Source organism: Ruegeria sp. YTSC003, from assembly GCF_059609785.1.
Genome location: NZ_JBXWMK010000016.1, coordinates 1 through 56,453, shown reverse-complemented (window position 1 = coordinate 56,453; position 56,453 = coordinate 1). Strand labels below are relative to the sequence as shown.

Sequence of the window (56,453 nt, the reverse complement as noted above, 5' to 3'; positions counted from 1 at the left end):
CTGTATGATGGCTATGTCAATGACAGCGACCTGATCGGCACGCACTCGCGTCTTCAACTGGCCTATCCGCTGACCGACATGATGGGCGGTGATTGGGCGGCGTCGACTTCGCCGACGCTGGATCTGGATGACTTCATGGGCATTCAGTTCACCACCGGTCCGGACGGCAAGCTGTATCAGCTGCCCGACCAGCAGTTCGCCAACCTCTACTGGTTCCGCAAGGACTGGTTCGATGATGAGGCCAACAAAGCCGCCTTCAAGGAAAAGTACGGCTATGATCTGGGTGTTCCAGTCAACTGGTCTGCTTACGAAGACATCGCCGATTTCTTCACCAACGACGTGAAAGAAGTCGACGGCACCACGATCTATGGCCACATGGATTACGGCAAGCGCGCGCCTGACCTGGGCTGGCGTATGACCGACGCCTGGCTGTCGATGGCTGGTGCTGGCGATGTGGGCGAACCCAATGGTATCCCGGTCGACGAATGGGGCATCCGTATGGAAGCTGGCACCTGTAACCCGGTCGGTGCTTCGGTATCGCGCGGCGGTGCTGCTAACGGCCCGGCTGCGGTCTATGCGATCCGTAAGTGGGACGAATGGCTGCGGAACTACGCTCCTCCGGGCGCGGCGTCTTATGACTTTTACCAGTCTCTGCCTGCGCTGAGCCAGGGCAACGTGGCCCAGCAGATCTTCTGGTACACCGCCTTTACCGCCGACATGGTGAAGCCGAAATCTGAAGGCAACAACACCGTGGATGACGAAGGTACGCCACTGTGGCGGATGGCGCCCAGCCCGCACGGCCCCTACTGGGAAGACGGCCAGAAGGTTGGGTATCAGGACGTGGGTTCCTGGACCTTCCTGAAGTCGACCCCTGCGGATCGTGCTCAGGCGGCTTGGCTCTATGCCCAGTTCGTGACGTCCAAAACTGTCGATGTGAAGAAGTCCCATGTGGGTCTGACCTTCATTCGCGACAGCTCGGTCAACCACGAGTCGTTCACCGAACGCGCACCCAAGCTGGGTGGTCTGGTCGAGTTCTACCGCTCGCCTGATCGTGTGGCATGGTCGCCGACCGGCATCAACGTGCCGGACTATCCGAAGCTGGCCCAGATCTGGTGGCAGCAGATCGGTGACGTGAACTCGGGCGCATTCACCCCGCAAGAGGCGATGGACCGTCTGGCTGAAGAGATGGACATCACCATGGCCCGCATGCAGGCCGCGGATGAAAGCGCCGGTGTCTACGGTGGCTGTGGTCCCCGCTTGAACGAGCCGCAGGATGCGTCGTTCTGGTTGGAAAAAGCAGGCTCGCCCAAAGCCAAGCTCGAGAACGAAAAGCCGCAGGGTCAAACCGTCAACTATGACGAACTGGTTCAGCGCTGGCAGTCTCAATAAGCCATTGAAACCCGGGGATGCCGCTTTAGGCATCCCCACCTCAAGGCCAGTGCGACGCACTGAAGAACCGGAACCCACGGACATGATCGAACTACAAGATGCCACCAAACGCGTTGGCAACGTTATCCATATCAAGCCCACGACCCTGACGCTGCAAACCGGCCATTTCAATGTACTGCTGGGCGCGACGGGATCGGGCAAAACTTCTCTGATCAAGATGATGGCCGGGCTGGACCCGGTCGCCTCAGGCAAGGTGCTGATGGACGGGCAGGACGTCACAAGGCTGAACACGCAAAAGCGGCAGATCAGCCTCGTGCACCAGTTCTTCGTGAACTATCCGCATATGACTGTTTTTGACAACATCGCCTCACCTTTGCGTGTGGCAGGGATGGCGAAATCCGAGATTGAAGGACGCGTGGAAGAGGCCGCCGACTTGCTGCAGCTGCGCCCGATGTTGCATCGCCGACCGCATGAGTTGTCAGGCGGCCAACAACAACGTACCGCGTTGGCCCGTGCCATCGCAAAAGAAAGCCGAGCCGTGTTCCTCGATGAACCGTTGGCCAACCTGGATTACAAGCTGCGCGAAGAACTGCGCGAGCAGCTACCCGACCTGTTTGCCGGTCGTGGGGCGGTGGTGGTTTACGCCACCTCGGAACCCGAAGAGGCGCTGCTTTTGGGTGGATATACCGCCCTTATGGAAGACGGTCGCGTTACTCAATTCGGCCCGACTGCTGATATCTATCGCAACCCTGAGAATATTGCCGCTGCGCGCGTGTTTTCAGACCCGCCGATCAATGTGGCCCGCGTCACCGTGTCCGGTGCACAAGCGCGATTGGCGGGTGGAGGCGGCTGGCAGGTCGCAGATATGACCGATGGCGAGTACATGGTCGCAGTGCGGCCGCACCGAGTGACACCAATCCGCACCTCGGATGCGGATGTGGAACTGACCGGTCGGGTGATTGTAACCGAATTGTCAGGGTCGGATTCCAGCGCTCATTTCCAGCATGGGGACGATGCGTGGGTCTCTTTGGCAGCTGGTGTACATCCCTATCAGGTGGGCGAAGACCATCGTTTTTTCATGAACCCGGCCCATTGCCGGTATTTCGGCCAAGACGGCAAAAGGGTAGCCTGACATGGCACAGATCAAGCTTTCAAACCTTAAACACAGCTATATGCCGACGCCAAAAGGCCCGGATGACTACGCGCTGAAGGAAATTGACGTGACCTGGCGCGATGGCGGGGCGTATGCCCTGTTGGGGCCATCAGGTTGCGGGAAGTCCACGTTGCTAAACATCATTTCCGGCCTTCTGACACCGTCTGAAGGGCAGATCCTGTTCGATGACCGCGACGTGACGGCCTTGCCGCCAGATCAACGCAATATCGCGCAGGTGTTCCAGTTTCCGGTGATCTACGACACGATGACCGTGGGTGAAAACCTGGCTTTTCCGCTGAAAAATCGAGGTGTCGACGCCGCGACAATCAAACGCCGCGTTGATGAGATAGCCGAGATGCTGGACGTCACCGAGTTACTGAGAACCCGCGCGTCGGGCCTTAGCCCCGACAACAAACAGAAGATCTCGATGGGGCGCGGTTTAGTGCGTGATGACGTGAATGCGGTGATGTTCGACGAACCGCTGACTGTGATCGACCCACACCTGAAATGGAAACTGCGGTCGAAACTGAAGGAACTGCATCAGCGCGTCAAAGCCACGATGATTTACGTGACCCACGACCAGACTGAGGCGCTGACCTTCGCGGACGAAGTGGTCGTGATGCAAGACGGTGAAGTGGTTCAGATCGGCACGCCTGTCGAGCTGTTCGAACGTCCTCAGCACACGTTTGTTGGTCACTTCATCGGCTCTCCCGGCATGAACGTTCTGCCCTGTGAAGCCAGGGACGACCGCGCCGTTTTCGAAGGCCACGAAGTGATGCTGGAAGGTCCGACCCATGGTGATGGCGGTCGCACCGATCTGGGCATCCGCCCCGAATATGTGGGGTTCGGTGACACAGGTATCCCTGCACATGTAACCAAGGTCTCGGATATTGGCCGTCACTACGTGGTCAGCGCCATGGTCGGTAACACAGCGCTGAAAGCAGTAACTGAACACAGTGTCCCGGAACCGGGATCACAAGTCTTCCTGCAATTCAAACCTGAACAATCGCGCGTCTACCGCGACGGCTGGATCGCAAGCGAGGAGCGGGCACAATGAGAACGGAAAACCAAAAGGCATGGTTCTTTGTCTTGCCGGTGCTGGCACTCGTCGCGTTCAACGCGCTGGTGCCGATGATGACGGTGGTCAACTACTCAGTGCAGGAGACCTTCGGCAACAACCAGTTTTTCTGGGAGGGACTGGGCTGGTTCGAACAGATCCTGCGCTCTGATCGGTTTCAGGCTGCGCTTGGACGGCAGTTCCTGTTCACTTTCCTGATCCTGCTGATTGAGGTGCCCTTGGGCATCATCGTAGCCCTGTCGATGCCGCGCAAAGGGTTCTGGGTTCCTGTTTGTCTGGTTCTCATGGCTCTGCCGATGCTGATCCCATGGAATGTAGTCGGGTCGATGTGGAATATCTTTACTCTGCCCAAGATCGGCTTGCTGGGCTATTTCCTAAATGACGTTTTGGGCATCAACTATGACATGACGCAGCAGCCGCTGTCGGCGTGGATCACGGTCGTCATCATGGATGTCTGGCACTGGACTTCATTGGTCGTACTACTCTGCTACGCTGGCCTCGTGTCGATCCCGGACGCCTATTATCAGGCCGCCAAGATTGACGGCGCCAGCCCGTGGTCGGTATTCCGCTACATCCAGCTGCCCAAGATGAAAACAGTCCTGACCATCGCAGTACTGCTGCGGTTCATGGACAGTTTCAACATCTATACCGAGCCCTTCGTTCTGACCGGCGGAGGCCCCGGCAATTCAACAACCTTGCTGTCGATCGACCTTGTGAAGATCGCTCTGGGACAGTTCGACCTTGGCCCTGCAGCCGCGATGAGCCTGATCTACTTCGCCATCACGCTGCTGGTGTCTTGGGTCTTCTACACTCTGATGACAAAGGATGACGCGCAATGAAGAAGCGGTCCCTTATCCCAATCCTCTATATCGCGTTTCTGATGCTGCCGATCTATTGGCTGGTGGCGATGTCCTTCAAGACCACGAACGAGATTCTGTCGGGCTTTTCCCTGTTCCCGCAGACCTTCACGCTGGAGAATTACATCACCATCTTCACAGATCCGACGTGGTATTGGGGCTACATAAATTCGATTGCCTACGTGACAATCAACACGGTGCTTTCCGTTTGTGTGGCCTTGCCCGCCGCTTATGCGTTCTCGCGCTATCGGTTCCTTGGTGACAAGCAGCTGTTCTTTTGGCTGCTGACCAACCGTATGGCTCCGGCTGCGGTGTTTGCGCTGCCTTTCTTCCAGCTGTACTCGTCTATCGGATTGTTCGACACATATCTGGCCGTGGCACTTGCCCATACACTGTTCAACGTGCCGTTGGCTGTTTGGATCCTGGAAGGTTTCATGCGCGGCATTCCCAAAGAACTGGATGAGACCGCCTATGTGGATGGCTATTCGTTCCCACGTTTCTTCGTGACGATTTTCCTGCCGAACATCAAAGCGGGTGTCGGTGTCGCGGCCTTCTTTTGTTTCATGTTTTCGTGGGTCGAGATGCTGTTGGCCAAAACCCTGACTGCAGTGGAGGCTAAACCCATCGCGGCCGTCATGACGCGTACTGCCTCCAGCGCCGGGTACGAGCTGGGCCTGCTGGCCGCTGCCGGAACCCTGACCATCATCCCCGGAGCCATCGTCATTTGGTTTGTCCGCAACTACATCGCGCGCGGTTTCGCGATGGGTCGTGTGTGAGGTTCGATATGCGTAAATTTCTTCTCATCCTCCCTTTCCTACCTACGACAACCTTGGCTCAGGCTCAGACCGGATGGGGCAACGTTGGCCAACAAGAGAAAAAGGGATTTTCCTGGACCGACCCTTTGTGGCCCGATTTCTGGATGGCCTGGACGCCTGCGACACTTGCAGTTTTCGTTGGGATATTCTCAGCCATCGCGCTGATTGGCGTTCTCGAAGGCTTCAAATATCGCGACGGGATTGAGCGGCGCGGCGTATTGGGTCTGACCACCACGCTCGGCGATCGTCTCTTCATCACGCTTCTCGGGGCTGCCTACATCTTTCTGGCCTGGCTCGGATTGGTTGGGCAACCGGTTTGGACGCCGCTGTTTTTGTCCATCGGTTGGGGCATCTTCGTCTTCTGGAAAGTTTAAGCTTTGCGAAACTGCGAAAGGATGCTTGTCTGTCAGGCATACTAAAAAATGGCGACACCGAGACTGATGCGAAAGAAAAAAACAACAAACTTACTGACCGAAGTAGAGCTGGAGTTCATGAACGAGCTCTGGGCGCTGGGTCAGGGCTCAGTCCGAGATGTTCTTGATCGTTTGCCGCCGGATCGAAATCTGGCCTACACATCTGGCGCAACAATTTTGCGCATCCTCGATGAAAAGGGATTTGTAGAAAGTGAGAAAAACGGCAAGTCGCTGACGTATCGGCCACTTCTGGAAAAAGACAGGTATCAGTCGCGTTCGCTGCAAAATCTTTCCCGGACGTTGTTCGACGACACCCCTGCAACGTTGGTTGCAAGGCTGGTCGACGATGCGGGACTGACAGAAGATGATCTGGAGGAAATTCGAGCACTGGTAGAGAGGAGACTGCAAAATGACGGCGGTTAAACCGGTTCTCGACGCGTTTCTCGAGTTCAATATTGTGCTTGGATTGTCAGCGTTAATTTGGCTGGCTGCCCGCGCGGCGTTGGGTCGAACATCGATGCGATATGGCTTTGTTGCGCAACTCCGTTCCCTCAAGACGCTATGCATTTGTGTTGTACTGAGCCCGTTTTTGGCACTGGGTGTTTCGACAATTGCCGGTCTGGTTTGGCCGGGACGTGCAGTGGCATTGGGTGACATTGCTGTTGCCGCCTACTTGCGCGGCGACATCGCTATGCCAGCAGCGCAATTCGAAGCGCTGCTGAATAGCCGCGAGCGATGGATTGATCACGTATTGTCCGGCAACAATGCCTTTGTAACCTACGCTTCGATCGCGCTGGCGCTGATTTCGGCAATGTTGGCGATCAGGGTAATGCGCGATGCTTGGGCTATTCGTAAGGCTGTAAAATCCAGCTTCCTTTGGCGCCGCTCATCGAATGTAGATATTCGCCTGTCCGACCGTGTAACCGTGCCCTTTGCCGTGCGGGGCTTGCGTCGCCGGCATGTCGTTTTGCCCAGCCATCTGTTGAACGCGCCAGCCGAACTCCGGTTCGCGCTGGCTCATGAGTTCCAGCATATCCGTGCTAGGGATGTGGAGTGGGAATTGGGCTTCGAACTCCTGCGACCAGTATTGTTCTGGAACCCGGCTTATCTTGTATTGAAGCATCAGTTTGACCGACTTCGGGAACTGGCCTGTGATCAATCTGTGGTGTCGCGCAAAGGGATCAACGCAAAAGACTATACCGCTTGCCTGTTGGACTATTGTGCGCGGTCAGTCGCTTTGAGTAACCCACGCGTTCTTCACGTGGCTTTGGTGAACGGCACCAAGGCAAAGCATGTATTGCGGCAACGCGTAGTCGCGCTGACTGAGGCGCCAATCACGACGACACACTTACCAGCAGCGTTTCTCGGGATGACATTAACCTTGGCTACAGTCCTTGCCATTGGTTCTGCATCAATCCGTCAAACTCAGGATTGGAGCCATGATCGGTTAATGCTTTCCACAGTTGTAAATCTGGAGCGGCTGGAAGCTAGAAATCAAGGAAATTGACCGCTGCTGTAAAGTTCCGGTTTGAACCAGTTCGACGGCGTCAGAACGACATACGAGAATATTGGATTCTGGCGTTTTGTAACGCTTCCGTTCAGCCGTTTTTTCAAGCTTCTGTCAGTTTCGCATAAGTGCGATCTATAACCCGCCGGACTTCGGGGACGCTCGGTGCCAGGTAAAGATGGTGTGTGAGAGGACAATACACAGTTTTGCCGCACTGACTCAAACACCCCGTTTGATCTAGTGGCAGTTCCAAGGGGCGGGTCAACGCGTTACTTGTTTGCGGATTAAACCCCCGCTTTAACTGACTGTTTTGTCGCCTTCTCCATCCCAAGAATACTTCGTTTACGATTGGGAGAAGATGTTAGAACGGACTGATACGCCTCCGCTGCTCGGTCCGCGTCACCGGTTGCCATCAACAAATCACCCAATAGCTCACGCGCAGGCAAAACGTGGCCCGGTGTTACAGGAGCTTTGGTGCAGATCGCGGCGAAGGTGTCAGTGCGAGCCCAACCCGGTCATCGCAGTTTTGTGCTGCGTGAGCACATAGCAAAAAAACTGCTGCGCAAGCATTGGTCAGCTTGCCGCTACTCAGCGAGAAGAACGGTCAATCGTGCTCAGCGCAGCGATCAAGACGACTCAAATTCACAGGTAGGCGGGACAATCTGCGCTTTCGCTGCATTTGCGCGATGGTCAGCTTTCTATTCCGGAACTGCCATCAGACCAACCGCGTGGGCCCCGGCGATGATGTTGCTGGCGATGTGATGCCCGAGTGCACGTAGTTCGGCGTCGGGGGCGACGATATCGGGGACTTGCACCGTAATGAGGCCTGCCGCGTGGGCCGCGCGGACGCCGTTGGGCGAATCCTCGAACGCAACGCAGTTTGACGGATCCTGACCCAGGCGTGCTGTGGCATGTAGGTAGATATCTGGCGCAGGCTTGCTGGCAGCGACCTGATCGCCGCCTACTACGTCGCGAAAAAGCGCGCTGAGACCCGCTCGCTCGAGATGCAGATGCGCCTTTTCTGTCTGGGTGCTGGTGGCGATGATGTAAGGTATATCCCGCTCGCGTAGGTGTTCTGCCATCGCGCGCGCACCCGGTTTGACAGGGATGCAATCCGCCAGCCGTTGCGCGATTTCGGCGTCCCAGACGGCATCAAATTCTTCCAGCGTGACGCGCCCAGCTAGCCCTTCGGTTAAAAGTCGGCGTCCCAGCGCACGGTTTGTGCCGACTAGCCGACGGAACAGGTCGTCGTCTCGCGGCAATCCGAGAGCGTCAAGCGTTGTACGGAAGCCCTCGAAGTATACACGCTCGGTGTCGAGCAACAGGCCATCCATATCGAATACGACGGCTTGGGGAGTGGGAAGAGGCATAAGGGGTGGCCGTGCTGAGGTTTGAGTGTGCGTAGCTTGAATGAACGTTTTCTGGCGAATTGGAAAGGCCGCAAAGCAGGACGCAGCGGACAATTGGCGCCTCAATTTTTCCGAAGCGCTTTGATGATTGCTGCAGTTTCCTGTTTTCCAAAGCCAGCGTCCTGCGCACGTTTGACCCAATTGCGCATTACAGTTGGTAGTTCAGTGTTGATACCCATAGAAACAGCGTGATCGTACAACCCAGTGACCGCCTCTCCCGCCACTTCAACTGATGCGCCGCCGCCAGAAATCTCGTCGAAGGAACCTGCATGGATTGCTTCGGTAAGTGGGATAGCCCTGTCACCTGCGGGAAGGATGGACGTGAACTCAGACACAGGCAATCCCTCTGCTTCGCAGACGAGCGATCCATGAATACTCCCAAATATGATGCCAAGGAGGCGTGAAAGAAACGCAAGCTCCAAAGTCGCTGCCGAGCGGACGTTCGAACCCAAGTAGCGTAAATCGCCGGCGAGTACGTCAAGGTTTGCCTTGCTATCTGAAAATGCGATTTCGTCTCCGGCGACCGCTATCCGGCCGGTTGACGTTCCGATATCGCCTGGCCAACACATTATCGTGCCGTCAAGGTAACCTGCGCCCCAATTGTTAAATTGCTTTCTACTATCCTCTGATTCTTGCGGCGACGAAGTGCCAAGCTGAATAATGTTTCTACCGGCGGCCGCCTTTGAGACTGGAGGAGTATCAAAAAGAGCGTTTGTGGTTGAGTAGTTGAGAAGGCAGATCAATGTCCTGGGGCTTGCCGAAATGGCCTCATCCAAATCATCAGCCACCCGCGCACCCCGATCCACCAAGGAGGTCATTTTGTCCTGCGTGCGGTTCCAGACGGTAACGTTACGCCCGGAGTCCAAGAGCGCGGTTGCCAGAGCAGTTCCCATTGCGCCCAGTCCAACAACCGTAATGTCGCTCGTCATCCCCAATTCCCCCATTGTGCCCCGCTTACCAACCGCAAGCCTGTAAACGATATCACGGATGACAGGGGAGAGCCGGGGAATCTAATATTCCGCTTTGAGCTCAAAACGGATGAGGTGGGTGGCTCCTGCTCCACCGGCATCGAATGTGCCAAAGTGCAGTTGTCATCGACTGCTAGGAAAGGAGCCATCCACCTCATCCGGTTCGGGCCGTGCGCAACAGTTCGAACAAGTCAGTTACACGAGGGCTTGGTCCATCCTACTGCCGTCACATCCAGACTAAAATTTCGTCGGTAGCGAAGGTTTCCCGCCAGTTACGTCGAAAAAGTCACATGACGGTACCGGCCGACATCCCAAGAAAATACGGAGACCCTGGGCTCGGATCGTAGAGCGTTGGACTGCAGAACACAGATCGAAATACCTTGCCGTGATTTCAGACGGCAAAGCTCCGCCGTATTAGGCCGGCTACGAACAGGCATGTAACTAACATCTCCAGGTTGAGCTACCGTGAGTTGTGCTGTGGCGAGTCGGATCCCGACCCGCTGTTTTTTCACCAGATCAAAAAAGCGAGGCTCACATGGTTACTACACTGGCTGCGGGTGACATTGCGTTTACCGGGTTCAATTCCGACAATCCCGACGAGTTCACATTTGTTGCTTTGACCGACATCGAGGCAGGAACCGAGGTCAAGTTCACTGATAACGGTTGGTTCGCAGCCGGCGGTTTCCGCAGCAGTGAGGGTATATTCGTCTGGACGGCACCCGCAAACATTGCTGCGGGTATGGTGATCAACCCCGCATTTACCGGGCCGAACTTTTCGGCCAGCGGTGATCAGATCCACGCGTATCAGGGTGACGACGACACGCCCAGTTTTGTCGCATCGGTTTATTTCAATGGGGACGGATATGAGCCTGACGCAACATCGTCGAATACGTCTGCACTGCCCTCGGGGTTGACCGTCGGCACCAGCGCAATTGCCCTCACCGAAACCGACAACGGTGTTTATAGCGGCCCGCTTTCCGGTACAAAGGCCGAATTACAGGCCGCCATCAACGACCCGGCCAACTGGAAAACCAGCAATACCAGGATTGAAGATGTTGAACCTGCGGGGTTCACCGTCACGGATGCCGCGCCCTCGCCATCGGTCATCATAAATGATTTGGACCTGACGACCGATGAAGGGGGAATGGCAGATACATATGAAGTCACGTTGTCAGTCGCGCCCGAACAGCCGGTCACGATCACCATAGCCGCAGGGGCTGATCTTGACGTCGTGCCAACTGAACTGGTGTTTGACGCTACCAACTTTGACCAGCCTCAACAAATCGCCGTCACCGCCGTTGACGACGATTTGCCCGAAGCGGCCGAGGTCGTGGACATTCAGCACACGGTAACCTCGGACGATCCCGCATTCGACGGTATTCTGGCCCCTGTTGTCGAGGTGTCCATCTCGGCAAGCGACATTGAAATCGTGTCGATCTATGAAATCCAGGGCGCGGGCCACGTGTCTGAATTTGTTCTTGCAGATGGACAAACGGTTGCGGATTTCTTCGCGAACCTGCCCGCCGGACCGTCGAGTGTTCTGGGCGACATGGTTTCAACCAGCGGCATCGTCACCGCGGTGGATTCCAACGGGTTCTATCTGCAGGACCCTGATGGCGATGGCAACGATGCGACCTCGGATGCGATTTTTGTGTTCACTGGATCGAACCCGACCGTCACCGTGGGTGACGCCATTTCCGTGGGTGGAACCGTTGCCGAGTTCTTTCCCGGAGGCACAGGCAGTGGCAACCTGCCGACCACCCAACTGACCAATGTTTTTGACCTGGAGGTGCAGTCATCGGGCAATGCGCTGCCCGAAGCGGTTCTGATTGGCAATGATCCGGGTGAGCGGGCGGTGCCCAACCAAAGCATCGACGATGATGCGTTTGCCTCATTCGATCCAACCCAGGATGGCATCGACTTCTTCGAAAGCCTGGAAGGGATGCGCGTGACTGCAACGGATTTGCAAGCCGTCAGCGGAACCAGCCGGTTCGGTGAAATCTTTGCGGTTGCCGATCAGGGTAGTGGCGCAACCGGCCTTTCTGAGCGCGGAACGCTCAATATCTCACCAGACGACTTCAATCCTGAGAAAATCCAGATCGACGAAGACAGTGGAATTTTCGATTTCGACTTTCCCACGGTGAATGTCGGCGATCACCTTGGCGACGTCACGGGTGTGGTGGGCTATAGTTTCGGAAACTACGAAATCCTGCCGACCGAGGATTTTACACCAAATATCCAGTCAGCAGGGTTGGAACAGGAAACGACCACCCTAGCCAGTTCAGGCAACGAGCTGACGATTGCGACATACAATGTTCTTAACCTCGACCCCAATGATGGCGACGGCGACCAAGATGTCGCCGACGGTCGGTTTGCCGCCATTGCCGAGCAGATCACCAATAACCTCAACAGCCCGGACATCATTGGTCTGCAAGAGGTGCAGGACAATTCGGGCTCGGACGATGACGGAACCGTTTCGGCGTCGGAAACCCTGGCGGAACTGGCCGCAGCTATCTTGGCGGCGGGTGGTCCGGCTTATGAGGTGATCGACAACACCTTTATCGGGGACGGAACATCCGGGGGTCAGCCCGGCGGCAACATCCGCACCGCCTTTCTCTACAATCCTGATCGTGTCTCGTTAGTGGAAGGATCCGTGCAGACCATCAGTGGGCAAGGTGAAGGCGAGGCCTTTGAGGGCGCACGTTTGCCATTGGTCGCAGATTTTGTTTTCAACGGTGAAACCGTCACGGTGGTCAACAATCACTTTTCATCCAAAGGTGGTTCTGCGCCTATCTTGGGAACCGAACAGGACTTTGCCGCTCGCCAAGAAGACGTTGATGTGAACGGCAGTCTGGATGAGCGCCAGGCCCAGAGCCAGGCTGTTCAGGATTTCGTCAACGGACTGGGTGATGGCGCCAATGCAGTTGTGTTGGGTGACTTCAACGAATTTGAATTTGTCTCACCCGTAGCTGACCTTGAGGCCAATACCGACCTCGTCAACCTGACAAACGATATCCCGGAAGACGAACGCTATAGCTTTGAGTTTCAGGGCAACAGCCAGTCGTTGGATCATATTCTGGTGTCCGAGGATCTGCATTCCGGCGCACAGGTTGACATCGTTCACGTCAATTCAGAGTTCGCCGCAACCAGCGGGCGCGCCTCGGATCACGATCCCATGGTGGCAAGCCTGTTCATTCCAGAAACCCAGAGTTTGGCCGTTGAGTTCGAAGCGGGCCGCTGGTTCAAAACCAAGGCCTTTGAAAGCATCGATGGCGAAGTTGTGGATGTCGACCGGCTTGGCCCGGTGCGCAACAGTCTCACGTTTTCGGATGTGGGTATCAAAGTGGATGCGATCGATCCAACCAATTTCGAGCTGGTTGCGATCAAACATGGGGCGATTGGCGTGTTCTCATTCGACGACTCGTTGTTTAGCCGCGATGCTGCATCGGTTGACGGTGACGAAAGCCTCAGAATTGCTCTGGAAGACACGGACCTAGAAGCAGTGGAGTTCATCTTTAGCTTTGGCGACAGTCACGGCAGCGGTGAAGTCGAGGTTGCCTTCTACGATGACGGTGTTCTTGTCGGCACCATGGTGGCGGATGCTGACGACGGTGATTTCTCGGGCTCACTCGGGCGCACAACCTTTGATGCGGTAGAGCTGTCAGCGATCGACGACACCATGTTTACAGTCGACGAATTCTCGTTCGAGGTGATCGACCAAAACCTGATTGCGTAAGACAATGCCACACGGGGTCACCCCAGTACCACCGTGTGGCATACTGCATGCCAATATTACCGCATCACGAACACTCGAAACCTCGAAAATTCGAACAGAATGGATTAGCCGGCTTGAGCCATTGAATGTGACGCGTTGCAAAAAAGAAGTTTGCATCACAATCGTGCAAGTTTGATCTGATCTGACGTCCAGAAAAATATACATCTGCAACTTTGCCATGGCTGCCAGCCACTAATGCCTCGCACGGCATTGACCAAAAGGGGTTCAGCGCCGTACCTCGCCGCGATCCGCACCGACGGCGGGTACCTTAGTTGGTGAATGTCTTTTCCATCAAAGTGTTCGGTCGCAACGACGCGCGAAGCATTAGTTTGAGCTGCAGGTGATTTCCGCTTACTGCGAATGTCTGCAATGCGGGTTGCGATCGCAGAAACCTGACTGCAAGTCGAAGGCCGGTCATGGGCTGGTCTCAAGGGGCGCTGGTTACAAGGCGGTACTTTCGGAACAGCGATCCATCGAGTGTCATCTCGCCATCAAACTCTGCGCCCATGCGCTTCAAAGCCCCTAACTTTGTGCGACTAGGAGGAAGCAGGAGCGTCACGGATGGGATACGATCGTCGCCGTGCGCAAACTCCAGCGCTTGAGCGGTTATCCTCATCCCCAACCCGAAGACTGAGGGTTTCAGCACGAGGCCGAAGTCCCAGTCAGGACCTTCACGCTGAAAGCCGCCCCATCCCACATACGCGCCGTCCGCCAGAATCGCCCAATGGCCCAACCCGTCCTGCGCCCACTTGGCTTCCTTCATTGCCACGAAGTCAGCTGTGCGCCGCTCATCCCAATTGCCTTGGAGCAAAGGCATGTGCAGAGCCAGAACTGGATCGGACATATGCTCCGCAATATCCTCGACCGCAATCTCGGGTAGGCGCGTGAAGGTGATTTTTGTCATGTGCTCGTTTGCGACACGCCGTAGGTTCTGTCGCAAACTCTACCGCACCTGTCAGATTGAACGCAGTTCTGTTAACGCGTGCCGGGACATGACAGGAGCAACCCGTGGCGATCTCATTTAAGGGCACGCATTTTCCGAAAGACGTGATCTTGCACGCGGTTTTCTTCTGCTTGCGCTACGGTGTGTCATACCGGGGTCTGGAAGAAATCATGGCGGAACGCGGCGTTGATCTGGATCATGCTACGCTGAACCGTTGGGTCAGTCGATATACTGGTCCCATTGCCGAAGCAGCACGGTATAGAAAGCGCCCCGCCGACCGTTCGTGGCGCATGGATGAAACCAATGTGATAGTGAAAGGCGTGTGGGCTTTTCTTTGCCGAGTGATCGACAACCACGGAAAACCCTAGATTTCATGTTGTCCCATCGCCGGAATAAAGCCGCAGCGACGAAGTTCTTCGCCCGCGCGCTTGAGGTGAACGGTCTACCGCGCAAGATCGTCATCGACAAAAGTGGAGCCAATACAGCTGGCATCAAGGCGATCAGCAAGATGCTCAAAAGCTATGGCTGCCCGATCCCGATCGAATTGGTCAGGCAGAAATACCTCAATAACATCATTGAGCAAGATCACCGTTTCATCAAACGAAGGATCAGACCCATGCTGGGATTCAAATCTTTCGCTTCAGCCGCATCCGTCCTGGCAGGCATAGAAATGGTCAACATGATCCGCAAAGGCCAATTCACAACCGGCCTCCGTCCGTTTCAGCAGTTCGCCCAACTGGCAGGGTAAACCGCTCACCAATTCCACTAATGCTCTGCCATCTGAAAAGTTTGCGACAGAACCTCGCGTGAAAACATTGATGATCTCTTCTGGATATGCAGTTTGTCTGTTTATGCATCTCGTCCGGGGTTTTGGAAACAGGGTCGACAAGGCGACGTCTGGCTCCTTGATGAAGTTGTCGTGAGCATCTCTGGTCGCAAGTATTGGCTTTGGCGCGCAGTCGATCAGCATGGCGTTGTGCTGGGCGAAGTCCTCCAACCGAATTGGGGCAAACGGGCTGCAAAACGCCTTTTACGCCACCTGAAAAAAACGCCTCGGCTTCATTCCCAAGCAAGCCATCACAGACAAGCTGCGCTCATATGGCGCCGCTGGGCGCGAGGTCGCTCAAGATTTGAAGCATTGGTCGCACACGGGTCTCAATAACCGCGCTGAAAACAGCCATCTCGCATTCCGAAAACGGGAACGGACGATGCAAGGCCATCTGTCTCCAGGCGGCTTTCAGAGGTTCGTGGCAACCCATTCAGCCGTTCGGAATTGCTTCTGTGTCCCAGCACGTCGTCGCTCAGCCTAAACAATCCGAAATCACCGTTTCGGCCATTTGACGCTAGGAATGCCGCAAACTAAGCCGCTTGAGATCCGGGTATCAGCATTCCTTGGTGCGCCGCAAGTTATCGCGACAACACCCGTTCAGTCTTGCAGTGCGAATTCTTTTTTCTTGTTCAATTCCGGCCAATATGCGCGAACGAATGCCGCTAACGTTCTCCGCGCCGGTAGGGTGCCATCAACGCGGCAGGTATTTCGGCTCTGCGGGCGACAAGGACGAGCGCGACGATGGAAAGTACGTAAGGCGCCATCAGGAAGAGCTGGTAGGGTACGCCTTCAATCGCAGTCTGCAGCCGCAGCTGGTATGCATCAAAGAATGCGAATAATACCGCGCCAATCAGCGCCTTGCCGGGCCGCCAGCTGGCGAAGACGACCAGCGCAATGCAAATCCAGCCCCGCCCCTGAACCATACCCGGGAAAAAGCTGTTAAACGCCGTTGTCGTCAGGAAAGCCCCGCCCACCGCCATCAAAGCCGATCCGACAACAACTGCGCCGATGCGGATGCGGATGGGGTTCAACCCCTGCGCCTCGACCGCATGCGGGTTTTCACCGGTCATCCGAATGGCCAGCCCTAACGGTGTTCGGGCAAGGACATACGCCATTGCAGCCACAGCAAAGAGCGCCAGATAAGTCGGCAGGGCCTGGGAAAACAGGATCGGACCTAGAACAGGTATGTCGGAAAGCCCAGGAACATTGAGTGGCTGGAAAGGCTCTATCGTTGGGGGCAAGTCACCCACTTCGACAAGTAGCCTGTAGAGGTAGTAGGCCAAAGCAGATGCAAACAGCGTAATACCAAGCCCCGATACATGTTGCGAAAGCCCAAGCGGAACCGTCAGCATGGCATGCAGCAAGCCCATCACGGCGCCGCAAAGGGCCGCAATCATCAGGCCCACGAGCAACGGTGCACCCATGTAGACGGCAAGCCATCCGCTCATCGCGCCCATGGTCATGATCCCCTCGATTCCCAGATTGAGCACGCCCGAACGTTCGCAGAGCAATGCGCCAAGGACGCCGAATATGAGTGGCGTGGCAATACGCAACACGGAAGCCCACAAGCTGGTATTCAGCAGCAGATCAATTGCATCACTCATCGGCGCACCCGGTAGGTTGTGAAAAGAAGGGCCACGATCATGGTAAGCAAACAGAGCGCTACAATCACATCAGCGATGAAACTGGGAACACCGGTTGCGCGGCTCATAGCGTCGGCCCCGACGAAGACTGTGGCAACGAAAACAGCGGCAGCAACGACGCCGGCCGGATGCAAGGCGGCGAGCATGGCGACAACGATGCCTGCATAGCCAAAACCGGGGCTCATGGTGGTGGTGACCCCTGCCGTTACACCCATGACTTCGACAGACCCGGCGAGCCCCGCCAGGGCGCCCGAAAGCAGAGCTACGCCCATGATCGTTCGGGGTAGGGATATTCCGGCAAAGGCAGCGGCACTGGCGTTCAAACCTGCGGCGCGCGTTTCAGCGCCAAAAACCGTGCGCGCCAGGATCAGCCAAACGGCGCCTGCTGCTGCGATGGCAAAAAGCAGCCCGATATGCAGACGCGTGCGCGGGATCAGATCCGGGAGCCGAAAATCTCCGTCTACGGGCACTGAAGAGGGCCACCCAAAGGCCAACGGATCGCGCATCGGGCCTTCAATCATGAGGCCCACAAAAAGGATTACGATGAAGTTGAGCAGAAGGGTCGTCACCACCTCATCCACCCCGAAACGCAGGCGCAAATAGGCAGGTCCCGCCAAAAGAGCCGCGCCCGCAGTCATGCCTGCTAGCATCAAAAGTGGAATACCAATCCATCCCGGAACCCCGAGCGAATGCCCGATCCAAGCGGTGACCAGCGCACCAACAAAGAACTGCCCCTCACCTCCGATGTTCCAAAGTCGCGCGCGGAAGGCGACTGCCGCAGCAAGCCCTGTGAAAATGAGCGGTGTGGCGCGGGTCAGCATCTCGGTGATCGAAAGGCGGGAGCCAAGCGCACCAGTCAGCATTTCGCCATACGCCGTGAGTGGGTTTACACCCGCAGCTGCGATGAGACCCGCAGCGAGAAGTAACGCAGTAAAGATCGCGGCCAGCGGCGCAATGATCACAAGGTGCAGTGGCACATGTGTGCGTCGTTCAAGCCGCATCATCATTTTCCTTCCAAACACCCGCCATCATCAGGCCAAGACGTTGCGGGTCAGCCTCGTTGGCGGATATGGGCTCCGACAAGCGCCCTTTAACGATGGCCTGTATACGGTCTGACAGGGCCACGGCTTCTTCCAGTTCTTCAGAGATGAGCAAGATTGCTGCGCCTTCGGCCCGGGCAGCCAAAAGCTCGGCATGAACGGCGGCAATTGCCCCTTCATCAAGGCCGCGCGTCGGCTGGTTGGCGAGCACAAAACGCGGTCCGTTGGTCAGGACCCGACCGAGGATAAGCTTTTGCATATTGCCGCCAGACAACAGCCTTGTTCGCGTGTCGGGACTGGCACCACGGATATCAAAACGTTCGATCAGCCCTGAGGTGTAATCGCGAGCGGCGCCTTGCCGGACAAAGCCGCGGCGCGAAAACTCTGGTGTACGCAGCCGTTCGAGCACCGCATTTTCCCACAGGCTCAACTCGCCTACTACGCCTTCCGCGTGTCGGTCTTCCGGTACTCTACCAGCCCCCGCACGGATCATGCCGCGCGGCCCCAGATGACCGATATCTTCGTCCAGAAGTGTCAGCTGCCCGGCGCTTGGGTGAAGCAGCCCAGAAAGCAACCCGCCGAGCGAAGCCTGACCATTGCCTGAAACGCCAACGATACCAAGGATTTCACCAGTATGGACGGTGAATGACACGTCATCCAGACGCAACTCACCGTCCTCTTCCACGCGCACATTTTTTGCAATCAAAACTGGCGCGCCAATCTTATGGTCATGGCGTACGGGCCGTTCCACTTTGCGGCCAACCATCAGTTCCGCCAGCTCTCCGGGGTTGGTTTCAGAGGTTTTGCGTTCTGCAACCATCTTGCCGCCGCGTAGCACTGCCACACGGTCAGAGGCAGCCATGACCTCATGCAGTTTGTGGCTGATGAAGATAAGCGAAAGACCCTCTTTCGTCATGTCGCGCAGGGTCTCGAACAGGCGCATCGCCTCGGGCCGGGCCAGAACGGCGGTAGGTTCATCCAGGATCAATATGCGCGCGTCGCGGTAGAGCGCTTTAAGAATTTCAACACGCTGGCGTTCTCCTACGGAAAGCGACCGAACCTTGGCCTCGGGGTTCACGGGCAGGCCAAACCGCTCTGCGATCTGCAACAGCTTTTCGCGCGCCTCACCACGAGCGGAACGCGCGCGCGTCAAGGGTTCGGAGCCAAGCATGACGTTTTCAAGAACGGTGAGGTTGCCCGCAAGCGTGAAGTGCTGGTGAACCATTCCCACACCCACCTCGATCGCTGCGCGTGGAAGGCCCGGAGGCAGCTCTTCGCCGAACACCCTGACAGAGCCTGCGTCGGCTGCATAATGGCCGAACAGGATATTCATCAGCGTCGTCTTACCCGCACCATTTTCACCCAGAAGCGCAAGGATTTCCCCCTCCGCCAGTGTCAGGGTCACATCATCATTTGCGGTAAGCGTTCCAAAACGCTTGGTGATGCCGTGAAGCTCCAGAACCTTGGTCATGCGGGTAGGCCTGCGATTGGGGACGGAAAGGAAAGTGCGGGCGCGCGGGTCTCGATAAGTGCACCGAGTTTTAGCAGTGTGAAATCGGCGCCGGTGGGACCAATCAGTTGCACACCGAGAGAAAGGTCATTTGCCATGCCAAAAGGCAGCGCCAGGGCTGGCAAGCCCGCAACATTGGCAAGCGCGGCGTTTGGGGCAAAAGCTTCCAGCCGCGCCATGTGTTCATCGGGGGAAGTGCCAGACAGATCCAAAGTGCCGACGACGGGTGGTGCAGACGATAGGACCGGCATCAGGATGGCATCGGCGGATTTGAAAAGCTTGCGGGAGCGATTTGTCAGGCGTGCCAGCTGTCGCGAGGCCGCAAAAAGCGCGGTGGCAGGTGTCGCACGACCCTCAGTAGCCAAGGCGGCTGCGAGCGGGGGGACCTGATCATCCGAGATTTTGAGTGCGGTCAGCCATTCAGCCAACGAAACAGCCAGTATGGTTCGGGCGATTTCATGAGCTTCAGCCCCAATCCGGTCGGGGGCACGAACATTATGCACTTCACAGCCTGCGTCGCGCAGCGCGTCGGCAGCACCTTCTGCAGCTTTGCGCTGATCAGGTCCACAACGATCCGGCAATGCCACCGCGACACGGGGACGTTTTGGGAAGTGCACCGGGGCCATTGGCCGGACTACAGCATGAAGGGCGGTCTCCACGTCGCGAACCGAGCGCGCCAAGACTAGCTCAGATGCTATGCCCATCAGATGATTGGCAAAATCAGGGCCTCCGGGCACCGCACCACGAGACGGCTTGAGCCCGGTCAAACCACAACACGCTGCAGGTACTCTGATGGATCCGGCTGCATCCGTGGCATGAGCAATTGCAACGATACCGGCTGCAACCGCAGCCGCAGCGCCGCCAGATGAACCACCGGGTGTCAGCGCGGGATTCCATGGATTTCGGGTCGCAGCCATGCCATCTGGTTCGCATGTCAGGGAAAGGCCGAATGGGGGTGTTGTAGTCAAGCCAAAAGGGATCAAGCCGGTTTGGTGCAAATCTTGCAACAGGTAGCTGTCACTTTCGGGTTTACGCGCTTGTGCTCGGATTGCTGCAGATCCTGCCGCAGCGGGTAGCCCTTTTGCGAAACCACCGAGGTCTTTGACCAAAAATGGAACCCCATGAAATGGACCGCGCTGGTCAGATGGCAATGCGTCTGCTGCCCTTGCCCCGGCGCGCGCCATGTCTTCGTCTAGAAATGCCACAGCCCCCAAATCCGCCTGCGCGTGGCAGGCATAAAGGCTTGCCTCCATCACGTCGAAGGCAGTGATCTGCCCTGACGTAATGGCGGCCGCAAGAGCCGTGGCATCGGTCACGTCAAAGCCCTCGTGATCAGGAGGGCTCGCTTTCGTCGATCGGAACATCCCATTCGCCGGATTGGATCGCGGCCTGTTTAGCCTCCATCGCCGGGATGGCGTCAGCAGGCACTTCATCGGCGACATAGATCAGCTCGTTGCCGCCATGGGCCATGAAGGAATATTCTGTGTAGTTGCGCCCCGTTGGGTTACCGGCCTGAACGTCGGCTACGATAGCCTCGATAGTAGGACCGTAATTCCAGATCGCGTTGGCAAAGACTGTGCCTGGATAGCGAGGGGTATAGTCGATAAGCGAACCGATGGCCTTCACGCCCCGGGCTTGGGCGGCATCCGCGGTGCCAATGCGCTCACCAAACAGGACATCCGCGCCCGCATCGATCTGGGCAATTGCAGCTTCTTGCGCGCGGGCTGGATCAAACCATGCTCCGATAAAACCGTTGACGAAGGTGGCATCTGGGTTCACCTCGGTCACCCCCATTCGGAAGGCATTGATCAACAGGTTCACTTCGGGGATCGGATAACCGCCGACCGAACCAAAGACATTGCTTTCTGACATTTGGCCCGCAAGCATACCGGCCAAATAGGCCGCCTCGTGGTTGCGGGTGCCGAAGACGCCGAAATTGTCCCCTTCCGGCCCACCGGAAGAGCCCATGAGGAAAGCGGTATCCGGGTAATCGCCCGCCACTTCGCGTGCTTCGCGTTCCACGGCGTAGGACTCGCCCCAAATGATCTGCGCGCCACCTTCGGCATACTCGCGCATCGCGCGGGGATAGTCGGTCGGAGCCACACCTTCCGAGAACTCATATTCGATCAGACCAGCGTCGGCGGCCTCCTGCATCGCAACGTGGATACGACTGTTCCACGCGTTTTCGACAGGAGACATATGCACGCCAGCGACTCGGGTCGCAGATTGTGCGTTCACGCGACGGACATAAGCCGGCAGGGCCAGTGTGGCCGCAGCGCCGACCATCAGTTGACGGCGGGTTGTGGTGAGTTTCATTGGTAGATCCTCTTCTGTTGGTGGCGATTGTTCTTGTTCTTAAGCTTCCTGAGTATTGGGCCTGGGCGCGTAATCTGCGGGATCCAGGGTCGTGGGGCGGCCGGGCAACGAAAGCGCGGCCATTCGGGGTTCTGTACGGGCCAACACCTTTCCGTTTTTGATTACGGCAAGGCGGATGGATTTCAAGCGAACAGCTTCAATCGGATCACGCGCCTGCAGTACAACCATACTTGCAGGGCCGCCCTCGCGGATTGTCGGGTCGGGCAGGCCCATGGCTTTGGCGCCATTTTGGGTTACCGATGTGAATGCCCATTCCATCGCTTCTCGGGATGTCATCGGTACCGCGTGCACACCCATATGGGCCACTTCCAGCATGTCGGCGGACCCAAGCGAATACCACGGGTCCATTGTGCAATCCTGCCCGAAGGCAACGTTTACACCGGCAGCGCGCAGCTCTGGCACGCGGGTCAGACCTCGGCGGCGCGGATAGGTGTCCGAACGCCCTTGCAGCGTGATATTGATCAGAGGGTTGGGTACCACGTTCATACCGCTTTCTGCGATGAGCGGGATTAGCTTCGATGCATAGTAATTGTCATAAGAATGCATCGCAGTGACGTGGCTTGCAGTTACACGGCCCCCAAGCCCAAGGCGCGTGGTCTCAAAGGTCAACGTTTCTACGTGGCGAGACATCGGATCGTCGCTTTCATCGCAGTGCAGGTCCAGCATCAGGCCGCGGTCCGCCGCTATCTCGGCCAGTCTTGTGACCGATCGAGCCCCTTCCGACATCGTGCGTTCAAAATGCGGGATCCCGCCCACGACATCGACACCCATATCGAGCGCCTGGATCAGGTTTCTCTCTGCGTTTTCTGATCGGTAAAGGCCATCTTGCGGGAATGCCACCAATTGCAGATCGATATAGGGGGCGACCTGTTTACGTACCTCCAAGAGCGCTTCAACACCCACCAATGGAGTGGATGAAACATCCACGTGCGAACGGATGGCGAGCAGTCCCTGCGACACGGCCAGATCGCAATACCGCTTGGCCCGCTCAATCACCGCTTCAGGTGTCAGCAGGGGCTTCAACTCACCCCAAAGCGCGATGCCCTCCAAAAGCGTGCCCGAGACATTCATGCGCGGCAACCCTAGGCTCAGGGTCGCATCCATATGGAAGTGCGGGTCCGTAAAAGGAGGGGAAACCAAACGCCCAGCCGCCTGAATCTCTTCATGCGCCTCAGCCTTGATATCAGGCGCAACTTCCGCAACGCGGTCTGCCTTTATCGCGATATCCACCGGCCCGCTGCCATCCGGCAGGCTGGCCTGTCTGATGATTAAATCGAGCATCCAACTCCCCCAAATTTGACCGCATGGTAAAAAGTATTCTGCAAGAATGCTAATAGTTTTTGTTGCACTTCCGGGTCCAGTGTTTCCGCTAGTCTCGGTGCGTGCCTATATCCAAGGCTTGTGTTGACCTTTCTTGGCAGCTGAAGCTGACACATCGATCAACTTTCGCTTTTGGGATTTTGCGTTGCAGAACTGCTAATTTTTGCAAAGGTCGGTTCACGCTGGGAATCTGTCCGTTTCAGCAGATTGCCGATCCGGACCCTTGATCCAGCGGATCCGCAGTTTTCTTGCAAGCAGAAAAATACTTGGTAACAGAATCAAATCACTGGGAAACGTGATTTCGTCAACTTCGGCTAACAGTTTGCAAAACTACCAGCGTCAAGGTGGCGAAGATCAATGCAGGAAATTTCGTTGCATGTGAAACAAAGCAGATATATAGTTTCGTATGCAACTAGATTCCTTCTTTCCCTATCGTCTCGCCGTGGCATCCGAAGCGTTCTCACGAAAACTCACGGAAGTATACCAGCGCGAATTCGGGCTATCACGGGAGGAATGGCGCCTGCTTTTTCTACTTGCCAATGCCAAAAGCCTGACCTCTCTAGAACTCTCGCAACGCACCACTCTGGATAAGGTTCAAGTCAGCCGGGCCGCGCAGAGGCTTGACGATAAAGGATTGATAACCAGAGCAATTTCCGAAGAAGATCGCCGAATTAGGGTTTATCATTGTACGCCGGAAGGCCATCGATGTTTCGAACAGTTGCTGCCACAAGTCGATGCTTGCGCGCAAGGGATGCTGAATTCCATATCGGCCGAGGATCGTGCAGCACTGGACCGAGGCGTGACTGCGCTGCTTAAGGCCGCGTCGGTGACATAGGTACATAAGCCAATCTGCGCAACTCAAGCCATCTCCAGTGCTGGCTGCCGACCGGCGTAGAAATCCGTGTAATCGGTGACGTGGAAGGGCATTGCCTTCCCGGTCGGGCTAACGCCGTCGACCTAGAATAGAATGAGGTCTGCCAGTGTATTTCTCTCAGGAGGCATCGGTCTGGTTTTCAGGTCGGGCGGCGTCAAATGCGGGCAGGGTGAATGCGCATTCTTCGATCTCAAGTAGCCGGTCGAATGGAGCCATATCGACGCCCCAGCGATGTGCATTGTAAAGCTGTGCGACAAGGCAGATATCGGCAAGGTCCGGCTCGTCACCAAAACTGAAGGTGGTGTTTGCTGGCAAAAGCGCTTGGTAGGCATGGAAACCTTCGGTCATCCAATGCCGGAACCATTCGATCCCATCCTCAGCCGTAAGCCCGTACCGGGACTTCAGATACGCAGTGACCCTAAGGTTGTTAACCGGATGAATGTCCATTGCGATGGTATGGGCCGCAGCCTGTACCCGCGCACGCTCAAACGGATCTTCCGGCAGGAACGGAGGTTCGGGTATGGTGGCGTCGAGATACTCGATGATCGCAAGCGATTGAGTGAGTACACGACCGTCCTCAAGGATCAGCGTAGGGACGCTCTTCCCGGGGTTCAGCGCGACGTAGTCCGGCGCGCGCTGTTCTCCGGCAACAAGGTCGACGGGGATCGTTTCGTAGGAAACACCCTTGAGATTCAGTGCGATCCGGACCCGAAAAGAGGTCGTCGAGCGCCAATAGCCGTATAGTTTCATGACTTCCTTGTTTTGTGGTCAACCGTCTCAGATTTTGCCAAAAATAGGTTCCCGCGCCGGAAACCGATCCGGCACGGGATGCCCGTCAGGCAGATTTGTTGAGTTCCTTGGCATGCAGCCAATCGGCATGTTTCGGAGCTTTCTTGGTCTTCGACCACTCGTCCAACATAAGCCATTTCACTTCGTCCATGCGCTCCAGCAGCGCTTCTTCTTCCGGGTCCGGGCAGGCCAGTTCGATACGATGGCCGGAAGGATCAAAGAAGTAGATAGAGTGGAAAATCGAATGGTCGGTCACGCCGAGTACTTCGACGCCATTAGCTTCCAGATGGTCCTTGAACTGAAGCAGCGTTTCACGATCCTTCACCTTGAAGGCGATGTGCTGCACCCAGATCGGGGTATTGGGATCCCGGCCCATTTCCGGCTTCGTGGGCAGCTCGAAGAAAGCCAGAACATTCCCATTCCCGGCATCCAAAAACAGATGCATGTAGGGGTCCGGCTCATGCGTAGATGGGACATGATCCTCGGCGATGGCCAGGATAAAGTCCATGTTCAGCATTTTCCCATACCATTCGACCGTCTCTTTTGCGTCTTTGCAGCGGTAAGCGACGTGATGGATCTTCTCGATTTTCATCGATTTCTCCTTTCCGAGGGTGCAGTTTTCAAGGTCAAGGCAACGTACGGTCGCCTCAGGCGTTCACATCAACCCCACCAGCCAGAGTGACAGGGAGGGTACAAGGATGAGCAGGGTCAGCCGCAGGATGTCCGCGATCCAGAATGGCAGCACGCCGCGAAAGATCGTTCCGAGTGAGACATCTTGCAACACGCCCTTCAGCACAAAGACATTCATACCGACGGGGGGTGTGATCAGGCTGATTTCGGTGGCTACAACAACGACAATGGCGAACCAGATCAGGGCGTTTTCGGGATCGAGCAGGAGTTCATTGGCAAACTCAAGCTCAAACATCAGTGGGTAGAAGACCGGCACTGTCAGCAGGATCATCGACAGGCTTTCAAGCACACAGCCAAGTACCATGTAGGTGAGCATTATGAACACGATGACCGCCCAGACCGGCAATTCGTTGTCAATAACAAAGCCTGATAGGGCATCCGGCAGTCCGGCGTAGTTTATGAAGTTGGTGAACAGCTCGGCACCTATGATCACCGCAAAGATCATGGCAGTAGCCCGGATCGAATCCAGCGTAGCTGCGAAAAAGCTGCGCCAGGTCATCGTCCTGAGGGCAATGGCGATCAGGATCGAAGCGCCTGCACCCATTCCGGCCGCCTCAGTCGGTGTGAAGAACCCACCATAAATGCCAACCATGATGAAGAGAAAAAGGCCCAGCACACAGATCACGCCTATGACGTCAGCCCGACTCATGGGTTCGGTGTTTTCCTCCTCCGGAGCCAGAGAAGGGTTCAACCGTACCGCAACCATGACCGCGCCAAGATAAAACAGCACACCAATAATACCTGGCACAATTCCCGCGATAAAAAGCTTGGCAATATTGGTTTCGGTCAGCAGGCCGTAGATGATCAGGATCACCGAGGGCGGGATCAAAATGCCCAGTGTCCCACCCGCGGCGATAGAGCCTGTCGCCAGCCGGTCATCATAGCCAAAACGACGCATTGAAGGCATGGCAACTTTTGACATCGTGGCAGCAGTAGCCAGGGACGAGCCACACACTGCAGAGAATCCGCCGCAAGAAAAGACCGAAGCCATGGCAAGTCCGCCGCGCAGTCTGCCAAAAAGCCGATCGGCACCGGCAAACAGCCCGTGTGCCACGCCCGAGCCGGCCAACACGTTGCCCATGAAGATGAACAGAGGGATGACCGAAAGGGAGTAAGACAAAGAAGTGTCAAACGCCACTTGCCCTGTCATAGCCCAGGCAGGTTCCCAACCACGCATATAGGCAAACCCAAAGCCGCCTACAGCCGCCATCGCGAAGGCGATAGGCACGCGCAGTAGTATAAGTCCCAGAAGGATCGCAAAGCCGATCAGAGATTCAATCATGGGGCGCCCTCTAGGTGATCTTGATCGGTGTCGTGTTCGATGGGCGGTTGTAGTCCGCGCAGGAATGCGATGAACGCCGAAACCATGCAGGAGGCCCCAGCCAGATAGCCGAATGGCGCCAGTGGAATCTCCAGCGCGTTGGTCACCGCGCCGTCATGGGCAGCCTTGGCTGCATGGGTGAAAAGCCGCCAAGAAAAGGTGGCTAACAGGGCCGCAGAGAAGAGGCCTGCAAACGCAGACAAAAGACGTTGCGTCTTGCGTCCGAGCGCCAGATTCAGCAGGTCGACCTCGACATGTTCGCGGTGCTCTGTCGTCAGCGGTAAGGCCAGGAAAACAAGCGCTGCCAGCAGTATTTCAGTGAGTTCAAAGGCACCGGAAAGCGGTGCGTTGAACAGGTACCGCCCAACTACATCCACACAGGTGATGAGGACGAGGCTGAACAGGATCAGTGCGGCCCCGACACCCAGAGATCTGTCGAGCAGCAGCCCGATGTCCAGCCCCTCATCAGGGGGCTGGTCGGGGAAACGATGGCGAAGCCGCTCCATGGATCAGAAGTCCACGCCAGCTTGTTTGCGCATTTCTTCAAGAGCAGCAGTGCCGTCATAGCCGTCCGCCGAGATGGCTTCGGACCAAGCTGTTTCGGCATCTGCGGCTTGTGATTTGATCGCATCAACGACTTCGGCTGGCGCTTCGTAGATTTCGATCCCGGCCTTTTCAGCCGCGGCGCTGCCTTTCTCGTCTGCACCGACCCAAGCTTCGCCAACCAGTGCGGCAAAGGCTTCACCGGAAATCGCCTCGATGGCTGCCTGATCCTCTTCAGAGATCTCGTTCCATTTGTCTTCGTTCATGACCATGAACCAAGTAGTGTTGTAGATGCCGCCGGGGACTTGCATCGTGTACTTGACATCTTCGGTCAGCTTGAACGCAGCCAGAGCGTCGTAGGGAAACGTCACACCGTCGATTACTCCGCGCGAGAGCTTTTCATACACCTCACCCGAAGACATGAAGAGCGTTGTGGAGCCGAGACCGGACATCAGATCCGAGATATAGCCGCCAGGCACGCGGATCTTCAGGCCTGCGAAATCGTCTGTCTTTTCGATCTTACGGACATTGTTGTGCAACATGCCGGGGCCGTGCACGAATAGCCCCAGAAGCTTGGTGCCCTCATGTTCTTTCTGCGCCTCCAGCGGGCCGGAATAGACATTCCAGAATGCTTTGGAGCCAGCAACGGCATCGTCACCAATGAACGAGAACTGACCGATCCGAGAGCGGGTGAAACGGTCATCTGTGGTAAAGGAATGCAAGCCGTAGGTGATATCAGCGATACCTTCGGCAGCCATGTCGTAATGTGCCGGGGGCGGGCCCATGGGCTTTGCAAGCACACGTACAGTCACGCGGCCATCGGTGACTTCCTCCACTTGCTTGGCCCAGGGTTTGATTGCCTCAACGACGATTGGATGGCGCGGCGGCAGCCAGCTCGAAAGCGCAAGCTTGGTCTCTGCCACGGTAGTCGTTGCGATAGACATTGCAGCGGTTGCAATGCCGGCGAGCAGCAGGGTGTTGCCCTTCAGTTTGATATTCATGGTATCCTCCCTTGGATTATGTGATGTCGGCGGCATTGAGCGCCTGGCTCAGGACGCCCCGGTCGCCTATGTGGTTGGCCAGGATCAGAATTAACCTCGCGTTGATTATATCGCTCTCGGCCTTGGTCTTGCCCTCATGCGTTGCCAGCAGGTCGGCGTAGAAATCGTCGGTTCCGTCGATATTCGGTGTCAGGGTCAGATCGCTCATTGGCTTACTTCCTTACCGGCCGCACGGCGCAAGGCAGTGCGCATCAGGGTTTCGTTGTATTCCGCTCGGCGGGCGGCGACATGCTGATCTGGGCGGATCAGGTAGACCGCCGAACTGGCTTCGCCGAGATAGCGTTTCCTGAGCTGACCAGTCGGGTCGTCGCGGGTTGAAAGAGCCAGGCGGCGTGCCGTGATGCCGTCCTCTTCCAGAATTTCAGGTGCTTCTGCATCGATTGTCAAAAGGATGAACTCATCACCCAGCTTCGACAACAGGTATTCATCGCCCAACGGGGCATCAGGGCAGGGGGCGCCGGGCTGCGTCCGTTCAGGACCGCCTGCCAGTGCGTCAGCGGAATTGAGTCCCGATCCACTGTACACGCATGGAACCGAGAGCCGACCCGAGTTGACCATCGGTCGTGCGAACTCATACGTTCCGCTTAGGCTGAGCACAGCATCGCGAAATATCCGACTGGTTTCTGATTTCGGCGTGATGAAATCGGTGGACCGTGTCGAATTCAGGATGTTTTCGTCCGCGCCGTAAACCCGTTCGGTATCATAGGTGTCAAGCAGGCTCTCAGGCGCTTTGCCTTGAATAACCAACCCTAGTTTCCAGCCAAGGTTGTCCACGTCCTGCATGCCGGAATTGGCACCACGCGCACCAAAGGGCGAGACTTGGTGCGCCGCATCACCAGCAAAAAACACGCGACCAGAGCGGAAGCTGTCCATCCGCTTGCATTGGAAGGTATAGATAGAGGACCAGACCATTTCATAGTCCACATCCCCCAGCATCGCATCCAATCGGCGACGGATATTCTCTTCTTTAAGTTCTTCTTTGCGGTCAACATCCCAGCCGATCTGGAAGTCGATCCGCCAGACATCATCAGGTTGCTTGTGCAACAAAGCTGAGGCGCCAGAGCCGTGGGTCGGTTCAAACCAGAACCAGCGCTCAGTAGGGAAATTCAGATCGCCTTTTAATTTGATATCAGCAATCAGGAAGCTGTCCTGAAAGACTCGACCGCTGAAATCGAGACCAAGCATCCCGCGCAGTGGTGAATTGGCGCCGTCGCAACCAATAAGCCAATCCGCTTCAAGCGTGTATGGCCCATCCGGTGTCATCACCTTCAGGGTGACGTGATCGTCGTGTACTTCGACGCTGTCCACACGGTTCTTGCCACGCAACTGGATCGGGGCACCCTTGTCCTGCAACTCGCGCAGACGGTCGATCATGTATTGCTCGAAATAAGGCTGTTGTAGATTGATGAAGGCGGGGTATTTATGCCCGTCTTCCGGCAACAGGTTAAATTCGAAAACCTTGTCATCGCGATGGAATACCTTACCGAGATTCCAGACAACGCCTTTTTCGAGCATCGGTTCGCCGCAGCCATAGCGGTCGGCCACTTCCAGGCAGCGCTTTGCGAAACAAATCGCCCGACTGCCCATGCCGATCCCCTCATGATCATCAAGCACAACCACGGGAACACCTTGGCGGCCGAGGTCCAGGGCTGTGGCGACTCCGATTGGCCCTCCACCCATGACCACAACCGGGTGACGCACCGGTGCGTCAATATCCTGATCCGGCGATTTCTCGTATGGATAGCTCTTGTAGGCGAGCGTGTAACGGTCATCAAACATTGGAAAACCCCTTCCCTTCAGGCGTTCAGCCTTGCAGTTGCTCCCACATTTCCAGATCCCGCTGCGCCGTCCAGATACGTGGTGTGTCGATGCCGCGGGCTTCGTCATAGGCGCGTGCAACATTGAACGGCAGGCAGTGTTCGTAGATCGCGTAGTCAGCGAATTTCGGGTCGCACGCGTCACGTACAGCGTCCCAGGCATCTTTCAGGCTGCCGCCGCTAGCGGCGACACGAGCGGCCGGGCGATAGGTGCTTTCGACAAAATCCCGGGTGGACTCGATCGCTGCTTCAACCATATCTTTTCCGAGCAGAGCATCACCGCGGCCGGGCGCAATAGCATCGACGTCAAATGCGGCGATATTGTCTAGAGTGCCACCCCAATCGTTGAAATGGCCGTCGCCGCAATAGCAGGCAGAATGATACTCGACGATGTCACCGGTAAACATGACGTTCTGGTCGGGAACGTGAATGACGATGTCACCGGCAGTATGGGCGCGACCAAGATGCATTAGATCAACGCGCCGGTTGCCGAGGTATGCACTCATGCGATCTTTGAAGGTCGCGGTGGGCCAGGTCAGTCCGGGAATGCTTTCATGGCCTTCGAACAGACGTGGAAAACGCTGAAACTCACTGTCCCAATCTTCCTGACCACGTTCGACAACCTGCGCCCGGGTTGTTTCGGACATGAGAACCTGATCTGCGCCATATGCTGAAGCGCCTAGAACACGAACCGCGTGATAGTGAGTTAGAGCCAGATGCGTGATCGGTTTGTCGGTAACTTCTCTGACCTTCTCAATCACCTTGCCAGCCAGACGTGGCGTGGCCTGCGCCTCGACAATCATGACACTATCATCGCCGATGATCACACCGGAATTGGGATCACCTTCAGCAGTAAAGGCCCAAAGCCCTTCACCCACTTCGGTGAAGCTAATCGTCTTTTCACTCAAATCTCCCTGAGATGCGAATGCCTTAGCCATTGTGTTCTCCCGAAGTATGTCGCTCGCGTGACTCGTTTCGTTTCATTTGCAACGAATATCGTTACATATGAAACTAAAGTCAATCCCGTTTCGTTTGAAGTTGCGTGTTTGAACTATTGTTGCTGAGTGCATTCGAAGATTTTTTGCGAAGTTGCCGGCGTAAAAAAATGTTGTCCATTCCAGCTATTTTTGAAGCCAATCATGCCGACCGTTGTAAAGAACTGCATTCCCATTAAGCGCCTGATAGACCCAATGGGTTGGTTCAAGGCTTAGCGCTAGTGGCTCCTATGTTGGATAGGATCGAAATGGTCAACATAGCCGTAAGCGTCGATTCACATTCGGTCTCTCTCAGTTTCCACATGGCGCCGTGTAGACGGGACAATTTGATTGTTCCTGGATTCTCAATCGTCGCGGCCAATGTCCTGCGACAGAATCTGCTGACGGGGATCATGGTTGGGAAGCTTCTGAAAAAGAAACGACACCGGCGACGCTACAATTTTACGCGATGGGAGCCAGAGGCTGTCTCAGCCAGTCACAGGTCTACGTCCACCAACATCCAGCACCCAGCATTTGGTGCCTTCGAACACGGCGGTAGTCAGGGCGTGGCCATAGCCTGCTCCTGTATCCAGATTGATACGGTTTCCATGGTGTTCAGGTGCGGCCACGTGGCTGTGGCCGTGGACGACTAACCATGGATATGGGTCTTTATGGTTCAGGAATTCCTCACGAATCCAAATCAGATCGTCGTGGTCTTGCTGATCCAGTTTCACCCCGGGTCGAATACCTGCGTGCACGAACAGCAATGCGCCGTCCTGATGGAACGGCTTTAGCCCGGTCAGAAAATCGATATGAGCCTGAGGGACGGCCTCTTTGGCCTTGGCGTGGACTTGATAGATTCTGTCCACGTTGGCGGTTTCAACCCCATAGGACCGCAGCGTTTCGATCCCGCCGATCCGAGGATGAAGCCAGTGATACCCGACCAGCAGGCGCGCATCATTGCGCGGATAGTCCTCCAGGAACATTGCGCACATCTGGTCATGATTGCCACGTAGAAAGATCCAGTTCTTACCGTCGGCGTTCCCTCGGACCAGCAGATCCAAAACCCCGCAACTTTGCGCACCCCGGTCCGTATAGTCACCGAGAAACACGATCTTGGCGTCTGGTCCTCCATCCCGTTCGATCCGGTCCAGTGCGTCTTCAAGCATACCCAGTTGGCCATGGATATCGCCAATTGCATAAACCGGATCTGACATGAGTGTTCCTTGTCGTCGTCTTCAGGCGGTAGTTGATTTGGGATCAGTCCACCCAGGCAATGCTGAGGTCTTCGCGAAAAGCAAACCGTACCAGATGCGCTTCGATGACTTCCTGCCAGCGGTTCAGATCTCCGCGAGGGCCGGTCTTAGCCGTCAGCGAAAGGCTGGTTTCACCTGCGACCAAGGTCAGCCGATTTCCGACCGGAAATTCCACGCTGCCGTGGGTGTCGTCGAAAGCCACCTGGGCCTTGTGGGACCAGTGCTTGCACAATTGCTGCAGGTACTTGCTGGCCGCTTCCGTTTGGGCAACACCCGAAACGCTTTGGTCAGGTAGCAACGCCAAGGCTTCATCGGCGGCCCGGCGCACCGCCTGCGCGAACAAAGTAACGTCGATGTTTGTAGCCAGGAAGGTCGCCCCCAGATCCAGACATTTACGCTGCATGGCCGGATCAAGTGTCAGTATCCCGGCAAATTTGCCTGCCGCGACGACCCGAGTTATCGCGTCCAACACAGCCTCTACCACTTCTGTATGATCAGCATCACCAATATGGCCCATGTCAGCAGCCAGATCGGAGGGACCGAGAAAGACCCCATCAACGTCAGAGGCAAGAATATCGTCTAGTGCCTCTAACCCGGCGCGGTTTTCCACCTGAACAAGCAGGCAGATTTGTTCATCCGCCGTTTTCAGATAGTCCGGGATCGCCGCAAATCGCGAGGCCCTTGCCAACGCCGATCCCACGCCCCGAACCCCGTAGGGTGGGTATCGCACAGCCCGCACCAAATCCCGCGCCTGATCTCCGCTTTCGACCATCGGCACCAGAATATTCTGAACGCCGGCATCGAGGTATTGCTTGATCATCCAGGTTTCACCGATCGGCAAACGTGCGACCGGTTGGCTGCCGCTTCCTTCGATGACCCGCACCTGTTCCAGGATAGAGCGAAGATCGTTTGGGGCGTGCTCTCCGTCAACAAGCAACCAGTCGAAATGGGACGTGGCCGCGATTTCAGCGGCATAGGTGTCGGCCATTCCAATCCAGCAGCCGACCTGCGGCTGACCAGCCTGCAGCGCGGCCTTGAAAGCGTTTAGTGGCGCAGGCATCCCGGCCTCCTTTAGGCAAAGTTGATATCGACCGAGCCAAATGGCCCGAAATCAGCATGGATTTCGGTGCTCGGCGGGCATTCGACGGGTCGTATAAAACTACCAGACAAGATCACCTGACCCGGTTCTATGCTCTGGTCGTACTGCGCCATACGACGGGCCAGCCAGACGACGCTTTCGACCGGGTCGTTCAGAACACCCGCGCCCAGACCGGTTTCCTCGATCTCACCATTGCGGAAGGTCAGTGCCCCAACCCAACGCAAATCAAATGCATCTATCGCGTGACGCTCAGGGCCCAACACGATGCCCGCATTGGCGGCGTTGTCGCTGATTGTGTCATAGACGGTACGTGTCTGTCCGGTTGCGGGGTCGGCACGCTGAATACGCGTGTCGAGGATTTCAATCGAAGGCGCGACGTAATCCGTGGCGGCAATGATGTCGTCACGGGTGACGTTCTCTCCGCCTACCGCAGATTTCATGACAAAAGCAATCTCGGCCTCGATCCGGGGCTGGATGAACCGGCCCGCAGGAACGATTCCGCCGTGATCGAACTTCATATCATCGAACAAAATTCCGCTGTCGGGGATATCGATATTCAGCGCATATTGCATCGCTTTCGAGGTCAACCCGATTTTCCAACCGATCACCTTGTGCCCTTCGGCCAATTTTTTTCGATAAATGGCGTTCTGGATCTCATAGGCGTCGCTCATCCCCATTTCGGGATGGCGCAGTGTCAGAAGGCCAATCTGTTCGTGCGAACATTCAGCCTGCAATAAGTCGGCTGCGGCACGGGCATGATCTTCGGGGGTCATACCTGTTCGTCCTCGACTGTGTTGCGCAGCGTTCCAATGCCCTCGACTGAGATTTCCACTACATCACCCGGTTCCAGGTATTTTGGTGGATCAAACCGCGCACCCGCACCCGTCGGGGTGCCGGTGACGATGATGTCACCGGGCAGAAGCGTCATGAAGGTCGAAATATATTCGATCTCGCGCCTTATCGGGAACATCATGCGATTCAGCGTATCGTCCTGGCGCAACTCACCATTCACATGGGTCTGAATTCGGGCATCGTCCAACTGGGCCGCGTCGGTGAATGGCACTAGCCACGGACCGATGGCACCGGAATTGTCCCAGTTCTTTCCCTGTGTGACGTTGAACTTGGCATGGCGGACCCAGTCGCGGATTGTGCCTTCGTTACACAAGGTCAGGGCTGCGATGTGGTCATAGGCATCTTCCTGCGAAATTCGCCGACCGGATTTGCCAATCACGATAACGACCTCGCCCTCGTAATCCAGCGTGCGGTTTTCCGGCGGGCGGATCAGCGGGCGGTCGTGCCCGGTGAAACCGCTGGCAAAGCGCGGAAACAACGACATGTATTTCGGCTGTTCGCTGCCGTCTTTGTATTCTGCGTTGCGGTCGGGAAAGTTCACTCCGACGCAGAGGATGCGGCGGACATCCGGCATCACCATTTCGTAAGTGAATTCCTTGTGGGTCACTTCGCGGCCTGCTGCGGCCTCGGTCAACTTTTCAAACTCGCCCGCGGCGATCACCTCGTAAAGACTGGCCTGATCGGGGAAGGCGTCGTTCAGGGCAATTGCACCGTCATTGGTGATCGCGCCGAAAAAAGTTGCTCCGTATGCGGTGAATGTTGCAAAGCGCATCAGGCCTCCTCGGCGGCGTCAATGCCACCCATGCACAAGTATTTGAGTTCCATGAAGTCATCCAGCCCATGGCGCGACCCCTCGCGCCCCAGACCTGACATCTTAACGCCTCCAAAGGGCGCTTCGGCAGTTGAGATCAGGCCGGTGTTGATCCCGACCATGCCATATTCCAATGCTTCGGACACGCGCCAGACACGGGCCATGTCGCGCGAATAGAAATACGAAGCGAGGCCGAATTCGGTATCATTGGCGGCTACGATAACTTCGCTTTCCCTGTCGAATTTGAACAAGGGCGCGACTGGGCCGAAGGTTTCCTCGGTCGCCACCGCCATGTCTGCGGTCACGCCAATCAGGATGGTCGGCTCGAAGAATGTGCCGCCAAGGGCGTGCGGCTTGCCGCCCAGTGTTACTGTTGCACCCTTGGCGGTTGCGTCTTTGATATGCTCAGACACTTTCGCGACTGCGGCTTGATCGATTAGTGGGCCAAAGACGGTGCCCTCGTCAAAGCCGTTTCCAGTCGGCAGTTTTGCGACCTTAGCGGCCAGTTTTTCGGCGAACGTGTCGTAGACCCCAGACTGGACATAGATGCGGTTGGCGCAGACGCAGGTCTGGCCGTTGTTTCGGAACTTGGCGATCACTGCCCCTTCGACTGCCGCGTCCAGATCTGCGTCGTCAAACACGATGAACGGTGCGTTGCCGCCCAATTCCAAACCTAGTTTCTTGATCGTAGGTGCGCATTGCGCATAAAGCATCGCGCCGATTTCGGTGGACCCGGTAAAGGTCAATTTTTGCACGATTTTGCTCGAGGTCATCTCACCTCCGATGGCGCGCGCTGATCCAGTGATGACCGAGAACAATCCCGCAGGCAACCCGGCTCGCTCGGCCAAAACCGCCAGCGCGATAGCCGAGAACGGCGTCTGGCTGGCAGGTTTGAGCACCATGGAACAGCCTGCCGCCAGTGCCGGTCCCGCCTTTCGCGTGATCATGGCATTGGGGAAATTCCACGGCGTGATCGCGGCAACAACCCCAATCGGCTGTTTGATTGTGATGATCCGCTTATCCGGCGCGTGGCCCGGGGTGACGTCGCCATAGGCGCGGCGAGCCTCTTCAGCGAACCATTCGATGAAGCTGGCGCCATAAGCGATTTCACCCTTGGCCTCAGCCAGCGGCTTGCCCTGCTCGGCGGTCAGGATAGCGCCAAGATCATCCTGGTTTTCGATCATCAGTTCATACCAGCGGCGCAGAATTTGGCTGCGGTCCTTCGCTGTACGCTTAGCCCAGCCCTTCTGTGCACGGTGCGCTTCGGCGATTGCTTCGGCCGTTTCGGCCGCCCCAAGATTGGGGACACGTCCGATTAGATCACCAGTTGCCGGGTTGGTCACTTCCAGAGTGGTGGATACCTCGTTGGCACCGACCCATTTGGACCCAACCCGCGCCGCTTCGATAAGCAACGTGGGGTCGTTGAGACGTAAGTCTGTCATTTGCAGGATTCCCGTGTCTCGGCCTCAGACCGAAAAACTAATATTTGCCTGACCCGTTCCGGAACTACCGAAATACGGCGTGTAGATGTCGATCTCGCCCTTGTAACTGCCCCATCCCAACGCACCAAACAGCAGGGCAGTGTCGTTCATCGCACACTCGCCCGTACATTTCTTGGCGTAGTCAGGCAAAAGGTCCAAGAATTCTTGGAACCGGCCCTGCTCCCACAATTCGAGAACGCGCATATCCATCTGGCGGTTGAACTCGCCATTCACTGCGTTCAGACCCTCGACCGAGCGCTCATTCGGCGTGAAGTCATGACTTAGAGACCCGGAGGCCAGAATAGAAACATTGCGGTCCGAGCGCCGAATGCCTTCTGCGATGGCTTCGCCCCAAACGCGGTTCTCGGCGATGGATGAGAACTGGTTGACCGCAACCGGCAGTACCCGGGCATTCACACCGTCATTGATGAAATGCATTGGCAAAAGGGTACCGTATTCCATGCCCATGTCGGGATGCGAATGACCCAATGCCCGTTCCCCACGTTCTCTCAGAACGTCGAGGATAGTTTCACCAAGATCGTGATCACCGCGATAGTCGAACTCCATATCCGCCAGCATGTGCGGCAGTTCATGGCTTATAAAACGGCCCTTGTGGCGCTCTTTTGTGTTCAGGTGAAAGCCCTGATTGGTGATCCAGTGCGTGTCGAAGATGATGAAGGTGTCGACCTCGCGGTCAATCGCGTCCTGACGCAGACGTGCGTAACCATCTATCGCAGGTTGCCGGATACCTTTGTATTTCGGCATCGTGTGGGACATCCAGATGCTGGGCACATGTGTGATCTTAGCAGCCTGTACAATCTTTCCCATGACAGTTCCTCCTCACTTAAGGTGGCGTCTGACCGCTTTGGAAGGGAGAGCGGACGACCAGACGTCGTTTGGTCCGACTCTTAGAGAGTTCTTGGACCATAGATGTGCGCGCGTATCCTAACTTTTTACGAGCGGTACCTTGTCCAGACGTCGCTCGAGAGGCGTTACTTTCCCAACTGCATAATCTTGTGCTGACCAGTGGCAAAGCCCACGTGTTTCTGCTCCATATAGAAGTCAAAGCTCCAATCACCGCCGTCGCGACCGATACCTGACGCCTTTACCCCGCCAAAAGGCGTGGGCAGGTGGCGAACATTTTCCGAGTTCACCCAGATCATCCCAGCTTCCAACTTATCGGTAAAGCGCAGGGCACGTGTAAGGTCGTTGGTCCAGACATAGCCGGTTAACCCATAGGGCGTGTCATTGGCGATCTGCAGCGCTTCTTCTTCGGTTGAGAATGGAATGGAAGTTAGCACGGGGCCAAATATTTCCTCTCGCGCGATGCGCATGTCGTTGTTGGCATTGGTAAACAATGTCGGGCGTACGAAAAACCCGCCATCACCAACCTTGACCCCACCGGCCGCGACGGTCGCACCATCCTCTTTTGCGATGTCAAAGTATGAGGTCACTTTGTTGTAATGCTCCTCGGTGACCAGCGGGCCGATCTCGGTCTCAGGGTCCAAGGGGTGCCCGACCTTGATGTTGTTCACACGCTCGACCAGTTTGGCCTCGAATTCTTCCTTGATAGTGTCCTGCACCAGCAGCCTCGAGGACGAGGTGCAGCGCTCACCGTTGATCGAGTAGATCATGAAAATCACCGCATCCAGAGCCCGGTCCAGATCGGCGTCATCAAACACGATAACGGGGTTCTTACCGCCGAGTTCCAGGTGCATCCGCTTGAGCGTATCGGCACCCTGCTTTGTGATGATGCTGCCTGTCCGGCTTTCTCCGACAAATGCGATGGCTTTGATCAAGGGGTGCTCTGTCAGCGCCTTACCGGCATCAGGGCCAAAACCGTTCACGGTATTCAGCACGCCCTTGGGCAGCCCTGCCTCTTCAGCGATTTCCACCAACAGGCGGGCGGACAAAGGTGAGTCTTCGGCTGGTTTGTGGACCACGGTGCAGCCAGCGGCCAGAGCGGGCGCGATTTTCCAAGTCGACAGCATGAAGGGCGTGTTCCACGGAGTGATCACACCAACCGGGCCGATAGGTACACGAGTGGTGATATTCATTAACGTCGGCGATTTCAGGTGTTGCCCGTCGCGAGCCTGCACGACTTGATCCGCAAAGTAGCGAAAATTCTCGGCACCGCGCAGCGCCGCCTTGGACATGAACCGCAATGTCTGACCCGTATCCCAACACTCACACAGCGCAATTTCTTCTGCCCGGGCTTCGATCGCATCGGCAACGTTCAACAGGATCCGGCGGCGTTCGGTGGCGGGCATGTCGCGCCATTCAGTAAAGGCGGCATGGGCCGCTTTGACCGCTGCGTCGATATCGTCGGACGTGCCGTGTGCAACGTCGCAGATCACTGATTTATCCACCGGAGAGGTGGATTGGAAAACGCCCGCTGCGCCATCCCGGTCTTCGCCTGCGATACGGTTCTTGATGCCCGTTTCTTTGAACCGGGCCAGAAAGCCTGCCAGTTTCTCGATATTCGTATCCAGTACGCTCATGCGTCAGGTCTCCTGCTTTGTCGCAGCCAAATGATTCCGGATTGTGCCGGTCTTGGGCGAAAGGTCTGGGTCGATGTCACGCATCTCTAGTGAAAGCGCGATAGAGTGTTTCGAGAAGGCCGGTTCCAGATACGCTTCAACCGCGTTAAAGATACGCTGTGTGGCGTCCTTCTTAACGTCGTCAGGACGGCCAGCGCGAAGGCGGATTGAGATGTCCACAAAGCCATGCTTGGGATTTCCATCCGCAATGGCAAAATAGTCGACACGCGTGGCGCGGACGCGAATTCCCGGCATTGGAAAAGCTTCAATCCCCGCAGCGGTGTCTCGTATGCATTCGCACAAGCCACCGATGTCGACCCGATCGTCCAGATTGCCGGAGTATTCGACGTGGAAGTGTGGCATGACCTCTCCTTTACTACTTAACATGTTTAGTAAATTGCATCGCGACCGTCAAGAACTTGCTTTGTTAATCTTTGCAATTCCTGAAATGGCGTTCTAGAAGGCTGGAATGAACCGACAAAGCCATACCACGAGAACCTCTCGCGCTCTTCCGATTGCCCTGCTGCGCGCACGCGAAACCGTTATGGCCCCAATTCGGGATATGCTGCAGGGGATACAGCTGACCGAGCAAAAGTGGCGTATCCTTCGTGTTCTGGACGAAATGGGCGAAGTGGAACAAAGCACTATTGCAAATGAGGCCTGCCTTTTGCTTCCCAGCCTGACGCGAATTCTACGCACGATGGAGACTGATGGGCAGATATCCCGCCGTCAGGGCAGCACAGACAAGCGCCGCACCATGGTGAAGATCACCGATGAGGGGCGTCAAATTCTTGAAGAGAACCTTGCGACTTCGCTGGCGATTCACAATACGATCGAGGCGCAAATGGGGCAGGAAAAAATCGACAACCTACTGGATCTACTTGAGGAATTGCAGGCCGTAAAGGTGTGACCCCGACCTTGAAGACCGGGGCCAGCGTGATCACTACAGTCTCGCTAGTCCTGTATCCAGAGCGGACAGGATCTTGGCTACGTCATCAGACGTGATGACCAGCGGCGGAGACAATATGATGTTGTTTCCAGATACACGGACCATGACGCCATCTTCATATGTTGCTTTTTGAACCTGCAGCGGAAAATGTTTGGCAATTGGCGCCTTGGTCGCACGGTCCGAAACCAGCTCGAGCGCGCACATCAGACCTTCACCCCCTCGCACGTCACCGACTACGTCGTATTTGTAGGCCAGTTTTTTCAACCCGGCAAATAACTCATCACCCCGTGCAGCTGCGTTTTCCCATACCCGCAGGCGGTTGATCTCGGCCAGCGTGGCCAAGGCTGCGGCCGCGCCAACCGGGTGCCCGGAATAGGTGTAGCCCTGATCGACAGAAGCTCTGCCGGTAGTGTCGCTTTCGAACACCTCCGCAACCGCGCCAGAGATCATTGCCGCGCCGAATGGGAAATAGCCATTGGTGATGGCCTTGGCCGTTGTCATGATATCGGGCTGCACCCCCCAATGTCGCGCGCCACTTTCGCTGCCTGTACGCCCAAAGGCAGTAATGATTTCGTCCGAAATCAGCAGAATTCCGTGCTTCGAGCAGACCTCACGCACCATGGGCATAAAGCTCTTGTGCGGCGGGATCACTCCGCCTGCGCCCAAGATTGGCTCCATAATAAATGCGGCGACGGTGTTTGCACCCTGGAATGCGATTTCGGCCTCCAGCGCTTTTACGCAAAGCTGCGCAAGACGCTCAGGGTCCGTCTCATCGAACGGATTGCGATAGGTCCAGGGTGCTGGCACGTGGAAACAGCCCGGCATCATCGGCTCATAAGCCGCGCGGAACTTTTGATTGCCATTGACCGAGGCAGCCGCGAAATGGGTGCCGTGATAGCCCTGTTTCAGGCTGATGAACTTGGTACGGCCAGCCTCGCCGCGTACTTTGTGATACTGGCGCGCCAGTTTCAGCGCGATTTCAACCGAATCCGATCCACCCGAAGTAAAGAATGCACGGGTCAATCCGTCAGGCGCAAAGAACTGCGCCAGCTCATAAGACAATTCGATCGCCTTGTCGTTGCTTGTGCCGCGAAAGGTTGAATAATAGGGCAGCGCGTTCAGTTGATCGGTGATGGCCTGCTTTATCGGATCACACGAATAGCCCAGATTGACGTTCCATAAGCCACCCACTGCATCCAGCGCCTTGTGACCATCTACATCAATGATGCTGACCCCTTCACCTCTGGTCAGAATGGTCGGCGGGTTTTTCTGGCTGTCGGCCGGGTGCGCCATTGGTTGCCAGAAATGTCGGGCGTTGTTTTCCTTCAGAAAGTTGGAGTCTTTCATGTAGCGTGTCTCCGGAGATTAAGTCCGCCCGTCAATCATGGGTGGAATTCGGTTGGAAAAGTTTCGGGCATCTGGCCGCCAAAGTTTGCGGTCAGTTCTTTCGAAAGCGTGTGGAGTGAGGTCAAAATCAGCGGCTGCCGCGCGCGGGTTGCACGAATTTCGGGAACGGCAATCGCAATGGTTCCAATCGCGATCTGATCAATACCGAAGATAGGCGCCGCATATCCGAAGACACCATCTTCAAAGCTGCCATTACTATTGGCCCAGCCCGCCTGACCGATTTGTGCAACCCGGTCACGAATAATCTTTGGGTCCGTCATTGTTGCCTCGGTAAATCGGGTGAGTGTGTCGGATTCCAAGCGTTCCAGAAGGAAAGCGGGACCGAAGCTCAGCATGCATAATCCCGAAGCAGTCGCGTTGACCGGAATAATTTCGCTAGGGTCGAGACTTACGCGAACGCTGTGCTGCGTGGTTTCAACCACCAACGCGGTTTGTAGAGTGTCTTTCTCAAGCAGGGTAAGGTGCAGGCTTTCGCCAACCTCATGCATCGCGGCCTGCATTTTCTGGCGTGCACCATCAAGGCCGGGCTTGGCGATTTCGCGCAGGGCGGCCAACCGTAGAGCAGCTGGTCCGATGGCATATGATTTCGTCTGCGGATTCTGCTCGATCAGGCCGAACTCTTCCAGTGCTCGTAAGTGGCGGAGGGCGGTCGCCTTGTTCAAACCAGCCAGGCGCGCAATGTGACTCAGCCCGATTTCCGGCTGAGAGCTTGAAAAGTACTCTAGCATTTTCAAGGCATTAAGTGCGGTGCCCATTTGTTTTGCCTCCTCCCGGTCAGGTTATACTTGACAGAATTAACTTAACAACGCAACATTATTATTGTTAACGCGGTTCATTTATTGAACCACTAACGGGAGGTGTCAATGAAGAAATTTCTAGCAACCGCCGTCTTTGTAGCGTCCGCAACCGCTGCACTGGCAGAGTATCCAGAGAAACCGGTAACCTTCGTGGTTCCATGGCCTCCGGGCGATCTTGAGGACGTGCTAACGCGAATGATCGCGGACGAATTTCAAGCCATGTACGACGTCCCGGCCGCGGTCGTGAACAAGCCCGGCGGCGGCGGCGGTCCGTTCCCAGGTGCAGTTGAAGTCGCCACCGCCCCGGCGGATGGTTACACCATCGGCTCTTTCGTCATTGGCGTTCCCGTCATTGGACCGGAAATCGGTATCCCTGAACTGAACCCGAACCCGTTCGATCCGATCGGTATTTTTCTGACTTACCCGTTCGTAATCGCATCCAGCAAGGATGCGCCGTTCTCGAACTGGGAAGAACTGGCGGAACACGGCAAGGACAACGATTTGGCGCTTGGTCATTTCGGCTCGGTCTTGCCGCCCACGCAGGTAACCTTTGCTGCTGCTGTAAGCAGCGGATTTGATTTTGCAAGTGAAGCAGCCTTTGACGCGTTGGATTGCAACACGCTGGCATCGGGTGACGTGGACGTCATCAACACCACTTTGCAACTTGTACTACCTTGCCTGGATGACGTGAACATTCTGGCGAGCATAGGTGGCGAGCGGATTTCGCTGATCCCAGATACGCCGACGATCGTCGAGCTCAACCCGGATCTGCCGCTGGCATTGTGGAACGGCCTGTTCGTTCACAAGGATACTCCACCCGAGGCACGCGAAAAAATCACCGCAGCAGCACAAAAGGCGTTGCAGTCGGACAAGGCCAAGCAGCTTGCTGAGGAAACCGGTGCATTGATCTACTGGCAGGGCCCAGACGCATCCAATGCTCAGATTGAGCAAGACAAATCCTCTTTCGCCAAGATTGAAGAAATTCTGGGCGAGTAAGATCCAGATCGGGCGTGGGGCACTGCCTCACGCCTCTTTCAGTTGGGAGGAAACGATGATTGCAAAGACTTTACAGGACATGTTCAAAAGATATCGCCGACCCGGCGATGTCGTTTTCGCCGTACTGTTTCTGGCATTCGCAGTGTTTCTTTTGTCCCAGCTGGGTGATCAGACCAAGGTCGTCAAACGAACCAAATGGTTCGCGCAGCCGGGTCTTTGGCCCACAATTGCAATCTGGTGCATGGTGGTGTTCGGGTTTCTGCATTGGCTTAGCTCGGCCTTGTCAGACCGGATCAGCGGCCGCTGGACCGAGGTCGGGTTCTGGCTTCGGTCGTTCGAATATGTTGCCTATTTCCTGATCTATGTGCTGGTGGTTCCGCAGCTGGGATATCTGCCCTCAACCATGTTGTTCGCAGTCTTCCTGACCCTGCGCGTGGGGTTTCGTGGTGCAAATGCTATCGGAATAGCTGCGTTGTTCGGCTTTGTGGTCACCATCGTTTTCCGTGGCTTTCTTCAGGTCAAAATCCCCGCCGGAGCGGTCTATGAATACCTTCCGGATTCCGTGCGCGCCTTTGCGCTGACCTATCTGTAAGGGGCCACTATGGAAACGCTTCTTTCCGGTATTTCAATCCTGCTGCAATGGCAGGTTATCGTGGCCCTACTGATTGGTTCGATCGGCGGCGTCATCATCGGCGCATTGCCCGGGGTGGGTGCGGCGGTGGCCATCGCAATCTTGTTGCCTGCCACCTTTGCGTTCGAGCCCATCGTAGGACTAACCCTATTATTGGGCATCTATGGCTCATCCATGTATGGCGGAGCCATTCCCGCGATTCTGATCAACACCCCCGGCACAGCGGTAAACGCGCTGACCACTTATGACGGATATCCCATGACCAAACGGGGGCAGGGCCACCGTGCGCTGTCTCTGGCGTATTCGGCCTCGTTCTTCGGGGGCGTGTTTGCGATCATCTGTCTGATGGTGTTGTCACCGGTTCTGGCCCTTGTCGCCCCACATTTTGGCAGCCGCGAGATTTTCCTGGCCGCGCTATTGGGCATCATTCTGGTTGTGCTGGCTCACCGGGGGCAGATTTTTGCCGCTGGTATGTTGGCGGCCTTCGGCATTTTCCTGAATTCTGTGGGGCTGGAGCCCGTAAAATACACCCGCCGGTTCACCTTTGATCAAAGTTGGCTGGCTTCCGGCATTGATCTCATTGTGGTCGTGCTGGGTCTGTTTGCGATTAGCCAGGCATTTCTGCTGCTATTGGAAAAGAACCACGCGCCAGGCGACACCCATGTAAGTGGCAATATCTTTGCCGGCCTCAAAGAACTTCTGGGCGTGAAACGCGTCGCCACCGTGTCCTCAAGCATCGGTGTGTTCATGGGCATGGTGCCGGGCACGGGCGAGTTTACATCGCAATTTTTGTCCTACACCTATGCTCAAAAGACGTCAAAGAACCCAGAAAAGTTTGGTGATGGTTCACCCGAGGGACTCGTAGCGTCCGAGGCAGCGAACAACGCCGTTCCAGGCGCTGCGATGATTCCTCTGCTGGCTCTGGGTATTCCTGGCGAGGCGCTGACGGCAATGATGCTGTCGGTGTTTTATGTCCACAACGTGATCCCCGGACCGCAGCTGTTCGAAAATCAGATGGATTTCGTATTGGCCCTGTATATGGCGCTGATCCTGCTTAACGTGATTGTTCTTGTGTTCCTGCTGTTTTCGACGAACCTTCTGCTGAAGATTATCCAAATCCCGACCCGGTTCCTTGGTGTCATGATCCTGATTTTGGCATTCGTGGGGGTCTACAGCTTGCGCAATTCGATCACCGACTGCGCCATCGCGGCTGGATTTGGTGTCTTTGGTCTGATCCTAAAACGGCTGGACCTGCCGATTGTGCCCATCATTTTGGGCATGGTTCTTGGCGGCATCATGGAAACTAAGCTGCGCAGCGCTATGGCACGGGTCAAGACGCCGCTCGACTTCATCGACCGGCCCATCGCGGCCATTCTGTTTGGCCTGATCGTTCTGATCCTGATCCTGCACTGCCGAACGCTGTATTTCGAATTCAAAAACAAACTGCGGCCGGAACCTACGATGCAACCCGTGGATTCCGATAGTCCGAACCAGCAAGGATAAGCGACCTATGGATCAACTTGCCATCGACGCACTACGTGGTCAGCCCGTGCCGGCCCGGAGCCTTCTGATTGATGGGCGTCACGAGGCTGCAGCGGCAGGAGGGCAACTGGATGTCATTTCTCCAATTGACGGTCAGGTTCTAACGCAAATTGCCGAGGGCACCCCCGCGGATATGGAGCGGGCTATTGCGGCGGCCCGCACGGCGTTTGAAGACGGACGCTGGTCGCGGGCTGCACCTTCTGTACGCAAGAAGGTGTTGTTGAAACTGGCCGATCTGATTGAAAAACACGCTTTGGAACTGGCCGTTCTGGGCGTGCGGGACAACGGCACTGAGATCAACATGGCCATGAAGGCCGAGCCGATGTCGGCTGCGGGCACGTTCCGCTATTATGGCGAGGCCATTGACAAGGTCTATGGTCAGATCGCGCCGACGGCTGAAAATGTGCTGGGTCTTGTGCATCACGCGCCTGTCGGCGTTGTAGGGGCGATTGTGCCTTGGAACATGCCGATGATGATCGGTGCGTGGAAGATCGCGCCGGCGCTGGCGGCGGGTAACTCGGTGGTGTTGAAACCTGCGGAATCGGCCTCGCTATCGCTTTTGCGATTGACCGAATTGGCGCTTGAGGCAGGTGTGCCAAACGGTGTCCTAAATGTCGTCACAGGCAAAGGCAGCGTGGTTGGCGAAACACTGGCCCTGTCGATGGATGTAGACATCATGGTTTTTACCGGCTCGGGCGCGACAGGGCGGCGGCTTTTGGAGTACTCCGCGCGCTCGAATTTGAAACGCTGCTACTTGGAGCTTGGCGGAAAGTCCCCCAACATCGTGTTCAACGACGCCCCCGATCTTGCGCAGGCGGCCAAGGTCTCCGCCGCAGGTATTTTCCGAAATTCAGGTCAGATTTGCGTCGCGGGATCGCGCTTGCTGGTTCAGGAGGATATTCACGAAGATTTCGTCGCCGAGATTGTCAAACACGCGCAGGCCTTCCGCGTCGGCGATCCACTGGACTTGAACACACAGATCGGGGCAGTGCACTCATTGCCGGAATTGGAAAGCAATCTGGATTTCGTCGCCCAAGCCGAAGCGGAAGGTGCTGAGCGCCGTGCCGGCGGTGACCGAATTCTGACGGAAACGGGCGGCTATTATATGGCACCCACTGTAATGAACTGGGTCAAACCTACCGACAATCTGTTCCGCAATGAGGTCTTTGGTCCGGTTCTGGCCGTGACACCGTTCAGGGACGAAGATGAGGCACTGCGCCTGGCAAATGACAGCGTTTATGGATTGGCCTCGGGCGTGTGGACTGCAAACCTGAGCCGTGCACATCGCATGGTGGCGGGCATCCGCTCAGGTGTCATACACGTCAATACTTATGGCGGCTCGGACGGCACAGTGCCCTTGGGTGGTGTAAAGCAGTCGGGCAACGGTCACGACAAGTCTTTGCACGCAATGGAAAAGTACTTCGATCTGAAAACAGCCTGGATTCAGTTGTAAGACTAAAGCCTGCGAGGAGAAGATTACCATGGGCGAAAAGACTATCTTGCTGATCGGCACCTATGACACCAAAGACCCCGAGATGCGCTACATCGAAGAATGCATCACTGCGCAGGGTGGCAACGTGCTGACCATGGATGTCTCGGTTCTTGGGGATCCGACCACGCCCACAGACATTTCCAAACATGATGTGGCCGCGGCCGGTGGTATGACCATAGATGAGGTGATCGCGCTCGGCGACGAAAACAAGGCTTTTCGCGTGATGTCGCAGGGCGCTGCAGCACTGGTTGCCCAGGTCTACGCCGAGGGTAAATTTGATGGGATGCTCGCAACTGGTGGCACGATGGGCACCGATCTGGCGCTGGATTGCGCGCAAGCTTTGCCAATGGGTGTGCCGAAATACATTGTCTCCACCGTCAGTTTTTCACCGCTGATTCCGCCACACCGTTTGGCGCCGGATATACAGATGATCCTGTGGGCGGGCGGGCTTTATGGTATGAACTCGGTTTGCCGCTCATCGCTAAGCCAGGCCGCAGGTGCTGTTTTAGGCGCAGCCCGCGCCGTCCAGCGCCCCCGGCGAGATCGCCCGATGATCGGAATGACCTCGTTGGGCTCATCCTGCCTGCGTTATATGAAAACCCTGAAACCCGCGTTGGAAGAACGGGGATACGAAGTGGCCGTGTTCCATTCAACGGGTATGGGCGGTATGGCATTTGAGAAACTTGCGGGTGAGGGAGCTTTCTGCTGCGTAATGGATTTCTGCATGCAGGAATTTGCCAACATGCTTGCAGGTTCGTTGGTGTCCTCGGGGCAGGACCGGCTGACAAATGCCGGGCGCGCAAGCGTGCCGCAAATGGTGGCCCCAGGCGCGCTGGATCTCTTGGATTTTGCGGGTTGGCAGGACATTCCCGACCAATATGCCGACCGTCCGTTCCACGAACATAATCGCCTGATCAAAAGTGCGGTGTTCAATGCAAAAGAGCGACGGGCCGCTATTCGAGAAATGGCCGGTCGTCTGAAACAAGCCACCGGCCCAACCCATTTTTTCCTGCCCACCGGCGGTGTTGAGGAATGGGATCGCGAAGGCCAGGAAGCGCATGACCCGGAAGCGCTTGCCGAAATGGTTGACGAGGCCCGCAGCGTGATGCCTGCAGTTGCACCAACTACGGAAATTGACGCCCATATCAATGACGACGCATTCTGCGATGCTGTACTCAAACAGTTCGATAAATGGATGAATGAAGGGGTGGTTAAGACGACATGACCAAAAAAGCCAAGAACATCCTGTTTATCATGTTCGATCAGCTTCGGTTCGACTACCTGAGTTGCACTGGGCATCCAAGTTTGAACACGCCTCATTTGGATGCGCTTGCGGGCAAGGGAGTGCGGTTCTCCCATTGCTATGTTCAATCGCCCATCTGCGGTGCCTCAAGGATGAGCTTTTACACAGGGCGTTACGTGCACAGCCACGGCGCCGCCTGGAATAATTTCCCGCTCAAGGTCGGAGAGGTCACTCTGGGCGATCATCTGCGCGAACGTGGGATGGATAGTTGGTTGATCGGAAAGACGCATATGAGCGTGGATCAGGCAGGGATGGACCGTCTGGGCATTTCGCGCGACGGAGTGATCGGAGCGCGTGTCGCGGAATGTGGTTTTGATGTTTTCCTACGTGATGACGGCTTATGGGGTGAGGGGCCGCAAGGCTTTTATGACAAAAGACGTTCACCCTATAACGAGTATCTGAAAGGGCAGGGGTATGAGGCTGAAAACCCCTGGCAGCACAATGCCAATGCCGGGGTTGATGAAGACGGTGGTGTCGCTTCGGGTTGGTTTATGCGGCATGCTGATAAGCCTGCAAACATTAAGGAAGAAGATAGCGAAACGCCATGGCTGACGGGACAGGCGATTGAATTTATAAAAACGCAGGATGCAAATTCCGCTGGGCCATGGATGTGCCACCTGTCCTATATCAAGCCGCACTGGCCTTACATTGTTCCAACGCCGTATCATGACATGTACGGGGCAAAAGATGTTTTGCCGGTGGTCCGTTCGGATAGCGAACTGCAGAATCCACACGCTGTCTATGAAAAATTCATGAAGAACGAAATCGGCCAAACCTTTAGCAAACCGGGCGTGCGTGAAAAGGTGATACCCGCCTATATGGGGCTGATCAAACAGGCTGATGATCAGATGGGCCGCCTGTTCAATTGGCTAGAAGAAAATGGTCATATGGATGATACGATGATTGTCGTGACTTCCGACCATGGGGACTACCTCGGTGATCATTGGATGGGTGAAAAGGATCTCTTCCATGATCCGTCGGTGCGCGTTCCTTTGATCATCTATGATCCGTCACCAGAATCAGACGCAACACGTGGCACTGTTTGTAGCGCGCTAGTCGAAAGTATTGATCTGGCAGCAACATTTGTTGATCTGGCAGGTGGCGATGTCCCGGATCACGTTATCGAAGGCCGCTCGCTACTGCCGTTCCTGTATGGCCGAACCCCCGCGGCATGGCGCGAATATGTGGTTAGCGAATATGATTACTCCGCCACGCCCGAAGCCGCGGCTTTGGGCCTTGACCCCAAACAGGCACGCCTGTTCATGCTGGCGGACAAGGATTGGAAATTCATCTTTGCCGATGGTGGGTTTCGCCCGCTATTGTTCGACCTGAAAAACGACCCTAAAGAGTTGAATGATCTCGGTGCCGACTTGGGCCATGCCGAGGTTATCAACATGTTCATGAAGCGCTTGTCAGAATGGGCGCGCCGTCCATCGCAACGTACAACGGTTTCAAATGACACGTTGCTAAAGAAGCGAGACGGGAGTGCGGCCGACGTCGGTATTTTTATTGGTGTTTATGATGAGCGTGAATTGCCCTACGACGCAATAGAGAAAACGATCAGGCGTCGGTGAAACTTACTGGGTTTTGTCCGCTGTTCCGGCCTCCAAATGGATTGCGATTTTGCGGTTGCAGCTAAAGTCCGGAAAGCGGGCTGCGACCGCAGCATTTGAAGACCGTGCTCAAGGTCGTGTGTGGGTGGCACCTGCATTGCAAGTGTTTTCTGTGTTGATGGCGGCGGTCCGTCAGTACAGTCGTGTGTTCGGCCAGTTCACGCAGCCAGTGTATTTGGCCGCCGGCCATGATGAGTTCCGCAAGCAAGGTTCCTATCGGCTAATCGACCTCGATTGGGGCCGCGACGTTGGTCGGAGCGTCCTGGCTTTTGGTTGACTTAAGTCCGCATCATCTCTTCAAACGTCTTGCATCTCTGGGCAGGTCGGCCTTGTCAGGCGGTCGGCTGCCGGTATTCCTGTTGTTTTGTCAGCATCACCCAGATTATCCTGGCGCTCCGGATGCTTCCTGCCCATCAGCGCCCGTGACGTCATGCCGGTGATCAGGAGTTTTCGGATGTATCGGTCGCCTTTCTTAGTGATCTTGCCTAACTTTTCCTTTCCGCCGCTGGATTTGTTGAGCGGCGTCAGCCCCAGCCAGGCTGCAAGGTCGCGGCCGGTCCTGAATTGCTTAGCATCACCGATGTTCGCCACAACGGCGGAGGCGGTAACCCCAGCAAGAGAAAGCATAGTGTGTTTAATGCTCAGGGTGATGATGCGCTAGCTTTGGTCGATGAAGCTTGGAAAAAACGCGGAGCACCTGATCCAAATGATCCATTAGCATATGTGGTCCCAATGGGTCGGACGATAGGAACGGCTGGCGAAACCAATATTCGGATTGTTACTATGACCAGAAACGGCAGCGAAATCAGGACAGCTTATCCATGGCCCTAAAGAAACATTGGTGTCCAAACTGTGATCAAGGTTGGGTTGTGCCAGTTCGAATAAAATCTACTGGGCAGATCGTCTATGTATGCGAAGAATCTGAAGAGACTTGGTTGTCAGAGGAAGACATTATGCCAAGCCCTTGGTCGGAAGTTCCGAAGCAAGGTCATTACTGTTATCTCAATAATCTGATGGAGGCAGCGGGCTTAGGCGCGACTGAATACGAGGGTCTTGTATGGCTAGAGGTGGAGTGAATGTGCTCTTTCGCCTAGTTCAAGCTTTCCTGATTTTGCTGTTTACAGTCTTTGGAGCAAGTTCGGCTTGGGCTATGCCTGACGGCTGGTCTGAAATCTACTATCCGGTCGCTGTCAGCTACGACGATAGTCGACCAGGTGATCTTGCATTTGCGGCCAGAGCACCTCCCCAAGAGCTAAATCACGTGAGCGCGAGCTCTCCCGCCATTTTTGATCCTGCAGCAGTAGGTTGGTTCGGCCATGCTTTTGGTACGGCCAATCAATCGATCAACCTCGGCCATTTGACCCGGCTCGCCGGGCCTAATGTAGCGCCTACCGGCGCACTGAACTCAGTAAACTATCACGCTGTGGCGTTGGATGTTTCGATCGCAGGTGCTCATCTAACGAACGTGAGCAGTAAAGGCGCGCTGCACCGCTGGAGTGTTGCAGAGGAAGTATCAGCGTTTTTCCACTCCACAATTGCCACAAATAAGGGACCGTTGCCACCGCGTGTCGATATTTCTGATGACCTAAATCGTATCAATCGATCTGATGTTGATGCTCAATACCTCTACCGAGACCCTGATGCTGGTCATGGAATCGAGATTACGCTTAAAAATGGCTCCTTGGAATTCAATGTCGCAGCGGGTGGTGATGCGGCGGCGCTCGGGTCAGGGACAGACATGTTCAATAGTGCAATGCTTCGCCTACAACGTGATGGGGTAAAGGTTGATAGAGTGCAAGGTGTGTGGATTCCAGGTACGGGCAGCGATAACTATTCGCAGTTCATCAATAATGTGAATTCAGGTATGACTCGAACTGACGCAGCGAGGAATACATGGACTGGACGCATCGCAGCCAGCCATGGCTATTCGGAAGTTGTTGAGACGACCAGGCCTGGTAGTAACGTTATCGATTTTGAGTTCGTGAGGCCGTAGTATGAAACGGAACTGGGCAAGTAGAGTTGACGATGGCGCTAAACCGTCGGAGCTTTTGTTAGAAGTACTGGAAATTGACCCTAGTTTATCAGGAGGCCAACTTGCTGGGTTTATGATGGAAGAATTTCCAGGCATTTACAGGCATGCAGGGACTTTTGTATCCCGATGGATTCGGCCAGGTGCAACTACTACTCACGGCCTAACCACAGCAGATATGGACGAGCGTGTGCTCGAACTGATTGCCGAATGGAAAGCCATGCGTAGAGACAATTAAAGGGTGTAAACCTGAGGCTTGAGTATTCTTCGCCAAATTATTGGCTTGATTACTACGATGCTGCTCTCGATTTTGAGTGCGGCGGCTATGCCGATGGTACCATCAGAGCATATCCGAAGTATTGACATGGAAAACGCAATTCAAAGAGCAACTGTATCCCTCATTCAGCAGTTTATAGGTCGGCTAGACGATGAATGGCTGGACGACTATCAATCGACTGCTGAACACGGCGAATGGGGCGTAGCATTCGAAAACCTGTGTGAGCAGCTGTTTGAATTCGACGTTTTGCCAGACGAGCAGGAATTTCAAACAATCTGCGAGATTGGTGAAAGCATGAAGATCGATCCACAAAGATGGAATTTTCTTGCCCCCCAAAAAAATTGAGTATGTTCGGCCAGTTGCGTCATATCATCGGCTTGGTCGTTGCAGTGTTGATCACCGCTTTCGTCCGCGTTCCACTCGGAAGATGCAATGTTGCGTGCGGATACCGTTATGAGAGGGCAACCACTTCAAGACGCAATAGCCGCAAACCCGACCGCTAATACTCATAGGTTTACATTTGACGTTGGCGAGGACGTTGGCAGAGGGTATCGACGCATTGGATCAGCTAACCCAAACAATGTCGGGCGAAATGGGCCACCGGAAAGGGTTGATGGACTAACGCACGTCCAAGTCGCAGTGGAACGAAATCCAACAACAGGGGAGTGGGAAACAATAACAATGTTCCCATCGCTACCATGATGAATTACTCGCAAAAGTTTCCTAATCTGACACACCTACTTGATGTAGCTTCTATCGGCTTAACAGAGAACGAGCTGAAAGGTCTTGTTAAGCGTGAGACAGAGCGTCACTCAGCTTTGAGACTCGAAATCATTAGTTCCTTTGAAGCCCCCAGCTTCTCTTGGAGGGAAATATTGAACCACCCTGATGTTGGTGAGGTTTATGAGGCAGAAACAGATGAGGAAGCACGTGAGTTCGCAATAAAAATGTTCTTAAAACCTGCAACAAGCTAACGGCCCTTGACCCAGTCCCTGGATCCGGGCCGTTAGGCTGTAGAATCCGTTCCTTTTTCTTTATCAAGGACTTCTTTGTTCCACGCACCATTGGCAGCGTCATCTTTGAAGTTGGCACCGCAGGTGCAGGTACACTTATCAAATTCGGTGGCAAAACTTGCCTGCGCGTCGGTGACAATCTCCTGGCAGCAACCGCAGATGGTGCGGGTGAGGTGAACGGTCTACCGCGCAAGATCGTCATCGACAAAAGTGGAGCCAATACAGCTGGCATCAAGGCGATCAACAAGATGCTCAAAAGCTATGGTTGCCCGATCCCGATCGAAATGGTCAGGCAGAAATACCTCATTAACATCATTGAGCAAGATCACCGTTTCATCAAACGAAGGATCAGACCCATGCTGGGATTCAAATCTTTCGCTTCAGCCGCATCTGTCCTGGCAGGCATAGAACTGGTCAACATGATCCGCAAAGGCCAATTCACACCCGGCCTCCGTCCGTTTCAGCAGTTCGCCCAACTGGCAGGGTAAACCGCTCACCAATTCCACTAATGCTCTGCCATCTGAAAAGTTTGCGACGGAACCCACGCCGTATGCCGCCCCTTGGGTCTCAGGGTCCGAGATGGCATCAATCAGGAATTGTGCAAGTGCCAACAGGGAAACTGCTGTTCTGTTTTCGGGAAAAGCATCTCTTTGGGCACGGTATGCCGTCACACCGGGTTTTTGAGAAATCCCGCGCGGGCCGAGGTCCAGTTTAGGCCAGAGTTCTTCAAGATATCCTCCATGCGATCGGCGCTGCGTACAACGTTCGGCACAACGAAACGAAGGAGCTTTCCGAGCAGCGTTTGGTCTGGAAATAGCAAAGCCGTTGAAGTCACCAAGACCCGCTTGAGTCTGGTCGCCGACGCCGCTTTGACGATGGCGTAAAAAGATCGGAAATACACAGAAGTGGCGGCTTTTGTTGGCAGCTCACCGCCCAAGGCCGAAACAACGGCGCCGTGGTCGCGAAACACTGATGCGAGAAACTCAGGATCAGAGTGATCACCGACCACCACGTGCAATCTTGGGTGTCGTAGATCGGGCGTTTTGACTGCAGAACGAACGACCGCTGTGACCTCCATGTCCCGTGCGTGCACAGCTACGAGCACAAGCTTACCTGTCCGCCCATTCGCGCCCAAAAGAACGAGTTTCAAAGTCTTCTCCATTCAATCGGAAAGTGCGTTTGCGACCTGCATTAGGCGGAGAGGCAAATCTTGTTGCTGTCAAGATCCCTGACGTAGGCCGAGAAGCGCGGTCCACGTTGGTTCGGTTCGCCTTCGCTCGTGCCACCAAGCTCGATGGCCAATGCGTGCAGCCTTACGACCTCTTCAGCCGACCCGACGCTGAAGCCGACCATGGTTCCGTTGCCATTCGTGGCGGGTTTTTCGTCGAACGGGATGGCAGCTGCAAAGGCAAAATTAGGTCCGAGCCAGTAAGTCATTCTGTCGGTGGGCGAGACGCGCTTTAGGCCTAATTGACCAAAAAGCTGGTCATAGAAGTGCGTTGCGGCGGCCATGTCGTTGGTACCGACGACGAAGTAGTTCATTTGCATGATGGGATGTCCTTTGAGATTGCGCTGAGTCTTGTGAGCGTCACTGACCGGTCAGTCTGAAAAACTCGATCAGCTGACCGTTGGGGTCGGTGATCTTAAGCAAGTGGATGCCCGGCTCTTCGATGATCTCCGGCGCGGTCACACCGGCAGAGGTGGCGCGGGCGTGCAAGACCTCCAGATCGGCGGATTGCAGGTAGGGAACCGCGCCCGAACCTGCCTCGGACCCCGGTGCGTACTTGTCCCGTGACACGATTGCGAACCAGCCACCAGCCACATCGAACGCCACGAATTCGGGTAGCCCGATTGTCGGTTCACTGTCGAACAGGGCGCGGTAGAAGGCCTCCGATTCCTCCATGTTGTCGGTCGGCACATAGACGCCCATGGCCATGATCGGCGCAGTTCCCCGCTGCTCCGCCGACTCCGCAACGAGTGCTGTTGGCATAACAGCGGCGAGGGTTAGAGCAATGAAATGTCCCATCTTCTGATCTCCATTTTATAATGTTTTTCCTGCATCTACCGCGCCTATGCTGACAGCGTGTTGTCAGCATATTGTCAGTATGCTCTGTTTCATCGAAAGGAGATCACATGAGGCGCGGCGACAGGCTATTTGAAGTCATCGAGATCCTGAGACGTGCCAAAAGCCCGATCTCTGCCCAGTCTATTGGTGAGGAACTGGGCGTGACCAAGCGCACGGTGTATCGCGATGTTGCAGCGCTGATCGGACAGGGCGTACCAATCAATGGCGAGGCCGGGGTCGGCTATGTGTTGGAGCCGGGCTTTCATATGCCACCGCTGATGCTGACCCCGGACGAAATCGAGGCCGTTACGCTTGGCATGCTGTGGGTCCAGACCCGAGGCGAACCCGAGCTTGCGCTGGCGGCTGAGAAGCTAATCACCAAGCTGGAAGCTGTCGCACCTGACAAGTACCGGACGTCGTTTCTTCAGCCGGCCGTAAGCGTTGCGCCCGTCGCGCAGCCGGTTGAAGTACTCGGCGCCGCGGCCATTCGTCTGGCCATTCGGCGCCGCCAAAAAATAGCTCTGAAATATTCGGACCACTCAGGCCAACAAACTCGTCGTGTGATCTGGCCCATACTGCTGGGTTATCGGGACACCAGTCGCATCATCGCTGCATGGTGTGAGATGCGAGAAGGCTTTCGTTACTTTCGGACAGAACGGATCATTGAGGCGGAGGTCCTCGAAAACAGTATTCCTCGGCGAATGGACCTACTTCGCGCAGAGTGGCGTAATGCGACGGATGCAGAACGTAAGCGCTATGAAGAGGGGGCATAAGACAAGGGTTGCCGAAGGACCGCATTGGGGAAGCAGCAGCGCAGCGGAGCGCTGCTTAAGCAACGACAGGATTTGGCCGTCAGTTGGATCAACAAAAAAGCGTTAGGGGCAATGCTGTGCTCGCTCCGAGGGCAGTTTCGAGCCAAAGCCGTTACCGCTGAGGCACTGGATGCGCTGACCAACTAGATTACAGCGGCCATTGAAGAGAATGTTGGGCCAGACCAAGTCTTGGTGGCTACATTACAAAAAGACTGAGAAACATCGAACGCCTCTACCTAAAGACAAGCCCAAAAATACATTCGGTGTCCTCTAGTTAGTACCGTGTGACCTCGACTGCGACTGCAGCAAATACCACGCCAATCAACAGAGCCTTTGTATTCATTGACGGACGGCTGGGTAGTTTAACCCGAAGAGACAGGGCTATTATCACACC

54 protein-coding genes and 3 pseudogenes (1 of these 57 running past the window's edge) are annotated in these 56,453 nt (G+C 55.8%); 26 read left to right on the top strand and 31 right to left on the bottom strand.

All coding sequences use genetic code 11. The annotated features are described in order from the left end of the window. From AC2FFH_RS21270 to AC2FFH_RS21235, 8 genes are all read left to right on the top strand, one after another. Window positions 1-1,389, top strand: partial view of an ABC transporter substrate-binding protein gene (locus AC2FFH_RS21270; RefSeq protein WP_496770639.1) — the 3' portion only. 351 nt of this gene lie to the left of the window's left edge; 1,389 of the gene's 1,740 nt are visible here — the last part of the coding sequence; the start codon falls outside the window, past its left edge; its stop codon occupies window positions 1,387-1,389. Between the two features lie 82 nt (window positions 1,390-1,471). Further along, on the top strand, window positions 1,472-2,521 hold the full coding sequence (locus tag AC2FFH_RS21265) for an ABC transporter ATP-binding protein (RefSeq protein ID WP_108859744.1): 1,050 nt from the start codon (window positions 1,472-1,474) through the stop codon (window positions 2,519-2,521). A 1-nt stretch (window position 2,522) separates the two neighbouring features. Then, the gene (locus AC2FFH_RS21260; protein ID WP_496770637.1) at window positions 2,523-3,599 is read left to right on the top strand and encodes an ABC transporter ATP-binding protein; all 1,077 of its coding nucleotides are present in this window, start codon (window positions 2,523-2,525) and stop codon (window positions 3,597-3,599) included. After that, the gene (locus tag AC2FFH_RS21255; protein WP_058274620.1) at window positions 3,596-4,459 is read left to right on the top strand and encodes a carbohydrate ABC transporter permease; all 864 of its coding nucleotides are present in this window, start codon (window positions 3,596-3,598) and stop codon (window positions 4,457-4,459) included. The genes AC2FFH_RS21260 and AC2FFH_RS21255 overlap by 4 nt, the downstream gene beginning before the upstream one ends. Next, window positions 4,456-5,253, top strand: a complete 798-nt coding sequence (locus tag AC2FFH_RS21250) for a carbohydrate ABC transporter permease (protein ID WP_058274621.1) — start codon at window positions 4,456-4,458, stop codon at window positions 5,251-5,253. Before AC2FFH_RS21255 ends, AC2FFH_RS21250 begins: the two co-directional genes overlap by 4 nt. Window positions 5,254-5,261: 8 nt before the next feature. Beyond that, window positions 5,262-5,666: a DUF2160 domain-containing protein gene (locus AC2FFH_RS21245; protein ID WP_496770635.1), complete on the top strand. Its 405-nt coding sequence runs from the start codon at window positions 5,262-5,264 to the stop codon at window positions 5,664-5,666. A 66-nt stretch (window positions 5,667-5,732) separates the two neighbouring features. After that, on the top strand, window positions 5,733-6,128 hold the full coding sequence (locus AC2FFH_RS21240; protein WP_170559558.1) for a BlaI/MecI/CopY family transcriptional regulator: 396 nt from the start codon (window positions 5,733-5,735) through the stop codon (window positions 6,126-6,128). Next, window positions 6,115-7,212 carry a M56 family metallopeptidase gene (locus tag AC2FFH_RS21235; protein ID WP_496770633.1) on the top strand — a complete coding sequence of 366 codons (1,098 nt, stop codon included), beginning with the start codon at window positions 6,115-6,117 and terminating at the stop codon, window positions 7,210-7,212. The genes AC2FFH_RS21240 and AC2FFH_RS21235 overlap by 14 nt, the downstream gene beginning before the upstream one ends. Window positions 7,213-7,910: 698 nt before the next feature. Here AC2FFH_RS21235 and AC2FFH_RS21230 read toward each other — a convergent pair. Next, the gene (locus tag AC2FFH_RS21230; RefSeq protein WP_496770629.1) at window positions 7,911-8,582 is read right to left on the bottom strand and encodes an HAD family hydrolase; all 672 of its coding nucleotides are present in this window, start codon (window positions 8,580-8,582) and stop codon (window positions 7,911-7,913) included. A 101-nt stretch (window positions 8,583-8,683) separates the two neighbouring features. Then, entirely contained in the window at window positions 8,684-9,550 is an 867-nt protein-coding gene (locus tag AC2FFH_RS21225) for an NAD(P)-dependent oxidoreductase (protein WP_496845272.1), read from the bottom strand. Window positions 9,551-10,124: 574 nt separating this feature from the next. Between AC2FFH_RS21225 and AC2FFH_RS21220 the strand changes: the two genes are divergently transcribed. Continuing rightward, complete coding sequence (locus AC2FFH_RS21220) at window positions 10,125-13,325, top strand: DUF8508 domain-containing protein (protein ID WP_496845271.1); 3,201 nt, start codon at window positions 10,125-10,127, stop codon at window positions 13,323-13,325. 466 nt (window positions 13,326-13,791) lie between these two features. Here AC2FFH_RS21220 and AC2FFH_RS21215 read toward each other — a convergent pair whose 3' ends face one another. Further along, window positions 13,792-14,268: a GNAT family N-acetyltransferase gene (locus tag AC2FFH_RS21215; RefSeq protein WP_496845270.1), complete on the bottom strand. Its 477-nt coding sequence runs from the start codon at window positions 14,266-14,268 to the stop codon at window positions 13,792-13,794. 104 nt (window positions 14,269-14,372) lie between these two features. On the opposite strand from AC2FFH_RS21215, the gene AC2FFH_RS21210 reads away from it, so the two are divergent. Further along, window positions 14,373-15,055 (top strand): IS6 family transposase gene (locus tag AC2FFH_RS21210; protein WP_496845269.1). Its coding sequence is split into 2 segments (ribosomal slippage): window positions 14,373-14,667 and window positions 14,667-15,055, totalling 684 coding nucleotides; the frame shifts between segments, so codons are not numbered across the junction. Between the two features lie 126 nt (window positions 15,056-15,181). After that, window positions 15,182-15,614: pseudogene (locus tag AC2FFH_RS21205) on the top strand (IS6 family transposase); the annotation flags it as partial. 184 nt (window positions 15,615-15,798) lie between these two features. Here the strand turns inward: AC2FFH_RS21205 and AC2FFH_RS21200 are convergent. From AC2FFH_RS21200 to AC2FFH_RS21175, 6 genes are read right to left on the bottom strand one after another with little or no spacing between them, the layout of a single operon-like run. Continuing rightward, window positions 15,799-16,740 carry an ABC transporter permease gene (locus AC2FFH_RS21200; protein ID WP_496770426.1) on the bottom strand — a complete coding sequence of 314 codons (942 nt, stop codon included), beginning with the start codon at window positions 16,738-16,740 and terminating at the stop codon, window positions 15,799-15,801. Continuing rightward, on the bottom strand, window positions 16,737-17,780 hold the full coding sequence (locus tag AC2FFH_RS21195) for an ABC transporter permease (protein WP_496781035.1): 1,044 nt from the start codon (window positions 17,778-17,780) through the stop codon (window positions 16,737-16,739). The genes AC2FFH_RS21200 and AC2FFH_RS21195 overlap by 4 nt, the downstream gene beginning before the upstream one ends. Then, a complete protein-coding gene (locus tag AC2FFH_RS21190) occupies window positions 17,770-19,290 on the bottom strand; it encodes an ABC transporter ATP-binding protein (protein WP_496845268.1) in 1,521 nt (506 codons plus the stop codon). Before AC2FFH_RS21190 ends, AC2FFH_RS21195 begins: the two co-directional genes overlap by 11 nt. Continuing rightward, window positions 19,287-20,693, bottom strand: coding sequence for an amidase (locus AC2FFH_RS21185; RefSeq protein ID WP_496845267.1), 1,407 nt, complete (start codon window positions 20,691-20,693; stop codon window positions 19,287-19,289). The genes AC2FFH_RS21190 and AC2FFH_RS21185 overlap by 4 nt, the downstream gene beginning before the upstream one ends. Continuing rightward, window positions 20,662-21,645, bottom strand: coding sequence for a BMP family protein (locus tag AC2FFH_RS21180; protein WP_058281138.1), 984 nt, complete (start codon window positions 21,643-21,645; stop codon window positions 20,662-20,664). The genes AC2FFH_RS21185 and AC2FFH_RS21180 overlap by 32 nt, the downstream gene beginning before the upstream one ends. Before the next feature lie 39 nt (window positions 21,646-21,684). Beyond that, window positions 21,685-22,986, bottom strand: a complete 1,302-nt coding sequence (locus AC2FFH_RS21175; RefSeq protein WP_496770433.1) for an amidohydrolase family protein — start codon at window positions 22,984-22,986, stop codon at window positions 21,685-21,687. Window positions 22,987-23,431: 445 nt separating this feature from the next. Between AC2FFH_RS21175 and AC2FFH_RS21170 the strand changes: the two genes are divergently transcribed. Further along, entirely contained in the window at window positions 23,432-23,860 is a 429-nt protein-coding gene (locus AC2FFH_RS21170) for a MarR family winged helix-turn-helix transcriptional regulator (protein WP_496770435.1), read from the top strand. Window positions 23,861-24,016: 156 nt separating this feature from the next. Here AC2FFH_RS21170 and maiA read toward each other — a convergent pair whose 3' ends face one another. The 16 genes from maiA to AC2FFH_RS21090 all read right to left on the bottom strand — a co-directional run bounded on the left by maiA (window position 24,017) and on the right by AC2FFH_RS21090 (window position 39,496). Continuing rightward, a complete protein-coding gene (maiA, locus tag AC2FFH_RS21165) occupies window positions 24,017-24,649 on the bottom strand; it encodes a maleylacetoacetate isomerase (RefSeq protein ID WP_496845266.1) in 633 nt (210 codons plus the stop codon). An 85-nt stretch (window positions 24,650-24,734) separates the two neighbouring features. Then, window positions 24,735-25,280 carry a VOC family protein gene (locus AC2FFH_RS21160; protein ID WP_058274548.1) on the bottom strand — a complete coding sequence of 182 codons (546 nt, stop codon included), beginning with the start codon at window positions 25,278-25,280 and terminating at the stop codon, window positions 24,735-24,737. Between the two features lie 63 nt (window positions 25,281-25,343). Continuing rightward, window positions 25,344-26,660, bottom strand: a complete 1,317-nt coding sequence (locus AC2FFH_RS21155; protein WP_496770439.1) for a TRAP transporter large permease — start codon at window positions 26,658-26,660, stop codon at window positions 25,344-25,346. Beyond that, window positions 26,657-27,205 (bottom strand): TRAP transporter small permease, encoded by a 549-nt coding sequence (locus AC2FFH_RS21150; protein ID WP_496845265.1) that lies wholly within the window; start codon window positions 27,203-27,205, stop codon window positions 26,657-26,659. The genes AC2FFH_RS21155 and AC2FFH_RS21150 overlap by 4 nt, the downstream gene beginning before the upstream one ends. Window positions 27,206-27,208: 3 nt before the next feature. Beyond that, window positions 27,209-28,243 carry a TRAP transporter substrate-binding protein gene (locus tag AC2FFH_RS21145; protein WP_472724818.1) on the bottom strand — a complete coding sequence of 345 codons (1,035 nt, stop codon included), beginning with the start codon at window positions 28,241-28,243 and terminating at the stop codon, window positions 27,209-27,211. Between the two features lie 16 nt (window positions 28,244-28,259). Next, entirely contained in the window at window positions 28,260-28,451 is a 192-nt protein-coding gene (locus AC2FFH_RS21140; protein ID WP_496770446.1) for a DUF2783 domain-containing protein, read from the bottom strand. Further along, window positions 28,448-30,082 (bottom strand): FAD-dependent oxidoreductase, encoded by a 1,635-nt coding sequence (locus tag AC2FFH_RS21135; RefSeq protein WP_496770448.1) that lies wholly within the window; start codon window positions 30,080-30,082, stop codon window positions 28,448-28,450. Before AC2FFH_RS21135 ends, AC2FFH_RS21140 begins: the two co-directional genes overlap by 4 nt. A 25-nt stretch (window positions 30,083-30,107) precedes the next feature. Beyond that, entirely contained in the window at window positions 30,108-31,058 is a 951-nt protein-coding gene (locus AC2FFH_RS21130) for an MBL fold metallo-hydrolase (protein ID WP_496845264.1), read from the bottom strand. Window positions 31,059-31,582: 524 nt separating this feature from the next. Further along, complete coding sequence (locus tag AC2FFH_RS21125) at window positions 31,583-32,311, bottom strand: metallophosphoesterase family protein (protein WP_496770454.1); 729 nt, start codon at window positions 32,309-32,311, stop codon at window positions 31,583-31,585. Window positions 32,312-32,354: 43 nt separating this feature from the next. Beyond that, a complete protein-coding gene (locus tag AC2FFH_RS21120; RefSeq protein WP_496770458.1) occupies window positions 32,355-33,410 on the bottom strand; it encodes an aldolase/citrate lyase family protein in 1,056 nt (351 codons plus the stop codon). A gap of 11 nt (window positions 33,411-33,421) precedes the next feature. Beyond that, on the bottom strand, window positions 33,422-34,222 hold the full coding sequence (gene hpaH, locus AC2FFH_RS21115) for a 2-oxo-hept-4-ene-1,7-dioate hydratase (protein WP_496770461.1): 801 nt from the start codon (window positions 34,220-34,222) through the stop codon (window positions 33,422-33,424). Further along, on the bottom strand, window positions 34,219-35,073 hold the full coding sequence (locus AC2FFH_RS21110; protein ID WP_496845263.1) for a fumarylacetoacetate hydrolase family protein: 855 nt from the start codon (window positions 35,071-35,073) through the stop codon (window positions 34,219-34,221). Before AC2FFH_RS21110 ends, hpaH begins: the two co-directional genes overlap by 4 nt. After that, window positions 35,073-36,554, bottom strand: a complete 1,482-nt coding sequence (locus tag AC2FFH_RS21105; RefSeq protein WP_496845262.1) for an NAD-dependent succinate-semialdehyde dehydrogenase — start codon at window positions 36,552-36,554, stop codon at window positions 35,073-35,075. Before AC2FFH_RS21105 ends, AC2FFH_RS21110 begins: the two co-directional genes overlap by 1 nt. Before the next feature lie 24 nt (window positions 36,555-36,578). Beyond that, window positions 36,579-37,421, bottom strand: coding sequence for a 3,4-dihydroxyphenylacetate 2,3-dioxygenase (gene hpaD / locus AC2FFH_RS21100; RefSeq protein WP_496770466.1), 843 nt, complete (start codon window positions 37,419-37,421; stop codon window positions 36,579-36,581). A 164-nt stretch (window positions 37,422-37,585) separates the two neighbouring features. After that, window positions 37,586-39,094 (bottom strand): 5-carboxymethyl-2-hydroxymuconate semialdehyde dehydrogenase, encoded by a 1,509-nt coding sequence (gene hpaE / locus AC2FFH_RS21095; RefSeq protein ID WP_496770468.1) that lies wholly within the window; start codon window positions 39,092-39,094, stop codon window positions 37,586-37,588. A gap of 3 nt (window positions 39,095-39,097) precedes the next feature. Further along, window positions 39,098-39,496, bottom strand: a complete 399-nt coding sequence (locus tag AC2FFH_RS21090) for a 5-carboxymethyl-2-hydroxymuconate Delta-isomerase (RefSeq protein WP_496770470.1) — start codon at window positions 39,494-39,496, stop codon at window positions 39,098-39,100. 106 nt (window positions 39,497-39,602) lie between these two features. Here AC2FFH_RS21090 and hpaR point away from each other — a divergent pair, with 106 nt between their 5' ends. Then, the gene (gene hpaR, locus AC2FFH_RS21085) at window positions 39,603-40,043 is read left to right on the top strand and encodes a homoprotocatechuate degradation operon regulator HpaR (RefSeq protein WP_058281156.1); all 441 of its coding nucleotides are present in this window, start codon (window positions 39,603-39,605) and stop codon (window positions 40,041-40,043) included. Between the two features lie 33 nt (window positions 40,044-40,076). On the opposite strand, the gene AC2FFH_RS21080 is transcribed toward hpaR, so the two are convergent. Together AC2FFH_RS21080 and AC2FFH_RS21075 are read right to left on the bottom strand one after the other, a co-directional pair. Continuing rightward, a complete protein-coding gene (locus tag AC2FFH_RS21080) occupies window positions 40,077-41,429 on the bottom strand; it encodes an aminotransferase class III-fold pyridoxal phosphate-dependent enzyme (RefSeq protein WP_496845261.1) in 1,353 nt (450 codons plus the stop codon). Between the two features lie 35 nt (window positions 41,430-41,464). After that, window positions 41,465-42,244 carry an IclR family transcriptional regulator gene (locus AC2FFH_RS21075; RefSeq protein WP_496845260.1) on the bottom strand — a complete coding sequence of 260 codons (780 nt, stop codon included), beginning with the start codon at window positions 42,242-42,244 and terminating at the stop codon, window positions 41,465-41,467. A gap of 108 nt (window positions 42,245-42,352) precedes the next feature. Here AC2FFH_RS21075 and AC2FFH_RS21070 point away from each other — a divergent pair, with 108 nt between their 5' ends. From AC2FFH_RS21070 to AC2FFH_RS21045, 6 genes are read left to right on the top strand one after another with little or no spacing between them, the layout of a single operon-like run. Next, window positions 42,353-43,282: a tripartite tricarboxylate transporter substrate binding protein gene (locus AC2FFH_RS21070; RefSeq protein WP_496845259.1), complete on the top strand. Its 930-nt coding sequence runs from the start codon at window positions 42,353-42,355 to the stop codon at window positions 43,280-43,282. Between the two features lie 55 nt (window positions 43,283-43,337). Next, on the top strand, window positions 43,338-43,874 hold the full coding sequence (locus AC2FFH_RS21065; RefSeq protein WP_496741491.1) for a tripartite tricarboxylate transporter TctB family protein: 537 nt from the start codon (window positions 43,338-43,340) through the stop codon (window positions 43,872-43,874). A gap of 9 nt (window positions 43,875-43,883) precedes the next feature. After that, the gene (locus tag AC2FFH_RS21060) at window positions 43,884-45,416 is read left to right on the top strand and encodes a tripartite tricarboxylate transporter permease (RefSeq protein WP_496845258.1); all 1,533 of its coding nucleotides are present in this window, start codon (window positions 43,884-43,886) and stop codon (window positions 45,414-45,416) included. A gap of 7 nt (window positions 45,417-45,423) precedes the next feature. Next, the gene (locus AC2FFH_RS21055; protein ID WP_496845257.1) at window positions 45,424-46,908 is read left to right on the top strand and encodes an aldehyde dehydrogenase; all 1,485 of its coding nucleotides are present in this window, start codon (window positions 45,424-45,426) and stop codon (window positions 46,906-46,908) included. A gap of 28 nt (window positions 46,909-46,936) precedes the next feature. Continuing rightward, complete coding sequence (locus tag AC2FFH_RS21050; protein ID WP_496741488.1) at window positions 46,937-48,172, top strand: Tm-1-like ATP-binding domain-containing protein; 1,236 nt, start codon at window positions 46,937-46,939, stop codon at window positions 48,170-48,172. Beyond that, window positions 48,169-49,824: a sulfatase-like hydrolase/transferase gene (locus tag AC2FFH_RS21045; protein WP_496845256.1), complete on the top strand. Its 1,656-nt coding sequence runs from the start codon at window positions 48,169-48,171 to the stop codon at window positions 49,822-49,824. The genes AC2FFH_RS21050 and AC2FFH_RS21045 overlap by 4 nt, the downstream gene beginning before the upstream one ends. Before the next feature lie 462 nt (window positions 49,825-50,286). Here the strand turns inward: AC2FFH_RS21045 and AC2FFH_RS21040 are convergent. Further along, window positions 50,287-50,490, bottom strand: a pseudogene (locus AC2FFH_RS21040) (transposase); the annotation flags it as partial. A 523-nt stretch (window positions 50,491-51,013) separates the two neighbouring features. On the opposite strand from AC2FFH_RS21040, the gene AC2FFH_RS21035 reads away from it, so the two are divergent. From AC2FFH_RS21035 to AC2FFH_RS21015, 5 genes and pseudogenes are all read left to right on the top strand, one after another. Beyond that, the gene (locus AC2FFH_RS21035; RefSeq protein ID WP_496845255.1) at window positions 51,014-51,856 is read left to right on the top strand and encodes a hypothetical protein; all 843 of its coding nucleotides are present in this window, start codon (window positions 51,014-51,016) and stop codon (window positions 51,854-51,856) included. Window position 51,857: 1 nt separating this feature from the next. Further along, window positions 51,858-52,130, top strand: coding sequence for a hypothetical protein (locus tag AC2FFH_RS21030; RefSeq protein ID WP_496770483.1), 273 nt, complete (start codon window positions 51,858-51,860; stop codon window positions 52,128-52,130). A gap of 18 nt (window positions 52,131-52,148) precedes the next feature. Then, window positions 52,149-52,514 carry a MafI family immunity protein gene (locus AC2FFH_RS21025; protein ID WP_496770485.1) on the top strand — a complete coding sequence of 122 codons (366 nt, stop codon included), beginning with the start codon at window positions 52,149-52,151 and terminating at the stop codon, window positions 52,512-52,514. A gap of 356 nt (window positions 52,515-52,870) precedes the next feature. Beyond that, complete coding sequence (locus tag AC2FFH_RS21020; protein ID WP_496845254.1) at window positions 52,871-53,143, top strand: hypothetical protein; 273 nt, start codon at window positions 52,871-52,873, stop codon at window positions 53,141-53,143. A gap of 203 nt (window positions 53,144-53,346) precedes the next feature. Continuing rightward, window positions 53,347-53,670 (top strand): annotated as a pseudogene (locus AC2FFH_RS21015) (DDE-type integrase/transposase/recombinase); the annotation flags it as partial. Between the two features lie 179 nt (window positions 53,671-53,849). Here AC2FFH_RS21015 and AC2FFH_RS21010 read toward each other — a convergent pair. The 3 genes from AC2FFH_RS21010 to AC2FFH_RS21000 are packed head-to-tail and all read right to left on the bottom strand — an operon-like array spanning window position 53,850 to window position 55,208. Next, window positions 53,850-54,344 (bottom strand): NAD(P)-dependent oxidoreductase, encoded by a 495-nt coding sequence (locus AC2FFH_RS21010; RefSeq protein WP_496770489.1) that lies wholly within the window; start codon window positions 54,342-54,344, stop codon window positions 53,850-53,852. Between the two features lie 29 nt (window positions 54,345-54,373). Beyond that, entirely contained in the window at window positions 54,374-54,730 is a 357-nt protein-coding gene (locus tag AC2FFH_RS21005) for a VOC family protein (protein WP_496727550.1), read from the bottom strand. A gap of 40 nt (window positions 54,731-54,770) precedes the next feature. Then, window positions 54,771-55,208 carry a VOC family protein gene (locus AC2FFH_RS21000; protein ID WP_496770492.1) on the bottom strand — a complete coding sequence of 146 codons (438 nt, stop codon included), beginning with the start codon at window positions 55,206-55,208 and terminating at the stop codon, window positions 54,771-54,773. A 107-nt stretch (window positions 55,209-55,315) separates the two neighbouring features. Here AC2FFH_RS21000 and AC2FFH_RS20995 point away from each other — a divergent pair, with 107 nt between their 5' ends. Both AC2FFH_RS20995 and AC2FFH_RS20990 read left to right on the top strand, forming a co-directional pair. After that, entirely contained in the window at window positions 55,316-56,020 is a 705-nt protein-coding gene (locus AC2FFH_RS20995) for a helix-turn-helix transcriptional regulator (RefSeq protein WP_496845253.1), read from the top strand. Window positions 56,021-56,044: 24 nt separating this feature from the next. Continuing rightward, on the top strand, window positions 56,045-56,206 hold the full coding sequence (locus AC2FFH_RS20990) for a hypothetical protein (protein WP_496845252.1): 162 nt from the start codon (window positions 56,045-56,047) through the stop codon (window positions 56,204-56,206). The last annotated feature ends 247 nt before the right edge of the window (window positions 56,207-56,453 follow it).

Bases quoted from the DNA above. Each gene is read 5' to 3' on its own strand.
- AC2FFH_RS21000 (WP_496770492.1), bottom strand. From the start codon at position 55,208: ATGGGACATTTCATTGCTCTAACCCTCGCCGCTGTTATGCCAACAGCA.
- AC2FFH_RS21255 (WP_058274620.1), top strand. From the start codon at position 3,596: ATGAGAACGGAAAACCAAAAGGCATGGTTCTTTGTCTTGCCGGTGCTG.
- AC2FFH_RS21265 (WP_108859744.1), top strand. From the start codon at position 1,472: ATGATCGAACTACAAGATGCCACCAAACGCGTTGGCAACGTTATCCAT.
- AC2FFH_RS21105 (WP_496845262.1), bottom strand. From the start codon at position 36,554: ATGACAGACTTACGTCTCAACGACCCCACGTTGCTTATCGAAGCGGCG.
- AC2FFH_RS20995 (WP_496845253.1), top strand. From the start codon at position 55,316: ATGAGGCGCGGCGACAGGCTATTTGAAGTCATCGAGATCCTGAGACGT.
- AC2FFH_RS21175 (WP_496770433.1), bottom strand. From the start codon at position 22,986: ATGCTCGATTTAATCATCAGACAGGCCAGCCTGCCGGATGGCAGCGGG.
- AC2FFH_RS21125 (WP_496770454.1), bottom strand. From the start codon at position 32,311: ATGTCAGATCCGGTTTATGCAATTGGCGATATCCATGGCCAACTGGGT.
- AC2FFH_RS21050 (WP_496741488.1), top strand. From the start codon at position 46,937: ATGGGCGAAAAGACTATCTTGCTGATCGGCACCTATGACACCAAAGAC.
- AC2FFH_RS21140 (WP_496770446.1), bottom strand. From the start codon at position 28,451: ATGAGCGATCTGACCCTGACACCGAATATCGACGGAACCGACGATTTC.
- AC2FFH_RS21090 (WP_496770470.1), bottom strand. From the start codon at position 39,496: ATGCCACACTTCCACGTCGAATACTCCGGCAATCTGGACGATCGGGTC.
- hpaE (WP_496770468.1), bottom strand. From the start codon at position 39,094: ATGAGCGTACTGGATACGAATATCGAGAAACTGGCAGGCTTTCTGGCC.
- AC2FFH_RS21250 (WP_058274621.1), top strand. From the start codon at position 4,456: ATGAAGAAGCGGTCCCTTATCCCAATCCTCTATATCGCGTTTCTGATG.
- AC2FFH_RS21170 (WP_496770435.1), top strand. From the start codon at position 23,432: ATGCAACTAGATTCCTTCTTTCCCTATCGTCTCGCCGTGGCATCCGAA.
- AC2FFH_RS21240 (WP_170559558.1), top strand. From the start codon at position 5,733: ATGCGAAAGAAAAAAACAACAAACTTACTGACCGAAGTAGAGCTGGAG.
- AC2FFH_RS21120 (WP_496770458.1), bottom strand. From the start codon at position 33,410: ATGCCTGCGCCACTAAACGCTTTCAAGGCCGCGCTGCAGGCTGGTCAG.
- AC2FFH_RS21110 (WP_496845263.1), bottom strand. From the start codon at position 35,073: ATGCGCTTTGCAACATTCACCGCATACGGAGCAACTTTTTTCGGCGCG.
- AC2FFH_RS21195 (WP_496781035.1), bottom strand. From the start codon at position 17,780: ATGCGGCTTGAACGACGCACACATGTGCCACTGCACCTTGTGATCATT.
- AC2FFH_RS21150 (WP_496845265.1), bottom strand. From the start codon at position 27,205: ATGGAGCGGCTTCGCCATCGTTTCCCCGACCAGCCCCCTGATGAGGGG.
- AC2FFH_RS21075 (WP_496845260.1), bottom strand. From the start codon at position 42,244: ATGGGCACCGCACTTAATGCCTTGAAAATGCTAGAGTACTTTTCAAGC.
- AC2FFH_RS21020 (WP_496845254.1), top strand. From the start codon at position 52,871: ATGAATTACTCGCAAAAGTTTCCTAATCTGACACACCTACTTGATGTA.
- AC2FFH_RS21060 (WP_496845258.1), top strand. From the start codon at position 43,884: ATGGAAACGCTTCTTTCCGGTATTTCAATCCTGCTGCAATGGCAGGTT.
- AC2FFH_RS21045 (WP_496845256.1), top strand. From the start codon at position 48,169: ATGACCAAAAAAGCCAAGAACATCCTGTTTATCATGTTCGATCAGCTT.
- AC2FFH_RS21010 (WP_496770489.1), bottom strand. From the start codon at position 54,344: ATGGAGAAGACTTTGAAACTCGTTCTTTTGGGCGCGAATGGGCGGACA.
- AC2FFH_RS21135 (WP_496770448.1), bottom strand. From the start codon at position 30,082: ATGTTTGATGACCGTTACACGCTCGCCTACAAGAGCTATCCATACGAG.
- AC2FFH_RS21200 (WP_496770426.1), bottom strand. From the start codon at position 16,740: ATGAGTGATGCAATTGATCTGCTGCTGAATACCAGCTTGTGGGCTTCC.
- AC2FFH_RS21065 (WP_496741491.1), top strand. From the start codon at position 43,338: ATGATTGCAAAGACTTTACAGGACATGTTCAAAAGATATCGCCGACCC.
- hpaR (WP_058281156.1), top strand. From the start codon at position 39,603: ATGAACCGACAAAGCCATACCACGAGAACCTCTCGCGCTCTTCCGATT.
- AC2FFH_RS21180 (WP_058281138.1), bottom strand. From the start codon at position 21,645: ATGAAACTCACCACAACCCGCCGTCAACTGATGGTCGGCGCTGCGGCC.
- AC2FFH_RS21190 (WP_496845268.1), bottom strand. From the start codon at position 19,290: ATGACCAAGGTTCTGGAGCTTCACGGCATCACCAAGCGTTTTGGAACG.
- AC2FFH_RS21055 (WP_496845257.1), top strand. From the start codon at position 45,424: ATGGATCAACTTGCCATCGACGCACTACGTGGTCAGCCCGTGCCGGCC.
- maiA (WP_496845266.1), bottom strand. From the start codon at position 24,649: ATGAAACTATACGGCTATTGGCGCTCGACGACCTCTTTTCGGGTCCGG.
- AC2FFH_RS21220 (WP_496845271.1), top strand. From the start codon at position 10,125: ATGGTTACTACACTGGCTGCGGGTGACATTGCGTTTACCGGGTTCAAT.
- AC2FFH_RS21225 (WP_496845272.1), bottom strand. From the start codon at position 9,550: ATGACGAGCGACATTACGGTTGTTGGACTGGGCGCAATGGGAACTGCT.
- AC2FFH_RS21080 (WP_496845261.1), bottom strand. From the start codon at position 41,429: ATGAAAGACTCCAACTTTCTGAAGGAAAACAACGCCCGACATTTCTGG.
- AC2FFH_RS21155 (WP_496770439.1), bottom strand. From the start codon at position 26,660: ATGATTGAATCTCTGATCGGCTTTGCGATCCTTCTGGGACTTATACTA.
- AC2FFH_RS21070 (WP_496845259.1), top strand. From the start codon at position 42,353: ATGAAGAAATTTCTAGCAACCGCCGTCTTTGTAGCGTCCGCAACCGCT.
- AC2FFH_RS21235 (WP_496770633.1), top strand. From the start codon at position 6,115: ATGACGGCGGTTAAACCGGTTCTCGACGCGTTTCTCGAGTTCAATATT.
- AC2FFH_RS21230 (WP_496770629.1), bottom strand. From the start codon at position 8,582: ATGCCTCTTCCCACTCCCCAAGCCGTCGTATTCGATATGGATGGCCTG.
- AC2FFH_RS21030 (WP_496770483.1), top strand. From the start codon at position 51,858: ATGAAACGGAACTGGGCAAGTAGAGTTGACGATGGCGCTAAACCGTCG.
- hpaH (WP_496770461.1), bottom strand. From the start codon at position 34,222: ATGACCCCCGAAGATCATGCCCGTGCCGCAGCCGACTTATTGCAGGCT.
- AC2FFH_RS21005 (WP_496727550.1), bottom strand. From the start codon at position 54,730: ATGCAAATGAACTACTTCGTCGTCGGTACCAACGACATGGCCGCCGCA.
- AC2FFH_RS21215 (WP_496845270.1), bottom strand. From the start codon at position 14,268: ATGACAAAAATCACCTTCACGCGCCTACCCGAGATTGCGGTCGAGGAT.
- AC2FFH_RS21160 (WP_058274548.1), bottom strand. From the start codon at position 25,280: ATGAAAATCGAGAAGATCCATCACGTCGCTTACCGCTGCAAAGACGCA.
- AC2FFH_RS21260 (WP_496770637.1), top strand. From the start codon at position 2,523: ATGGCACAGATCAAGCTTTCAAACCTTAAACACAGCTATATGCCGACG.
- AC2FFH_RS21145 (WP_472724818.1), bottom strand. From the start codon at position 28,243: ATGAATATCAAACTGAAGGGCAACACCCTGCTGCTCGCCGGCATTGCA.
- AC2FFH_RS21185 (WP_496845267.1), bottom strand. From the start codon at position 20,693: ATGTTCCGATCGACGAAAGCGAGCCCTCCTGATCACGAGGGCTTTGAC.
- AC2FFH_RS21035 (WP_496845255.1), top strand. From the start codon at position 51,014: ATGCCTGACGGCTGGTCTGAAATCTACTATCCGGTCGCTGTCAGCTAC.
- AC2FFH_RS21245 (WP_496770635.1), top strand. From the start codon at position 5,262: ATGCGTAAATTTCTTCTCATCCTCCCTTTCCTACCTACGACAACCTTG.
- hpaD (WP_496770466.1), bottom strand. From the start codon at position 37,421: ATGGGAAAGATTGTACAGGCTGCTAAGATCACACATGTGCCCAGCATC.
- AC2FFH_RS21130 (WP_496845264.1), bottom strand. From the start codon at position 31,058: ATGGCTAAGGCATTCGCATCTCAGGGAGATTTGAGTGAAAAGACGATT.